The following is a 56979-nucleotide window of genomic DNA, read 5'->3' as shown; positions in this document are numbered from 1 at the left end:
CCTCTGCGGCTCCGAGCAGGCCGAGGCAGTGCAGGCGGAGCGCCTCGGCGTCCAGGTCGGAGTACGGGGCCAGGGCGGCGGCCATCACGCTCGTGTAGCCGTCCAGCATCTCCTGTTGCAGCACCGCGACTTCCGGGTCGCCCTTCAGCGCCGCCGAGACGGCGGTGAACTCCGGCATGTCCGTGGCGCAGGCGAAGTACGCGGTGCTCGTCGCGCGGGCGATCGCCCCCGCGTTCGGCGGAGCGGTCCGCAGCGCCTGCTCCACCGTGGCCCGGTGGCGTTCCTCCAGCCGCCGGTAGAGGGCGAGCAGCAGTCCCGCGCGGGTGGCGAAGTGGTCGTACGCGATCGGCCTGCTCACCCCGGCCGCCTCGGCGAGTGTGACCAGCGTCAGCGCGTCCGCGCCATGCGCGCGCACGATCCCCAGGGCGGCGTCGAGCAGTTGCTCGCGCCGGGCGGCCTTGGGGAGGCGGGTGGGAGACGGGGTCATGGCCCTCCTTGCGTTTCCCCGAGTCTACCTACACGATGTAACCTACAAAATGTAGGTTACAGAATGTAGCCTCAAGGTGAGACGGAGGAACACGATGGGACACACGAAGCCGGCACTGATCCTGGGCGGTTCGGGGCAGGCGGGCTCGGGAGCGGCCGCCCTCCTGCGCCGCCGGCACCCGGCGCTGCCCCTGGTGATCGCGGGCCGCGACATCGGCCGCGCCGAACAGGTGGCCGGGGGCCTCCGCGACGCGACCGCCGTCACCGTCGACATGCGGCGCGGCGACCTCGGCCTCCCGGCGGACGGCACCGGGTTCTCGGCCGTCGTCGCCACGCTGTGGGACGACCGGCTCAACGCCCTGCGGTACGCGCAGCGGCACGGGCTGCCGTACCTCGGCATCTCCAGCGGCTTCGTGGACATCGCCCCGGAGGTCGTCGCGGGCGCGCAACGTCCGGGCACCGCACCGATCCTGTTGGCGAGTCACTTCTGCGCGGGCACGGTCGTACTGGCCGCGCTGCACGTCGCCCGCGAGTTCCGCCGCGTCGACCGCATCGCCATCGGAGCCGTCCTCGACGAGACCGACACCGGCGGCCCCGCAGGAGTGGCGGACCTGGAGCGGTGGGTCACCGCCACCAGCGCGGGACTCGTGCGCCGGGACGGCGTCTTCACCTGGGTCGCCGGCGCGGATACGGAGACGGAGGTCACCACCCTCGACGGCACCGTCCTGCCGGCCGCGCGGATCGCGGTCCTCGACGTGCCGAGCCTGGCGCTCGCGACGGGTGCACCGGACGTCCGGTTCGACTTCGCGGTCGCCGAATCGGCAGGCCGGCGCCGCGGCGAAGGGCCGTCCGCCGAGGTCCGGATCGACATCGACGGCATCGGCCCGTCGGGAGCACCCCTGACGGTCGCCCGCTACCTCGTACACGCCGCGGGGCAGCGCCCCTTGACCGCCCTCGGCATCGCGCTCGGCGTGGAACGGCTGCTGGGCCTCGCCGGCGACGCCGCCGCGCCGGGCATCCACACCCCCGAGTCGCTGATCGACCCGGCGGATGCGGCAAAGGGCCTGGCGGAGATCGGGGCGGTCTTCGTGGACGCCCCCGGCGCGTAGGGCCGCTGAACCCCACCGACGCTTGGCCGTGGCAAAAAGCAGACGTTTCCGCGTCCGACGACAGTGGTCATCCGCGTGGCGACGGTGCCGCTTCGGCCGGTGGCGCCGGTGGCGCTCGATCCTCACCGGCTCCACCCGCCCCCGAGTGATGCGGCGCCTTCACGGCCCCCTCCTCGGCGGCTGCTTGCGCGAGCCGTGCCGAAAAGGACCCGGCGCGGCAGGCTCTCTAGGGGGTGACGATGGGGAAGTCCCGGTCGCCGGGGTCGAGTACGTCGGCGAGGGTGCGCAGGATCGACGGGTCGCCGTCGACCCGGATGCCCGCTTCGGCGAGGTCGTCCGGTGTCAGGCCGCCGAGTGCCAGTGCGGGAAGGGCGGCGGTGGTGGTGGTGAGGGTGAGGTCGGCGTCGCCCTTGTGCGAGACCGCGCTGTAGGTCAGGGCACCGTTGGACAGGCGGAGCCGGTAGTGGTCGCCGGTGTCGGTGAGCTTGACGTCTACGGTGAGCTGCTCGTCCCATGCCTTGGGACCGTCGATCCGGATGGCGATGGCGTCGAAGAGCATCTGCGGGGTGAGGTTGGCGACGACGTCGGCGGAGGCCGTGACGGTGGGGGTGCCGAATCGGCCGTCGCGCAGTTCGGTGGCGCCGGAGAGGTAGAAGTTGCGCCAGGTGCCGCTCTCGCAGCCGTAGCCGAGTTGTTCGTAGGTGTCGGCGAGGAGTTCGCGGGCCCCGGCGTGGTCGGGTTGCGCGAAGACGAGGTGGCCGAGCACCTCGGCGACCCAGCGGTAGTCGCCGCCGTCGAAGGAGGCGCGCGCCTTGGTGACCAACGTGTCGGCGCCGCCCATGAAGTCGACGTAGCGCTTGCCGGCCTCGACCGGGGTGTGTTGCCACAGGTGGGCGGGGTTGCCGTCGAACCAGCCCATGTAGCGCTGGTAGATGGCCTTGAGGTTGTGGCTCACCGTGCCGTAGTAGCCGTGCGTGTTCCAGGCGTTCTCCAGCGCCGGCGGCAACCGGAGATGTTCGGCGATCTCGGGGCCGGTCCAGCCTTTGTTGATCAGGCGCAGGGTCTGGTCGTGCAGGTACGCGTACAGGTCGCGTTGCATGCCCAGGAACGCCACGACGCGCTCTCGGCCCCAGGTGGGCCAGTGGTGCGAGGCGAAGACGACGTCGGTGGTGTCGCCGAACAGGTCGATCGCCTCGGTGAGGTACTTCGCCCACGAGTGCGGGTCGCGGACCACGGCGCCGCGCAGGGTGAGCAGGTTGTGGAGGTTGTGGGTGGCGTCCTCGGCCGCGCACAGGGCGCGGAAGTCGGGGAAGTGGATGAGCATCTCCGCGGGCGCCTCGGTGTCGGGAGCCATCTGGAAGACCATGCGAACACCGTCGACGACCTCTTCCTGCCCGGTGGTCGTGACGGTCACCGTCGGCGGGATCAGGGTGATGGTGCCCGTCGAGACCGTCTGGCCGAGACCGGCGCCGACCTGTCCTCGTGGACCGCGGGCGAGGGCGGCGCCGTACATGTAGGCGGCACGTCGGCCCATGGCGGTGCCCGCGTACACGTTCTCCGAGACGGCGTGTTCGGTGAAGCCCGCGGGAGCGAGCACGGGGACGCGGCCGGCGTCGACCTCCTCCTGGGTGGTGATGCCCTTGACGCCGCCGAAGTGGTCGACGTGGGAGTGGGTGTAGATGATGCCGGTGACAGGGCGGTCGCCGCGGTGTGCGCGGTACAGGGCGAGCGCGGCGGCGGCCGTCTCCTTCGACAGCAGGGTGTCGACGACGATGATCCCGGTGTCGCCCTCGACGAATGTGGTGTTCGACAGGTCCATGCCACGTACCTGGTAGATGCCCTCGACGACCTCGAACAGGCCCTGCTCGGTCGCGAGCCGGGACTGGCGCCACAGGCTCGGATTCACGGTGTCCGGGGAGTCGCCGGTCACGAACGCGTACGTGTCGTTGTCCCATACGACGGTGCCGTCCTCGCCCATGACGGCATTCGGCGTGCGGCGTGCGATCAGACCGCGAGTCGCGTCCTCGAAGTCCTGCGTGTCGGAGAACGGCAGACGGGTGCGCAACTGTGCCTGCTGTCGGGCGATGGACGGCTGGGCCGGCTTGGGCATCGAAGTCATTACGTCACATTTGCACCCATCGGCGACTTTTGAACTCGGGGGCACCCGGATGGACTTTGCGCTCCCGGGGCGGTCCCGAGGGTCGGATCGGGTGACGGCCGCGCGGGTTCAGGCGTCGTCGGTGGCGTCGTGGGGTGGGCTTGTGGGGCGGTTGGGCTCCGCGGGGCGGTCGGGTTCTGTGGGCAGGACGACTCGGAACAGTGCGCCTCCGCCCGGTGCTTCGTGTACGGCCACGGTGCCGTGGTGGGCGGCCACGAGGTGGTGCACGATGGCGAGGCCCAGGCCCACGCCGCCGGAGTCGCGGTCGCGGCTGGGGTCCAGGCGGACGAATCTGCCGAAGATGCGGTCGCGTTCGGCGGGGGGCACGCCGGGGCCGTCGTCGGCCACGTCGAGCACGGCCGTGTGTCCGTCGGCCGACGGGGCGACCACCAGGCGCACCGCGGACGAGGCGTGGGCCGCGGCGTTGTCGGCGAGGTTGCGCAGGACTTGGGCGAGTTGTCCGGCGTCGCCGTACACCCGGGTCGGGGTCGGCTCGGCGGTGATCCGCAGTGCGGGGTATCGGGCGGCCAGGCGGCGGCGTTCGGCGTCGAGGAGATCGTCCAGGTCGACGTCGGTGTGCCGGGTGTGCAGACCGTGTTCGTCGGCGCGGGCCAGCCACAGGAGCCCGTCGACGAGATGGTCGAGGCGGCCGACCTCGGCGGTGAGCAGGCCGACCAGGTCGGCGTCGCGGGTGACGAGCGGTCGTGCCGCGAGGACTTCGAGGCCGCCGCGAAGCGTGGTGATGGGGCTGCGCAGTTCGTGCCCGGCGTCGGCGACGAAGCGGCGCCGGGCCTCGACCTGGGTCTGCAGGCGGTCGAGCATGGCGTTCATGGTCTCGGCGAGGTTGGCGACCTCGTCGCGGGCCTCGGGGACGGGGACGCGTTCGTCGAGCCGGTCGGCGGTGACCACCGACACCTTGCGGCGCATGGCCTCCACGGGCACCAGGGAGCGTCCGACGAAGAGGTATGTGGCCGCCGCCACGACGGCGATCAGGAAGGGGCAGCCGAGCAGCAGGAGCGCGCCCGCGTCCTCGACGCTGTCGTCGATCGCCTCCCGGGACTCGCCGACCACGACGGTGTAGGTGCCGTCGGGGCGGGCCACCCCCAGCGCGGCGACGCGGTAGGTGTCGCTCTGGCCGGGGACCGGGCTGCGGTTCTCGCGTTGCGTCCGGCCCGGTTGCGGGCGCAGCGGAGTCAGCGGCGGCAGCCCGCGCACCGAGGGCGAGGCGGCGACCACGGTGCCGTCCGGGCCGAGGATCTGGACGGGTGTCAGGTCGCCGCGTTCCGGGGGGATCGCCCCGGATGCCTGGCCCGGCGGCTCGGGGCGGGTGAGTTCGGCGGCGACCGCGGCGGCGCGGCGGCGGGCGTCGGCGTCGAGGGAGTCGAGCAGGGAGCGGTGGTAGAGGAACAGGAACGCCGCCGCGGCGAGGGCGATCACGACGGCGACGACCGCTGCGGCGGCCAGCGCGGACCGCATGCGCACCCCGGCGTGCCGTCGGTACCACGCGCCGAGCCGGGGCCACATGTCGGTCACTGTAGTTCGCGGTCGCCCGGCTCGGGTGCGGCGCTTGCGCGGGCCGCGTGTCGCCGGCTTCGGGCGGTCGGGTCGGGTGCGCGGTCGGCGGGGCACCGGGGGCGGGGCTTTCACGGGGCTCTCATCGGGTCGCCACGTACGCCCGCCATCGGGTGCCTCGCAGGCCCTCGACCAGCGGTGCGGCCCGTCCGGCCATCCGGACCAGGGGCCAGGCCAGGAGTACCCCGATCAGCAGGCCCGCCGCCGCGTCGTGCGGGTAGTGCACACCCACCCACACGCGCGAGGCCGCCATCGCGAGCGCGGCGACGGCGGCGATCGCGCCGATGCGCCGATCCACCGCCCACAGCGCGGTCGCGGCAGCCGCGGCCACGACCGCGTGGTTGCTGGGGAACGACCAGTCGTGCGGACCCGGGCACGCCTCCAGGGTGAAGGCCCCGGTCAGGGTCCGGCACGGGCGGCTTTCCGCGAACACCGACTTGAGTCCGGTGTCCAGCAGGTACACCAGGGCCACGATCGCGGGCGCGGCCAGGGCCCGGGCCATCGCCGCGGGCTCGCGGCTGCGGGCGGTCCACCACACGGTCAGCATCAGCACCGCGAACAGCGCCAGGCCGTACGTCGACCAGTCGGCCACCACCCGGTTGAGGAACGGCGGCGCCTCGCGGGCGAGTTCGGTCACCCGCTCGTACAGCGGTCCGTCGACGGAGGCGCCCGAGAACGCGAGGCCGCTCATGCCCGGTCCCCCGTTCCGTCGGCCGGGTCGTCCTCGCGTGAGCGGGGCGGGTTCGGGGACGAGGCCGGGTGCGCGTGCGCACCGACGTGGGCCGGCGCCTCGGGGATCTCGCCCCGACGCCGGCGCGCGTCGCGCCTGGCGAGCACCGGCGGTCTGTGCGGGAGCGCCATCGGGCCCGTCTCGACGAGCAGCACCCCCGCAATACCCGGCGCGTCGAACGACCCCGGCCACGAACGCGCGTCCCGGGCGTTCGAGGCCGGGTCGCCGGCAGTGGACGACATCACGCGCACCTCCCTTCCCGTCCGGTGATTCCGCGTCCGCCGCGCCTGCGGCGTTCCCACGCCGGGCGCGGCCCGGACACCGCAGCGCCGCACGGCTCCGCGTTGTCCACCCCGAGCCTGCCGGGGCGGTCCTGAGAATCCGCTGAGTACCGCGGTCGAGCAGCTCGGGGCGGTGCCTCGCGCATGGGGGAAGGGCTGGTCCCCCCGGTGCAGCCGGCACTGCCTGCGGGGGTGCCTCGCGGGCAGTGGGAAGGCCGCCCGCCCCTTCCCGGAAGGGACGGAAGACCACGAGCGCGACGTGCGTCGGACGGGCCGGGACCGATCGCGCCGCCGTGTCTCAGCGTGCTCTTGGGTTCGCGGTGGTGTGCTGGGCCGCACGGTCGGCGGTTCCGGCGGCCGGTGCGCGGGCGGCGGAGGTGTCGGGTGCGGGTACTGCTGGTGGAGGACGAGGTCCGGTTGGCGGAGACCGTGCGACTGGGGCTGGTCGACGCGGGCTTCAACGTCGAGGTGGTCCACACCGGCCCGGACGGCCTGTGGGCCGCGACCGAGAACGCCTACGACGTGATCGTGCTCGACATCATGCTGCCGGGCCTGAGCGGCTACCGGGTGTGCGAGCGGCTGCGCGAGGCGGGCGTGTGGACTCCGATCCTGATGCTGACCGCCAAGGACGGCGACTACGACCAGGCGGACGCGTTCGACCTGGGGGCGGACGACTACCTCACCAAGCCGTTCGGCTTCGTGGTCCTGATCGCACGGCTGCGCGCACTGGTGCGCCGGGGGGCGCCGGTACGGCCGGCGGTGCTGGCGGTGGGCGGCCTCACCCTGGATCCCGCACGCCGCCGCGTCGCGATCGACGGCGAGGAAACGCCGTTGACCCCACGGGAGTTCGCGCTGCTGGAGTTCCTGATGCGGCGGGCGGGCGACGCGGTCTCGAAGACGGAGATCCTGGCGAACGTGTGGGACGCACACTACGAGGGCCCGGCGAACGTGGTCGAGGTGTACGTCGGCTACCTCAGGCGCAAGCTCGCCCGCGAGGGTCGCGACGCGGGTACGGGGCCCGCAGCGCCGTCCGGGACGCCCGGCCGGCGGCCGGTGATCGAGACCGTGCGCGGGGTCGGGTACCGGCTGGTCGCTTCCGACTGATTCGCCATCCGAGGGCGACTCGCCACGGACGGCCCAAATCGCCGGGCCGCGTGTCGGCAGCCCCGGAATACGGCACACGACCCGCCCACCGCCGACGCGAGGGCCCGGCGACCCGGCCCGATGCTCAGGGCTCTCGACCGACCCCCGTGGTGTGGGCCAGGACCGTCGCGGCGTCGCCGCACGCCGTCAGTCGGCCGTCGGTGAGGACGTGCACGGTTCGGGTGTACGCGGCGGCCAGTTCGTGGTCGTGGGTGACCAGGGCGAGAGCCGTGCCGCGTTCGACGCACACGGTGTGCAGCAGGTCCATGACCGCGGCGGCGGTGTCGGGGTCGAGGGCGCTGGTGATCTCGTCGCACAGCAGGTAGTCGGGGTCGACGGCCAGGGCCCGGGCGATCGCGACGCGCTGCCGCTGGCCCCCGGACAGCTCGGCCGGGTAGCGGTCGGTGAAGGCGGGCGGCAGGCCGACCAGTTCGAGCAGCTCGACCACGCGTGCGGTGCGGGCGGCGCGGGTGAGTCGGGTGTGCAGGGCCAGGGGGCGGGCGAGGGCGGCCCCGACGGTGCGGCTGGGGTTGAGGGTGGCGAGCGGGTTCTGCGGGACGAACTGGATGCGGCGCTGCCGGTCCCGTCCGCGGCGACGGACCGCGGGGCGCAGGGGCGCGCCGTCCAGGGTGAGTGTGCCGGCGTCCGGCACGGCGAGTCCGGCGAGCACGCGCAGCAGCGTGGTCTTGCCCGAGCCGGACGGCCCGACGATCGAGATCGCTGCGCCTGCCGGGAGCGTCAGGTCCACACCGTCCAGGGCCGGGCGGCGATCGCGGCCGGTGCCGAAGGTGACGGTGACCCGATGGGCGGCGAGCGCGTGCCGCTCGGGCCTTGCCGCGACGACGGGCCCGGCGGGCGAGCCCACGTGGGTGGGGTCGACGCGGGTGGCGGCGCTCTCGCCGGGTGGCTTGCGCCCCGCCGGGACTCGCGGCCGCTGCGGGGCGGCGGGCGGCGGCGCGGGCGGGCCCAAAGTGGCGAGAGTGATGGTGTCGTCGGCGCACGCCCCGACCAGTTCCGGGTCGTGGCAGGCCATCAGTACCGCGAGGCCGCGGGTGTCGGCGAGGCGACGCAGGAGCCGGGCGATCTCGTCGCGCAACGTGGGGTCGAGTCCGGCGGTGGGTTCGTCCAGCAGGAGGAGTCGGGGGTTGCGGGCCAGGGCGCGGGCGAGGGCGACTCGGCGCTGTTGGCCGCCGGACAGGGCGCCGGGGCGACGGTCGGGCAGACCGCCGTCCAGGGGCAGTCGGCATTCGGCGAGGACGGCCTCGACGCCCTGTCGGGTTCGGTCCCGGGCGGTCTCGGCAACAATGCGGCGAACGCTCGTGTACGGGTTGAGCGCGGAGCCGGGGTCCTGACCGACATAGGCGAGTTCGGTGCGGCGCAGCCGGCCGAGTGCGGCGCGGTCCAGCCTCAGCACGTCGTGGCCCAGGACGTGTGCGGTGCCCTCGGTGGTGGCGCCGGCCGGCAGATGACCGAGCAGGGCCTTGAGGAGTGTGGTCTTTCCGGAGCCGGACGCGCCGGTGAGCGCGGTGATGCGCCCCGCGCGCACGGTGGCGTGGGCCGGGTGCAGCAGGTGGGGGCCTTCGACCAGGCGGACGCCGAGTCCGGCGATGTCGACGACCACCGCGTCGGCGGTATCGCCGGTCGCGAGGCTCCCGCCGCCGGTGGCGGTGTCCGCGTGCGTGGGGAGCCGTGTGCCGTCGTCGGGTCCCGGGTGGGTGGGAGTGCGCGGGCTCATGCCGAGGTCACCGCCTGGGTGCGGGGGGCCGGTGCCGAAGTGGCGAGGTTGACGGTGATCGCGAGGAGGGCGACGGCGGCGCTGGGGGCCAGGACGGCCCACGGGTTGAGGAGGATGCCGGGGGCGTTCTCGCGGATCATCAGCGCCCAGTCGGCTTCGGGTGGCTGCGGGCCGATCTGGAGGAACGCGGCCGTGGAGATGATGTAGACGGCCTCCACGAAGCGCAGTCCGAACAGGGCCGCCACGGTGCCGCGGAGGTTGGGCAGGAGTTCGCGGACGGTGATGGAGAGGCTGGATTCGCCGCGCATCAGGGCGGCTTCGACGTACCCGGCGGCGGCGAGCGGCGCGGCTGCCGCGGCGATCACGCGGACCGCGAACGGGATGCCCAGGACGATGGCCGCCCCGATGACGGCCCAGCGTCCGCCGTCCGGCCAGGCGAGCGCGACGAGCATGATGCCCAGGACGGAAGGCAGGAGGATGGCGACGTCGGCGGCGCGTTCGAGGACACGACCCGCGCGTGGGCGCAGTGCCGCGAGGCAGCCGAGCAGGGCCGCGGTCGCGGTGACGGCGGCGCCGATGAGGAAGGCGCAGCCGATCAACGCGGTGCCGCCGTCCAGCAGGCGGGACCACACGTCGCGGCCGAGTTGGTCACCGCCGAGGAGGGCGCCGTCGCCCGCCTCGGCGTAGGTGGCGGTCACCGGGGCGTCGATGGGGTGCGGTGCGAGCCAGGGCCCGGCAAGGGCGACGGCGAGGAAGAGCGCGGCCGGGAGCAGGAGGAGCGCGCGGCGCGGGTGCGGGTGCCGGCCCGGGCGGGCGGGTGCGGGCGTCGCGGTGTCGGTCGAGGCGGAGGCGGTGGTCATCGGCCGGCTCCCACGGTCTTGGCGCGGACGAGGTCGGCGGCGAGGAGGACGAGGGTGATCGCGGCGCCCGCGAGGGCGACACACCCGGCGATCAGGGTGGTGTCGCGCCCGGCGACCGCGCCGGCCAGGACCGTGCCGATGCCGGGGTGGTTGAAGAGGGTCTCGACGACGACGGCGCCGCCCAGGAGCATGCCCGTCGAGGTGGCGATGCCGGTGGCGATCACGGGAAGTGCGCCGGGCAGCGCGTGGCGCAGCAGGACGCGGGTGGTGGACAGGCCGTCCAGGCGGGCGGCTTCGACGTGGGCGGCGTCGGCCTGGTCGGCGAGGGCGCCGCGGACGATGCGGGTGTTCCAGCCGGTCTGCGGGACGGCGAGGGCGAGTACCGGCATGATCATCATGGTCCATTCGGCGGGCTTGCCGGACGCGTCGGCGACGGTGACCGCGGGCAGCAGGCCGGTCCACAGGGACAGGACCAGGACCAGGCCGGTGGCCAGTACGAAGTCGGGGACCGCGAACGCGGTGGTGGCGGTGTGGCCGATCATCCGGTCGGTGCGCCTGCCGGGGCGCGCGGCCGCCAGGCAGCCGAGGGCGAGGGACGCGGCGACGGTGAGGGCGAACGCCGCGCCGGCCAGGGCCAGGGTGTTGGGGAAGGGGTCGCGCAACAGGTCGGCGACCTTCTCGCCACGCGCGGAGGTGCCCAGGTCACCGGTCGGTAGTGCGGTCATCCAGTCCGTGAAGCGCTCCCACAACGGCCGGTCCAGGCCCAGGTGTTCGCGACGGGCGGCGATGGCGGCGGCGCTGTCGCCGCGTTCGGCCGTGGCGGTGGCCGCGTCTCCCGGGAGCATCTCGACGGCGGCGAACACGACTGCCAGCAGGGCGGCCAGCACCAGGATGCGGCGCAGCAGCACGGCACCGGCGCGCAGCGCGGCCCGCCCGGCACGGCGCGCGAAGTCGTCACGGGGGCGCGGCGGTACGGGCGGGCCCGCGGCGGCCGGGTCGGTGGACCCGGCCGCCGGCGCGCCTGGGGTCAGCGCAGCCACGTGCTCTGCAGTTGCACGCGGCCGTATCCGGCCAGGGTGGGCAGGTTCTGGACCTTGGCCGCGGCGACGTCGATGCCGTCGGCCATGCCCCACAGCAGGTATCCGGAGCGCTCGTGCTGGATCTTCTGGACCTCGACGAGGGCGGCGGCGCGGCCGGCCTCGTCGGCGGCGCCGACCGCCCGGCGGTAGGCGTCGTCGAAGGCCGGGTCGGCGAACTGGGCCTCGTTCTGCCCGGCGTCGCCGACCATGAGCTTGGACCCGAGGAAGAGCACCGAGTCGTTGGTGCCCCAGTAGGTGGTGTAGAGGGTGCCCTTGAGCCAGGTGGCGTCCCAGAAGGTGCCGGACTCCTGCTTGACCACGTTGATCCTGATGCCGGCTTCGCGGGCGTGGTTGGCGAACAGCGTGGCGGACTCGGCGAGTCCGGCGATGTCCTCGGTGGTGATCAGGTCGTAGGTCTTGCCGAGGTCGAAGTTCGCCTCGGCGAGGAGCTGCCCGGCCCGGGCCAGGTCGCGCTTGCGCTGGGGCAGGTCGCGGGCGTAGCGCGGGTCGCCGGTGCCCATGACGTCGTTGGCGACGGTGCCGTAGCCGGACAGGACCTGCTTGACCATGGCGTCGCGGTCGACGACCAGGCGCAGGGCCTCGCGCACGCGGGGGTCGGCGAACGGGCCGTCCTTGGTGCGCATGACGATCGGCATGGCCATGTCGTCGGCGCGGCGCACCACCCGCAGGTCCTTGCGGGTTTCGGCGATGCGCGCGGCCACCGGGCCGACGTTGGAGGCCAGGTCGATCTGGCCGGCGAGGATCGCGTTGGACATCGCCTGCGCCGTCTCGAACATGGTGATCTCGACCGCGTCGAGCAGGACTTCGCCGCCGTACCACTTCTCGTTGCGGACCAGGCGGGCGTTGCCGTTGCGGTACCAGTCGAGTTTGAACGGGCCGGTGCCGGGGGCCTTGTCCAGCGCGTTGTCGGGGGTGTCCTTCTTGAGGATGAAGCTGCTGAGGCGGGTCAGCAGCGGCAGTTCGGCGTTGGGGTAGTCGGACACCAGGACCACGGTGCCGTCGCCGTCGGCGGTGATGTTCTCGGCCTGGATGCCGGGCAGGCGCGAGGCGCCGGACTTGGTGCCGCGCAGGCGCCGCAGCGACCAGACGACGTCGGCGGCGGTGACCGGGCTGCCGTCGTGGAAGGCGGCGCCGGGGGCGATCTTGAAGCGCCAGGTCTTCAGGTCGGGGGTGGACTCCCACGACGCGGCCAGGCGGGGCGCGGTGTTGGGCCGGCCGGCGGGGACGGTCAGCGTGTCGAACACGAGGGACAGGACCAGGTAGTCGCTCTCGTTGCTCTGCGTGCCGTGCGGGTCGCGGGTGATCGCCCCGGCCCGGCCCAGCGCGCCGACGCGAAGCGTGCCGCCCTTCTTCGGGGTGCCGCCGGTGGTCTGCGGCGCCGGGGCGCCGCCGCTCTGGGACGAGCATCCGACGAGGGTTGCCGCCCCGAGTCCGCCGGCGGTCATCAGTACTTGGCGCCTGTTCACGTACACGGTGCGTCCTCGTTCTTCGATCCGGCACAGTTGGATTAGGTGTGCCTATCCTAATTTCGACTGACAGCGCAAGACCGCAGACGGTAGCGCACCGTGTTCGCGGTCGCCCGCCCGACCGCGCTCCGACGGCGTGGAACTCGACTGCTACGGTGCCCTGCCCGATCCCGAGGAGCCGCTGCGCACGATGTCCACGACCTTCCTCCGCGACGGCCGCGCCCTGGCCGTGCTCGCGGTCCCGCTGATCCTCACCCAACTCGCCCAGGTCGCGCTGACCACCACCGACACCGTGATGATGGGCCTGCTCGGCACCGAGGAACTCGCGGCAGGCGGACTGGCGATCGTCGTGTTCAACCAGGTGCGCACCATGGGCGTGGGCTTGGTCACCTCCGTCGGCAACCAGGTCGCCGCGGCCGCCGCGCGGGCCGAGCGCGCCGCCGACGCCGCGGGCCCGACCACGCCGGGCACCGCGGACGCCGGGGCGGGCGAACCCGGGACGGCGGACGCCGCGCGCGAGGAGGTGCGCGGCGTCGTGCGCGCCGCCATGGCCGTCGCCACCGGCGCGGGCCTGATCGGCGCGGTGCTGATGCTCGGCGTCGGTCAGGCGCTTCCGTTGCTCGGCCAGGACCACGACGTCGCCCGCCGCGCGCAGCACATGCTCGCCGCCCTCGCCCCCGGTCTGTTGCCGTGCCTGTGGTTCCAGGCGGTGCGCCAGTTCACGGTCGGCATGCGCCGTCCCCAGGCGCTCCTGCGCATCACGCTCGCCTCCGTCGCCGTCAACGCGGGATTGAACTGGGCCCTCGTGCACGGCACCTGGATCCTGCCCGAGGCCGGGCTGGTCGGGATCGGCGCCGCGACGTCGGGGGTCTACTTCCTGACCTTCCTGGCCCTGTACGCCGCTGCCCGCCGCGATCGCGAACTCGCGCCGCTGCTGGCCCTGAACCCCGCCAAGGCGGACCGCGTCGCCGTGCGGCGCCTGGTCGGACTGGGCGTGCCGATCGCCGCTACCTACGGCTCCGAGGCCGGGTTCTTCTTCTTCACCGCCTTGATGGCCGGATCGTTCGGGCCCGCCGCCCTCGCCGCCCACACCGCGGTCAACCAACTGGTGTACATCGTCTTCCAGGTCGCCGTCGGCCTCTCCCACGCCGCGTCGATCAACGTCAGCCGCGAGATCACCCTCGGCGAACTCGTTCGTGCCCGCCGCCTGATGCGCACCGCGCTCGGCTGCGCGGCGTGCGTGATGGCCGCGGTCGGCGTCGTGTACCTGGCGCTCCCGCACCTGGTCCTCGCCCCGTTCCTGGACTCCTCCGCCGGCGACGCCCGCACGATCGCCACCCGGCTGCTGGTCGTCGCCGCCGTCCTGCAGTTCTTCGACTGCGCGCAGAACATCGGCGTCGGACTCCTGCGCGGCCTCGACGACACCCGAACCGGCTTCCGCGTCACGCTCGTCGGCTACTGGGCGATCGGCCTGCCCGCGTCGTGCCTGTTCGCGTTCGGGTTCGGCGGGGACACCCTCGGCCTGTGGCTCGGCCTGCTCGCCGGACTCGCCGCCACCGCCGCGTTGCTCCTGCGCGCGTTCACCGCCGCCCTCGACCGCCGGGCGGCCGGGCCGGCCGTCGCCGCAGCCACGTAGCCGACCCGGGGCGGCCGTCGTGTCCGAGCGGGCAGCCGCGGCAGGGGGTTCGGTGATCGGTACTACGGTGATCCCATGAACTCGGCCTCGGCCGCCCTGCTGCCCGTCGACGCGGCCCTCGGCTGGGTCCTGGCGCTGCTGCTCGCCGCCGCCGTCACCGTGGTCGCGGTGTGCCGCCTGTCACCCGATCAGGACGCCGGCCGGGCCAGGGAGGTGCTCTTCGCGGGCATCCGGGCCGCCCTCCAACTCGCGGCCGTCTCCGCCGCCATCGGCTGGTTGGCGCATGCGCCCGCGGGCCTTCCGGCCTTCCTGTTCGTGATGTTCGCGGTCGCCGTGCGCACCGCGGGTCGCAGAATCACCCCCGACCGCACGTGGTGGTGGACGGCCGTCCCCATCGCCGCGGGTGTGCTGCCCCTCGTCGGGCTGCTCCTGGCGACCGGCCTCGTCCCGCCCCGCGGCATCACCCTCATCCCGATCACCGGAATCCTCATCGGCGGCGCGCTCACCGCGACCGTCCTGGCCGGCCGACAGAGCCTGGCGGTGCTGCGACTGCGTCACGGCGAGGTCGAGGCCGCCCTCGCACTGGGCATGCTCGAACGGGACGCCAGAATCGAGATCGCCCGCCCGGCCGCCTCGGAGGCACTCGTCCCCGGTCTGGACCAGACCCGCACCGTGGGCCTGGTCACCCTGCCGGGCGCATTCGTCGGCATGCTGCTCGGCGGGGCCGACCCGATCACGGCCGGCGCGGTACAACTCTTCGTCCTCGTCGCCCTGATGGCCGTACAAGCCGTCGCCACCGCGATCACGCTGGAACTGATCGCCCGGGCCCGCATCACCGCCCCCGCCGCCCCGGATTCCAAGCCCCCGTCCCGCCGCCCATGGCACCGACGGCACAGTCCCCCACCACCGCACGCCGCCGGCAACCACTGACTTCGGCCCCGCCCCCTGCACGGCCGGCCCATGGGATCCGGGACGCCCGAACTCGTCTCCCGTCGGATCAGCCCCGCAGGCTCGGCCCCGGCGCCCGCCTCAGGACCGGGCTGCGGGGCTTTCGGCGGGGGTGGTGGCGCCGGTGACGATGGCCTGGAGTGCCGCGACGTGGCCGTCGAAGGCGTCCCGGCCGGCGGTGGTCAGGCGGGCGCGCACCTTGCGGCGGCCGCCGCTCGGGCGGCGCTCCGTGGCCACGTACCCGGCTTCCTCCAGAGTGGCGAGTTGCTTGGACAGCGCCGATTCCGACAACCCCAACTGCTCCTTGAGAAAGGCGAACTCCGCCCAGTCGGCCGCCGCCAGGGTCGCCACCAGCGTCAGCCGGGTGCTGGGGTGGATCAGCTCGTCGAACCGTGCCTTCGTCATGCCCGCGCCCAACGGCGCAGGACGCGCAGGATGTCCGGTCCGCCGAAGCCGATGACGGCCGCGACCAGTACCGCCGCCCAGATACTGGCGTGCTCGGCGCCGTCGGCGTGCAGCGCGAGAGCGGCCAGGACGGTGACGCCGACGAGCCCGACCAACATGCCGACCACGACCACGGGGGTGCGACGCCCGGCGACGGCCGCGCTGACCCGCAGTCCGTCCGTGCGCCGGCGGCCGGCCAGCAGACGGGACGCGAGCGTCCCGTGCCCGGCGCCGAAAACCGCGGCCGCGGTCCCGCCCAGCCACGGCGACACGCTGCCGAGCACACCCAACCCGAGCCAGCCGGCCGCCATCACCCACCAGTAGCCGCGCGGCAGACCGACCTGGTCGGCCACCTGGCGCCGGGCACGGTCGACGGCATCCAGCGCGGCACGGGCCTGCTCCGGAGCGGTGTTCGTCATGACGGAACCTCACTTTCCCATCGGGAAAGTAAGAGTCCTACTTTCCCGATGGGAAAGTCAAGGGCCCGCGCGACGGCGCTTCGACCGAGTCGATCGCGGCGGCGCGGCCTCGGCCCCGTCGGCCCCCGGGCTAAGCCATGGTCGTCCGGCGGATTGCCTTGCCCGCGAGGACGTTCGTGCGGTGGCCGTCCTCGATGACGAATCGGCCGTCGATCAGGACGTGTGGGATGCCGACGGGCAGGGTGCGCGGGTTTTCGAACGTCGAGCCGGCCGCGACCGTGTCCGGGTCGAAGAGGACCAGGTCGGCGCGGTATCCCTCGCGGACCAAACCCCGGTCGGACAGGCGCAGTCGGGCCGCCGGGCGCGAAGTCAGGTGCGCCACGCACTCTTCCAGGCTCAGGATCCCCAACTCCCGGACGTAGCGGCCGAGGTACTGCGGGAAGGTGCCGTACGCGCGCGGGTGTGGCTTGTCTCCTTGCAGGATTCCGTCGCTGCCGCCGGTGTGGATCCGGTGGCGCATGATCTGCCGGACGTTCTCCTCGTGGCCGACGTGTTGGAGGATCGTCGAGCCGAGTCGGTCGTCGACGAGCAGGCGTCGGGCGGTGACCCACGGCTCCTCGCCGCGCTCGATCGCGCTGCGGGCGACCGTCTTGCCCACGTAGTCCGCAAGGCCCGGTTCGGAGATGCCGGACATCTCGATCGTGTCCCACTCGATGGGGACACCGTGGCAACCGTCCGAGCCGATCTCCTCCAGGTGGTGGCGGATCTTCGCGGCGGTGGCGTCGTCCCGGAGGCGGGCCAGGGTCGACTCGGGACCGCCTTCGCTCGCCCAACTCGGCAGCACGGCAACGAGCGTCGTACAGCCGGGGGTGTAGGGATACGTGTCGAGCGAGATGTCGCAGCCGTCGTCCAGGGCGGAGTCGAGCAGGGCCAGGAGATCGGGGGCCCTGCCCTTGTTCACGCCGAAGTTCATGGTGGCGTGGGCGAGGTGGAGCGCGCAGCCGGCCGCCTTGGTGAGGTGCACCATCTCCTCGTACGCCTGCAACGCCCCGGCTCCGTACGAGCGGTGGTGCGGGCAGTAGTAGCCGTCGTATCGGGCGACGACGCGGCACAGTTCGGTGAGTTCGGCGTCGTCCGCGTACATGCCGGGCGTGTAGGTGAGTCCGGACGACATGCCGACCGCGCCCTGTTCCATGCCCTCGGCGACGAGCCGTTTCATCCGGGCGAGTTCGGTGTCGGTCGCGGGGCGGTCGTCCCAACCCATGGCGTACATGCGGAGTGTGCCCTGCGGGATGAGGTATGCCGCGTTGACCGCGATGCCCTGTCCGTCGAAGTTCCGGTCGAGGCGGTCGAGGTAGCCGCCGACGGTGCGCCAGTCGAAGTCGATGTCGGAGCCGTCGCCGTTCCAGCCGGTGATCGACCTGCGCACCTCGGCGAGCGTGCGGTCGTCGACGGGGGCGTACGACAGCCCGTCCTGGCCCAGGACTTCGAGCGTCACGCCCTGGGCGGCCTTGGCGCGGTGATCGGGGTCGCGCAGCAAGGCGAGGTCGCTGTGCGCGTGCATGTCGATGAAGCCGGGCGAGAGCGCGAGGCCGCCCGCGTCCAGGGTGCGCCGACCGGAGAGCCGGGGGCCGCCCGCCCGCCGAATCTCGCTGATCCGGCCGCCGTCCAGACCCACATCGGCCCGGTAGGACGCACCACCGGCGCCGTCGACGACGCGTGCATCGCGAATGACGAGGTCCATGCGACGGCTCCTAGAACAGGGTGCGGATGTAGTCGGTCACGGTGCCGTCGGCTGCCACCAACGGGATCAACTGCCATTTGTCGAAGGACGTGCAGGGGTGCGACAGGCCCATGCCGAGCCAGTCGCCGACCTCCAGCTCGGCGCCCGCGTCGGTGGTGACCCAGCCGTGCTGGTCGGAGAGGCCGGAGACGGTGATGCCGGTGGCGGGGCGCACCGAGCCGTCGCGCGCGGAACGCACGACGTGTGCCTCGGGCAGGTCGAGGTCGTATGCGGCGTCGCGCTTGCCGGCGTTGACGAACGCCTGCGTGGGGGACGGACGGGAGACGACCTGGGCCCACAGGCGGAAGGCCGGCTGGAGGGCGCCTTCGTCGGGGACCCGGTTGAACGGCGTGAGGTGCCGGTAGTGGCCGTCGTCGTGCGAGACATACGCTCCGGAGCGCAGCAGTTTCAGGACCGGGCGGGACAGCTCGGGAAGCTCGGCGAAGACGTCGGCCACCGCGTCGAACCAGGCGCTTCCACCCGCGCTGACCACGATCTCGTCGAGCTGCTCGAAGCAGCCCTGCCTGTCGAAGTCGGCGGCCAGGGACGTCAGTCGGCGCAGCCAGGTGCGCACCCGGTCGCCGTCGGCCTGCGGCACCTCGCCCTCGTAGCCAGCGACGCCCACCAGGCGCAGCACCGGGGAGGCGGCGACCGCGTCGGCGATCTCGGCGCACTCGCTCTCGGTGCGGGCTCCGGTGCGGGCGCCCTCGCCGGCCGCGAGTTCGACGACCACGTCGAGCGGGCGACGGGCCTCGGCGGCACGCAGGGCGGCGTCCATCAATTCGACGCCGCGCACGGAGTCGACGTAGCAGAGGAAGCGGAAGTCCGGGTCCGCGTCGAGTTCCCCGGCCAACCAGCGCAGCGCCGGCGCGTCCACCACCTCGTTGGCGAGGAAGATGCGCGAGACGCCGAACGCGCGGGCCACGCGCGCCTGGTGCGGGACGGCCACGGTGATGCCCCACGCGCCGTGTTCGAGTTGGCGGGCGAACAACCGCGGGGCCATCGACGTCTTGCCGTGCGGGGCGAAGGCCAGGCCGTGCCGCTGCGCGTACGTCTCCATCAGGGCCAGGTTGTGCTCGACGGATTCGGCGGACAGGGCCAGGACCGGTGTGGTGAAGCCGCCGGTGAAGAGGTTGCGGCGCTCGGCGGCCAGCTCGCCGACGGTCAGGCCCTCGGCGTCCGGTGGCAGGGCCTTGAAGCGGTGGTCGACACGCTCGTCCGCGAGCCCGGCGAGCCGGCCGACCGCGTTGTCGGCAGCCATGGGAGCCTCCTGACATCATCGTTGCATCCTGTGCAACGCCCATTGCGTATATCGCTCGGCGTTGTCTAACATCCGAGCCAACGCCGGGTCAATGGTCGGCGTCACGCGGCCGTCGGCGAGACGGCGGCGACCGCTCGACGATCCTGGCGTCCTCGATGTCCTCGATGGTCTTAGCGGACTCGATGTCCTTGCTGCTCTTACTGTCCTTACTGTTCTTTACATCCTTTATGTCCCGATGCTCTTGACGAGCATGACGAACCGATGAACCGGGAGTTCGAGCAATCGTGAGCGTGACTACACCGGGAACCGTCGACGTCGTCTGCCTTGGCGAGTCCATGGTCACGTTCCTGCCCTCACGCCCCGGCCGCCTCGCCGATGTTCCGTCCTTCGAGCGCGGCATAGGCGGCGCCGAGTCCAATGTGGCGTGCGCGCTGGCCGCGGCCGGGCACCGCACGCGCTGGCTCAGCCGGGTCGGCTCCGACGGATTCGGCGACCACCTCGTCGCGGCGATCGCGGCGTACGGGGTCGACACGTCGGCCGTCCAGCGCGACCCGCTCCGGCCGACCGGCATCTACTTCCGTACGGCGGGCGAGCGGGCCACCGGGGACGGCGACCGGGCCACGCCGGACACCGCGGCGACGGCCGCGGTCGTACCCGCCGCCGTCGCGGTCGTCACCGCGGCCGAACCCATCGCGGACCCGATCGCCGAACCCGTCGCCGAAGTCCTCTACTACCGCGCCGGCTCCGCGGCCTCCGCCATGTCCCCCCGCCTCATCCCCGACCGCGACCTGTGGTCGGGACGCGTCCTGCACGTCTCGGGCATCACCGCCGCCCTCTCCGACGACTGCCTCGCGCTCCTGGCCGAGGCGACCCGCCGCCGGCCCGGTCGGCCGCTCGTCTCCTTCGACGTCAACTACCGCGTGAACCTCTGGGACGAGCGCGGGAGCGTGGCCGCCGGACCCGCCGTCCTGCTCGATCTGGCCCGCGGCGCCGACCTGGTATTCGTCGGGGAGGACGAGGCCGAGGCCGCGTGGAACATTCGCGGCGCGCACGCGATTCGGGCCGCGCTCCCCGAGCCGGGCGTGGTCGTCGTCAAGCAGGGCGGCGCGGGCGCCACCGTGTTCACCGACGACGGACCGTCGGTCTTCGTACCGGCCCTCACCGTCGACATCGCCGCCCCGGTCGGTGCGGGCGACGCCTTCGCGGCCGGGTTCCTCTCCGCGACCCTGCGGGGCCTTCCGGTACGCCGGCGCATCCGCCACGGCCACCTCATGGCCGCCGCCGCACTCACCGTCGCGGGCGACCTCGCCGTCCCGCCGCCGCGCGCCGTGGCCGACCGCTTGGCCGACCTCGACGACGGGGCCTGGGGCAGACTGCGTCTCGGCCCCGGCTGGACCCAGGCCCACGCCACCGCCACCGGGGCGGACCAGGAGGTATGCACCCCATGAGCCAGACCGTCGACCGAGCCCTGAGCATCCTGCCGCTGCTGGCCCAGGGGCCCGCCGACCTCGGACAGGTCGCCGAGCGCCTCGGCGTCCACAAGTCCACCGCGCTGCGCCTGCTCCGCACCCTGCACGAGCACGGCCTCGTCTATCGCCAGCAGGACCAGCGCTACCGCCTCGGCGCGCGCCTGTTCGCACTGGCCCAGGAGGCCGTCGAGAACCTCGACGTCCGCGAGATCGCGCATCCGCACCTGGTCGCGCTCAACGAGCAGTGCGGGCACACCGTGCACCTCGCGGTGTACGAGGAGCACGAGGTCCTCTACATCGACAAGGTCGAGAGCCGCTACCCGGTACGGATGTACTCGCGGGTCGGCAAACCGGTCGCGATCACCGTCGCCGCCGTCGCCAAGCTGCTCCTCGGCGACCTGCCCGAGCCCGAACGGCGCGCCGTCGCCGAGAAGCTCGAATACCCCATGTACACGTCCCGTTCGATACCGAACGCCGCCGCGTTCCTCCGGGAACTGGCGACCGTCCGCGAACAGGGCTGGGCCACCGACCTCGGTGGCCACGAGGAGTCCATCAACTGCATCGCGGCCCCTGTTCGCGGTGCGGACGGACTGGTCGTCGCCGCCATGTCGGTCTCCGCGCCGAATGTCGTCGTCACCGCCGAGGAACTCCTGGCCCTGCTCCCGCTGGTACGCCGCACCGCCGACGCCATCACGCGGGAGTACTCGGGTACCGCCCATCCCCCACGATGACCGCCCGGTCACCGCACGACCATCGTGTGATCGCGGCCGGACCGCGGTGCGACCGCAGTACGGCCGCCACACGACCACCACGATCGCAGCGCGATCACCACCCCCACCGAGAAGGCACGCCGATGACCGACAAGCTCGAAAAGATCGCGATCACCCCCGCCACCCACACCGCGCCGCCCGCCAAGTTCTCCCACGGTGTGCGCAAGGGCAACATCCTCCAGGTCGCCGGCCAGGTCGGCTTCCTCCCGGCCGTCGAAGGCCAGGCACCCACCCCCGCCGGCCCGACCCTGCGCGAGCAGACCCTCCAGACCTTCGCCAACGTCAAGGCGATCCTGGAGGAGGGCGGCGCGAGCTGGGACGACGTGATGATGATGCGCGTCTACCTGACCGACACCGGCCACTTCGCCGAAATGAACGCGATCTACAACGCGTACTTCGAGGAGCAGGGCCTGACCGCCCCCGCCTCCGCCCGTACCACCGTGTACGTCGGCCTTCCCGCGGGTCTGCTCATCGAGATCGACGCGCTGGCCGTTCTCGGCTGAGACCCCTTGCCCCGTATCCTCCCGTTCGTCCCCCAAGGCACGGCGCTCTGCTCCCCCATGGCGCCGTGCCGCGGTCCCCCCTTGCCCCAACGCGTCCGGAAACCATGAGGTTCACTCCGTGCTGCTCACGCTGCCGGCTTCGACGCCGCCCCCGAAGACCCCACCGCACACCGGCGGTCTGCTCCTCCTGTTCGACGGCACGGCCGCCCTGCTGACCGTCGCGACGCTCGGCATCGCCCTCCTGCTCTACCTGATCATCAAGATCAGGCTCCAGCCCTTCGTCGCGCTGCTCGCGGTCTCCATAGCCGTCGGCCTCGGCGCGGGCCTGTCCGTCACCGAGCTCTTCGGTACCGTCCAGAAGTCCGCCGCCGTCTCGGTCATCGAGTCGGGCATGGGCGGCATTCTCGGCCATGTGGCGATCATCATCGGGCTGGGCACGATGCTCGGCGCGATCCTGGAGGTGTCCGGCGGCGCCGAGGTGCTCAGCACGCGTCTGCTGAACCTCTTCGGCGAGAAGCGCGCGCCGCTCGCGATGGGTCTGACCGGCCTCATCTTCGGTATCCCGGTCTTCTTCGACGTCGGCATCTTCGTGCTGGCGCCGATCGTCTACGCCGCCGCCAAGCGCTCCGGCAAGTCGATCCTGTTGTACGCGATGCCCCTGCTGGCCGGTCTGTCGATGACCCACGCGTTCCTGCCGCCGCACCCCGGCCCCGTGGCCGCCGCGGGTCTGTTCGACGTCTCGCTCGGCTGGGTCATCCTGATGGGCGTCGTCGTGGGCATCCCCGCCGTGCTGGCGGCCTGGGCGTACGCCGCGTGGATCGGCAAGCGCATCTTCGTCGACGTCCCGCACGACATGGTCGAGGCCGCCGCGGAGGCGAAGGCCGCGGTCGCCGCCGAGCAGGCCGCCTCGGGCATCAAGCCGCCCGAGAAGCCCGTCGCCCTCGGTACGGTCCTCGCCATCATCGGCACGCCGCTCATCCTGATCCTGGGTGCGACGTTCTCCTCGATCGCCTTCGACCCGTCGACCGGGCGTTCGGTCATCGAGTTCTTCGGCAACCCCTTCGTCGCCCTGACGATCGCGCTGTTCCTCGCGTACTACCTGCTGGGCATCCGCCGGGGCTGGTCCCGCAAGTCCCTCGAAACGGTGTCGACCGCTTCGCTCAAGCCGGTCGGCAACATCCTGCTGGTCGTGGGCGCGGGCGGGGTCTTCGGCGCGGTCCTCAAGGCGTCCGGTATCGCCAACGCGCTCGCGACGACCTTCGACAACGTCGGCCTCCCGGTCATCGTCCTCGCGTGGCTGATCTCGGTCGTGCTGCGCGTCGCCCAGGGTTCGGCGACCGTCGCCATCGTCGCCACCTCGGGCATCGTGGTGCCGCTGGTCGAGGGTCAGGACATGTCGCAGGCCCACCTCGCCCTGATCGTCATGGCGATCTCGGCAGGCTCGATCTTCGCCTCGCACGTCAACGACGGCGGGTTCTGGATGGTCGCCAAGTACTTCGGCATCTCGGAGCGCGACACCCTCAAGTCGTGGACGGTCCTGGAAACCGTCCTGTCGATCGCGGGCTTCGCGGTCGCGGCGCTGCTGAGCCTGGTGATCTGACCGAGCCCGGTGATCCGGCGAACCCGTCCGGTGAACCGCGCCCGCGTACCTCACTCGCCCAGTCCCGCGGAAGCGGAAGGCGCCCGCACCTCCCCCGTGGCGTTCCAGCCGCGGTCCCACGGGCCCGGATGGGTCGGCCACGAGCGTCGGCGTCGGCCCTTCCGGTAGCCCGCCGTCGCGTCGGCCGCTCGTCGGGCCCGGCATCGCGTTCGCGATCGGCCTAGACTGCGCCGGCTCCCGCTGTCGCCGAAGGAGCGGGGCGCAGCGGCCAATCGGCGCAGGTTACGACCTCGAATCCCCGGCTGGGGAAGACCGCGTCCACGAAGAATTCATGGATGGCCGCGTCACCGTCGGCGCAGCCGTCGCGCAGGACGGTCACCCGGTAGTCACGGTCCGCCGCGTCGTAGCACGTCGCGGCCACCATCGCGCCGGTTGCGACTCCGGCGATCGCGAGGGTGTCGACGCCGCCCGCGCGGAGCACGAGGTCGAGATCGGTGCCGGCGAACGCACTGGCCCGGCGTTTCACCACGACGACGTCCTCGGCCGCGACCGGCAGCGCGATCCCGGTTCCGGCCGAGCCCTCGTGGAAGGTGTCCCCGGCTTCGTGGAACGTCCTGAGGAGGGCGTTGCCCGGCGGCAGGTCGCGCCCGTTGGCCCGGAGGGCGAAGTGCACGAACACCACCAGGACACCGGCCGCGCGGGCACGTGGCAGCAGTTCGGTGAGCGGTGGCACGACCCGCTTGGCGAACGGGTAGCCGCTCGTGATGCCCTGCTGGATGTCGCCGATGATCAGTGCCGTGGTCACGACAGGCTCCCGTCCGGTCCACCGGTCCAGCCCCCGTGCTCGGCAGGACAGCCTTTTCGGCGGCCGTGGTGACAACGATGGCCGACCGTGCGTAGGCGAAACTACCAGTCCCCGACCGCGAGTCGGTCGGCGGAGCGGCTGCGCGGGGCGGTCCGGGAGACCCTCGCCCGGTCGACCGGCGGTGCACGATGTGCACTGTCCCGACGGGTGGGTGTGTGCGTGTGACGACGGGCGCGGGTGGTACCGAGGAGCAGCGCCGAACGCCTCGGTGATTGTTTTGCGCAGGTGCCGGCGATCTTCACTAGACGGTCGCGGAAAATACATGCGCATTGCCGATATCCGCAATTCGCAAATGGTCGGTGATCACCGCCTCGCGGCTTTACCACATCGAAGGACGGGTTCTGTTGACGGCGAGCGCCCCGCGTGCGTACGGTCCCAGAGGCTGAGCCATATGCCGAGCAGCAAAAATGTCGTTGATCGACTTCCTTGATCGATATCTCGGCGATCTCGGCAGGTCGATGGGAACGGGGGCATCCATGGAGGTTCGAATTCTCGGGCCGGTCCAGATATACGCCGACGGCGGCGCCGTCCGGATCGGTTCGTGCAAGCAGCGCATCCTGCTCGCCTTACTGGCCTGTCATCGCGGCAGCCCGGTTTCGGTCGATCGACTGGTGGAGGCGCTGTGGGACGAAGGGCCGCCGCGCAGCGCCGCCAAGAACATCCAGGTCTACATCTGGCACCTGCGGAAGCTGCTGACCCGGCTGGGGGCGCCGGGGCGGCTGTTGCGCGAACCGTCCGGCTACCTGATCGCGTTGCAGGGCGGCGAGTTGGACCTCGACCGGTTCGAGGAGCAGGTGCGCACCGCCCGATCGGTGCGCGCCTGCGGCGACACCAGGCAGGCGGCGGATCTTTTCCGGGCCGCACTAATACATTGGCGCGGTCCCGCCCTGGCGGATCTGCTCTCGATGCCCGCCATATATGCCGAATCAGTTCACCTGGAAGAGATTCGGCTGGCCATCATTCAGGAGTGGCTGGAGTTGGAGACCGCCGCAGGAAACTACTCGACGGTAATAAATGCCTGCACGGAAGCTATTCGGAATCATCCGTTCCATGAATATCTGAGGGTGTATCAGATTCAGGCTTTGCACCTTTCCGGACGGCAGGGGGAAGCGTTGGCGGCCTACGATTCGATTCGGGTCCTGTTGGCCAAGGAGATGGGTCTGGAGCCCTCGCAGATGTTGCGCCGACTGCAGGAGCGAATTCTCGCCGGCGAGTTGGTGACCGTCTTCGCCGGCGTAACGGGGAACAGCAGACCCCTCTGGGAAGTCCCGACGAAACGATGTCGGCCTGCTATTCGCTCTGCTCGGCCGTAAGCGGATCGGCCCGCAGCACGCAGGCCGCCGGGAACGCCTGGGACAGCAGCACCAGCAGCGCGCCGGCCACCAGGACGCCCGACAGCACCGGCAGGGGAGTCGACGGCCACGGGTCCCCCGTGGCCCCGTCGCTGAACCCGGCCAACGGCACGGCGGCGACTCCCGCCCCCAGCACGCCGGCCGACACCGACACCGCGACCCATTCCAGGCCCACCATCCGCAACATCTGTCCGCGTGTGGCGCCGAGCAGACGCAGCAGCGCCAGTTCGCGGCCCCGCCCGGCGGCCCTGGTGAACGACGCGGTGACGGTGCCGGCGGCGGCGAACGCGATCAGCGAGCCCAGGAGCAGGTAGCGGCCCCTGGTGTCGAACGCGGCCACCACGTGCGCCCGTTCGGCCGCCCGGTCCCGATCGAGCGCGCGCACCGTCGGGAACTCGTGCGCCAGTTCGTCCAGTGCGGCTCGCGCGCCGGCGCCGGCCGGGCCCGGCGCGGTCGCCACCAGCACCTCCTCGTCCAGCGCGTCGTCCACGTGCCGCGCCACCGACTCCCGGGGCAGCAGCAGGTCGGCGAAGCCCAGCGACCGCTCGTACACCGCGACCACCCGCAACATCGCCGGCGACCCGTCGCCGAAGGTCACCTCCACCCGGTCGCCGACCCGCCAGCCGTACGCGTTCGCCTTGTCCCGGGAAACCGCGACCGCGTCCCCGACCAACTCCGCCGGCAACCCCTCGCGCACGCCGGGATCCAACGTCGCGGCCGACCCGCCCGGGTCGAGCCCGCGCGCCGGGACCCGGTCCAGCAGATCGCCCACCGCACTGCCGTGCCGCACCACCACGTCGGTGCCCACCATGGGCGTGACGGCGACGACCCCGGGCAGCGTCCGCGCCCGCCGCGCCACCTCGAACGGCAGCCCGCGTGCACCCTCCGCCACCAACACCCGATCGGCGACCAGCCGGGCCCGGGTCTGCCGGGCGCCCTCGTCCTCCAGCGTCACCCCGCTCAGCACGACCGTGCCGGTCAACGCGATGATCACGGCCGGCGGCACCACCATCGAGGACAGCACCCGGGTGTCGGCGGACAACGACGCGCGCGCCAGCCGACCCGCCGATCCGCCCAACCGCGCGGCGCACGCGCCGATCGGACGCACCATCACCCGCATCAGCAACGGGCCGACCAGGGCGGCGGCGGCCAGCAACACGGCGACCTGGGCGAACAGTTCCGGCACCGAAGGCTCGTTCCCCGACCGTATCGAGCGCGCCACCAGCACCCCGCCCAGCGCCGCGACCAGCACGCCCGCCACGATCCGCAGGATCGATCCGCGCGGACGCCGCAGCGCGGCCTCGCGCAGCGCCTCGGCGGGCTTGATCCGCGCGGCACGAAACGCGGCGAACAGCGCGGCGAGCTGGGTTCCGAGCAGGCCCAGGAGCAGTGCGGCAAGGACCGGCAGCGGACCCCGGGTCACCTCCAGGCGGTCGGGCAACACGCCCGCGCGGCGGAAGAGTTCGGCCACCCGACCGCAGCTCGCCAGGCCGATGGTCGCGCCGAGCGCCACCCCGACCGCGGTCAGGATCAGCGCCTCGCCCGCGATCATTCGGCGGATCTGCCCGGCCGTCGCGCCGACCGCCCGCAGCAGCGCGATCTCGCGCCGCCGCCGGGCGACCGAAACGAGCAGCGGACCGGTGATCACGAACATCGCGAACACCGCCGCCGCGGACCCGAAGGACGCCGAGACCGCGAGCGCGAAGTCTCGTCCCTCGACCGCGTCGTGATCCTCCGCCGCCCCGATCGCCGAACCGCGCAACACCCGGAGATCGGCGGTGTCCACCCGAATGTCCGGCGCGTGCAGCGCATCCGTCACCCGACCGGCCAACTCGGCCGTCGAAACCCCCGGGGCGGCCAGCACACCGATCGTGAACAGGTCGCCGTCAGGCGCGAGTTCGGCCGCTTCCTCGGCGGCCAGGAACACCGACGCCTCGCGCGGCAGGCCGGCCGCGCCGGGTCGGCCGGCCAGCCCCACCACGAGGTGCGGGCGAGAGCCGGCGGCGGTCAGCACGTCGACCCGGTCGCCGACGCGAACACTCGCTCGGGCGGCCAGCGTTCGCTCGACCACCAGTTCGCCCGAGGCGTGCGGAGGTTGTCCGGCGGTCAGCTCGAACGGGGTCAACGGCGCGGTGGACCAGGCGTGTCCCCGGGCCGGAGTGTCGTCCGGACCGACCATCGGCCGCCCCGCCCGGTCGGTGAGCTGGGCGTAGACCGGCCGGTCGGCGATCACCGCGCGCGCCCCGGGCACCGCGCGCACCCGGTCGAACACCCGGGCGGGGATTCGGCGTTCCTCGCCGAGGACGACCTGGGCCTGCCGTCCGCCGGGTTCGTGCAGCCGGGCCCAGGGATCACCGTCGACCACCACGTCGGTGCCGGCCAGTCGGGCCGGGGCGGGCTCCCAGCGCAGCGCGGACTCGAACAGCACGCCCCACACCGTGGTCAGCACGGCGCACAGGATCACCCCGGTCAACGCGCCGAGGGATCCGGAGATCCGGCCGCGCATGGTCCGGCGGGCAATCCTCAGCATGGGGCGGTCGGTTCCGGGTCCGTCGGGTCCACGCCGGTCGCCGCCGGATCCCTCGACGCGACGGCGGCCGGCGCCGGGTCGGCCGGATCGAGGTGGTGCGCCAGGAAAGCCAGCGTGTCGGCGTCGAGGGCGACCATCCGACTCACCGCTCGGTTGCCGTGACCGGCGCCGTGTTCGCGGCGCAGCAGGATCGGCCGGGTGGACGTGGTGGCGTGTTGCAGCGCCGCGCACATCTTGCGGGCGTGGGCCGGATCCACCCGGGTGTCCCCCTCGAAGACGGCGAACAGCGCGGCCGGGTAGGCGGTGCCCGTTCGCACCCGATGATACGGGGAGTAGTCGAGCAACCACGCCGCCTCGTTCGGATCGGCACTGCTGCCGTATTCCGCGCGCCACAGCCGGCCCAGGCCGAACCGCTCGTAGCGGACCATGTCGAGGACCGGCCCCAGGCACACGACCGCCCGGAACAGGTCCGGGCGTTGGGTCAGCGCGGCGCCGACGAGCAGGCCGCCGTTCGAACCGCCGACCGCGCCGAGCCGGCTCCGGGTGGTCCAGCCGTGCTCGATCAGCCACTCGGCGGCGGCGTGGAAGTCGTCGAAGCTGTTCTGCTTGTGTTCACGCATGCCGGCGCGGTGCCAGGCCGCGCCGCGTTCGCCGCCGCCGCGCACGGCGGCGATGGCGTAGACGCCGCCGGCCTCGACCCAGGCGAGCACGTCGGGTCGGTAGGTCGGGGCGAGGCTGACGCCGAAGCCGCCGTAGCCGGTGAGCAGGGTCGGGCGGGGGGTGGTGCGGCGGGCCGGGGCGCGGGTGGGCGGGGTGATCAGGAACATGCCGACGTCGGTCCCGTCCGGGCTGCGGTAGTGAACTCGGCGCACCGGGGCGCGGGGCCGGGTGGGCGCGGTGGGGTCGACGGGCGATCCGGTGCGGACGTCGTGGCGCAGCGTGGTGGGCGGGGTGAGCAGGTCGGTGTAGCCGACCCAGGTCTCGTGGCCGCCGGGGCGGACGGACAGGCCGGTGATGGTGCCCGCGCCGGGCAGGGCCACCTCGCGGACGTGTGCACCGGAGTCGGCGCGGTGCAGCGCGAGTTCGCCGACGGCCTGCCGGGTACGCAGCACCAGCAGGTGGCCCCGGTCGAGCACGGCGAAGCCGGTCAGTACCGCCTCCGGGTCCTCCGCGATCAACTCGGCGCGGGTGCGCAGCGGATCGGCCGGATCGGCGATGCACAACCGGCGGCGCGGCGCGTCCAGGTCGGTGAGCAGGTACAGCCGCCCGTCCGGACCCATCTCGGCTCGCGTCCGGGCCACGCCCGGCGGCAACACCGGTCGCAGCGACGGGCGTTCGGGCGGAGCCTGGGCCAGGTCGGCGAGCATCGGTCGGTCCGGGCGGCCGGGTCCGTCGGCGAGCACGACGATCAGCCTGCGACCGGTGGCGTCCAGGCGTACGTCGTACACCCGCTGCGACGCGTCGCCGACGATGGGCCGGTCCCGGCCGGGCGGGTCGCCGAGTCGGTGCAGCCACAGTCCGCGCTCGGCGCCGCGCGTGTGGTAGAAGCCGCGCGCGCCCGGGAGCCAGGCGATCGGTGAGCGCCGGCAGCCCTCGATCCGGTCGTCGAGGAAGGTCCCGCCGGCGGTGTCCAGGACCCGCAACGCGCACTGCTCGGTGCCGTCGACGGACAACTGGCAGGCGACCAAAGTGCCGTCGCGCGAGGGCTGCCAGGCGTCCAGGGTGGTCCGCCCGGACGGGTCGAGCACCGCCGGGTCGAACAGTACCCGCTCCGGCTCGCCGGGCGCCGCCGTACACAACACCTCGTGCTCGGCGCCCGCGAAGTGCCGCATCCGGAAGAGCCGTTGCCCGTACCAGACCGGCACCATCACGGACTCGGCCGCGTACAGCTCGGCCAGCCGACGGGCGAACGGATCGCCCCATCGCCGGCGCTGCGTGACGAACAGCCGATCCTGCGCCGCCGCCCAATCCCGGGTCCCCGGTTCGGCGTTGTCCTCCAGCGCCCGATACGGATCGGGTACCCGACGCCCGAACACGTCGTCGACCGTGTCCCCCCGCGCCGCCGCAGGATAGGCGGGTCGCCCGGCAGCCGCCCGGGTCACGCGGTCCGCCGACCCCGCCGGAGGGGGTGGGTGTGCGGGGGTCGTCGTCACAGGAGCGACGCCGTGAAGCGCAGGATCGTGGGCAGGTCGGCCATCGCGCCCGCGCCCGTCCGCCCGGTGGAGATCGAGTGGCCCTCGGTGGTCGGGACCACGTAGTGGCCTTCCTCGGCCAGGAGTTCGAGGTTGCGTTTGACGGATGGGCGGGTCACCGCCGCTTCCGGCAGCGACGGGGCGACGACCACCGGGCAGGTGCTGCCGTTCACGATGCTCAGGGCCAGGTTGTCGGGGATGCCCAGGGCGCACTTGGCGACGAAGTTGGTGGTGGCGGGGGCGACCAGGATCAGGTCGGCCCAGGCGGCGAGTTCCTGGTGCGGCGTGGTGCCGGTGGTCATCGACCATTCGGGCCCCGCGACGGGTGTACCGGCTCCCGCCGCGAGCGCCTCGCGGGAGACCAGCCGGGCCGCCGAGTGGGTCAGGCACGGTTGGATGGACCACCCGTACCAGGCGCGCAGCAGCCCGGCCCACCCCGGCAGGTCGGCCACCGAGAAGGCGCCGGTGCCGATCAGCAGCAGACGCCCGCGCGGCAGTGGGATGTGGCGCGGTATCCCCGCCGGCGGGTCGACCGGCGACATCACACGATCCCCTTCCGGAACTTGGGCGTCACCCACAGCGCGACGACCACGATCAGCGTCCCGGTGACGCCGAACCCGACCGGCACGGGGGTGTCCCCCAGGTTGCCCGCCATCGCGTGCCGCGCGCCCTCGACCCCGTAGTACAGGGGGTCCGCGCGCGCGATCGCGTGCAGCCAGCCGGGGGCCAGCGAGATCGGCAACAGCAGTCCGCTGACCAGGGCCAACGGCATGGTGAGCACGTTGACCGCACCGGCCAGGGTGCTCTCCTCGCGCAGCACCAGGGCCAACCCGTAGGAGGTGGCCGCGCCGAGCATGCCGACCAGGAGCACCAGGCCCAGGGTGAGTACGGTCCCCGCCGGATCGGCCCGCATCCCCATCGCCGCGCCGACCGCCAGCAGCAGCACGGCCTGGGCGAACAACAGCGTGACATCGCGCAGGATCGCCCCGGTGAGGAGCGCGAATCGACTGACCGGTGTGGCGGCGAGCCGTTCCAGCATTCCGCAGCGCAGATTGGCCAGCAGCCCCAGTCCCATGAACATGCTGCCGAACAGCGCGACCATCATCAGCAGGCCGGGGACGAACAACGACAACTGGTCGTCGTCGGTGCCCAGTCCGGGACCGCGCACCGAGCCGAGCAACGGTCCGAACAGCACCAGCCACATCACCGGTTGGCCCAGGCCGAGCACGATCCAGGCGCGGTTGTTCATCGCCTCGTGCATCCCGAACCAGTACAGCGACGCGGTGTCGCGCAGCAGGGCCCTCACGACGCCTCCCGGGACTCGCCGATCGCCGCGCCGGCACCGGCACCGGCATCAACGGAACCGGTCGAATCGACGGGACCGTTCGAACCGGCCGAGCCGCCGCCGGCATCCCCCGCGTCGTCCGACGCCCGTCCCGTGTGCCGCAGGAACACGTCGTCCAGACTCGGCTTGCCCAGCGCCACGCCCTCGATGCTCACCCCGGCCCGCTCCGCCGCCCGCAACACCTGCGGCAGCGCGTGCTCGCCGTCCTTGACGTATACCCGCAGCGTGCGCCCGTCCGCCTGCACCGACTGGACCAACGGCAGTTCGTTCAGCAGCGAGGTCAACTCGGGTGAATCGCCCTGGAGTTGCAAGCGCAGCACATCGGCCGACAGCGACCGCTTGAGCTCCCCCGGGGTGCCCTCCACCACGAGCCGGCCGCCGTCGATGATCGCGAGCCGGTCGCAGAGGTGGTCCACCTCTTCCAGGTAGTGCGTGGTGAGGAAGACGGTCGAACCCAGTTCGCGCAGCCGCCGGATCTCCTCCCACAGGCCGGCCCGGGCGCGGGGATCCAGTCCCAGGGTGGGCTCGTCCAGGAAGAGCAACTGCGGTGCGTGGGTGAGCCCGACCGCCAGGGACAGGCGCCTGGCCTGGCCGCCGGACAGGGTGGCGACCGGTCGATCGGCGAGGTCGACCAGGTCGAAGCGGTCGAGCATCTCGTCGGCACGCACCCGGGCGGCGGGCTTGGGCAGGCCGAACAGGCGGGCCTGGAGGATCAGGTTGGCGCGTACCCGGGTCATCGGGTTGACCCCGCCGTGCTGGCCGACGTAACCGATCCGGCGCCGGATCAGGTCCGGTTCGCCGATCAGGTCGTGGCCGGCCACGACGGCGCTGCCGCCGTCCGGGGTGAGCAGTGTGGTGAGCATCCGCACCGTGGTGGTCTTGCCCGCGCCGTTGGGGCCCAGGAAGCCGAAGATCTCGCCGGTGTGCACGGTGAGGTCGATGCCGCGCACCGCCTCGACCACGGCCGGTCGACCGTTGCCGCCGCGACCGCGGCGGCCCGCACGCGGGTCGCCGAACGTCTTGCGCAGCCCCGTGGTGCGGATCACGGCGGAGCCGGCCGGGGCGAGGGCCGGCGGTCGCACGCCGGCGTGTCGGGTCACCGGTCGCCTCCTCGGGCGTGGTCGGGGCCGGGCACGCGGCGCGGGTCGCGGGGGCCGGTCACGACGAGGCGGGGTCGCGGCGCGGACGGGTGAGCAGTTCCAGGAGATGGTCCTTGGGCCCCTCTTCCAGATGCGCCCGAAGCGCCTCGATGGCCGCCGCCCGCTCCGCCTGCGGCAGTCGGTCCCGGGCCGGTGCCAGCCGATCCGGGACGTCGCGCCGGTAGTAGTCGTCGCGCAGGATCGACACCAGCACCGCGTCCTGGTAGCCGCCGTCGAGGAAGAAGAAGTCGCGCATCAGGGCCTCGACGGTGAACCCTCGGCGCAGCGCCATGCCCAGGATGCGGTGGTTGTAGAGCCCGATGGTGCCCTGGACCCGATGCGCGTTCAGCACGTGAAAGAGGTGTTCGATGGCCAGGTCGACGACCTCGGCGCCGTAGCCGGCGCCCCAGGTATCGGGATTGCCGACTCCCAGGCCCAGTTCGTAGCTGCCGGGGTAGGTCACCTGCCGATAGTCGAAACAGCCGACGCGTTCGCCGTCGTCGGTGGTGGCCATCAGGTAGGTGTGGCCGCTTTCGCGTGCGTGCTCGCGCAGTTCCTCGCCGGAGACGAAGGCGACCGTCGCGGAGGCGTAGACCCCCGTGAGCGAGGAGGACCACGCGGCGAGCAGGTCGTAGTCCTCGGCCGTCATCCGGGTCAGGGACAGGTTCTTCCCTGGAGTCGTCATGTTGTGCTCCCTGTCGTGGTGCCGGGACCGTGGGTACGCTGGAGGACGAGACGCTGCCCGGCAGCAGATCGCAACTGCTGCCGGACAGCGCTCGTGGCGGCTGCGGCTAACGTCAGCAGTGCCAGCTCGCGAGACTCACCGGAAGCTCGGAACCCTCGGTCGAGGTCTCCAGCTCCTGAAGGTCGAGGATCGTGGCCATGTGTGTTCACCTCCCCCCTACGGCTCGGTCGGTCGGCGACCCGTACCGGGATGCCTCGGCCGACGTGCGGCCGAGATCGGTACGGAGAAAGGGGAGCAACTCGGCGGAGGGATCCAGGGCGGCGGTGAGGCCCAGGAGCACTCCGGCGTTGCCGGTGGCCAGGTCCATGGACAGCCGCAGACTCCCTTCGCCGGGAAAGGCGAGGCGGCCGCGGTAGGACAGTGCGAGGGCGGCGGTGCGGCGCAGGTGGCCGGCGAGCACCGGGTCCGGGTCGAATCCCAGGTCGTGCCGGCGCAGTCGTGCCAGGGTCCCGATCAGTCCCGCGCGGCCGTTGAACAGGTGTGTCTCGACCGCGAGTTCGGGCCGACAGACGCCCGCGATGGCGCGGATGGCGCTGCGCAGCCGGGGTTCTTCGCGATGCGCCAGCACCTCGTCGGCGACGAGCGCGATACCGGCGCTCCCGGTGGCCAGGTAGCTCAGCGTACGGCGGCCCGGGTCGAGCACCTGGAGCGTGCCGTCGGCGACGACCACACAGTCGTCCAGGTCGCGGCCCAGCGCCTCGACGGCCCGGTCCAGGTAGGACTTGTCGCCGGTGCTCTCGAAGCAACGCAGCAGGAACAGCGCGGCGCCGGACCAGCCGTACATCAGGCCCGGTCGAGGCGCGCTGCCCGCTCGCCAACCGCGGGTCACCGCGTCGACGACGCGCTCGGCGATGCGTTCGGCCTGGCGGCGGGACTGCGGGTCCTGGTGCCGGGCGGCGAAGTACAGGGCGTTCAGCCCGATTCCGGACAGGCCGGTGAACAGCGAAATCCCGCGTACGTCGTCGGTGAGCGCGTAGGCCGCGGGCAGCAACTCGCGGGCGCTGTCCGGCCGGCCGAGGCGGTCGAGGGCGTAGGCGGTGCCGTGCAGGCCGGTGTGGAAGCCGGGTTGGCCGGGCAGGCCGGCGTCGACCGCGGCGACCAGCCAGTCCACGTATTCGTCCGGGCACTCGCGTCCGGTCACCGTCAACGCCCACAACACGCCGGCCGCGCCGTGTGCGAAGGAGGCGGGCCCGTCCCGGAATTGGCGCGGGTCTCCCGGGAACAGCCGATCCCGCCGCTCCGGCGTGGCACTGAGTCGGATCGCGTCGGCCAGCGAGGTGCGTATCGCTTCCCAGTCGGCGTCCTCGGCACCGGGATCGACGTCGGCCGGCTCGCCGAGCAGCGCGCGTCGTCGCTCCGCGAGGGCCGGGGCCAGGTCGGGGGCGACCTGCTCGCAACGGCCGTCGACGACGCCCATGTCCCGTCGGATCTGGGCGGCGAAGCTGTCGGGGTCGGGTATCGGGAAGCGCTCCAGCACCGCGGCGATGGTCTGTTCGACCTTGGTCGGACTCAGCGGGAAGGCCCGGTTGTTCGGCAGGAAGGCCCACAGTCGCATCGCGGCGAGCGCGTGCCGGTCCCTGGCCTCGCCCGTCGGGTGCCAGGGGGCGGCGAAGCCCTGGGCGCCCATCGTGGGGCGGTGGCTCTCGTCGGCCCGGGAGGCGGTCTCGAAGTCGAGCAGCGAGACGGCCCCGCCCTCGGCCACCAGGATGTTGCCCGGGTGCAGGTCGCCGATGCCCACCCCGCGGGCGTGGATGCGCTCCACGACGTCGCGGACGCGGTCCAGCAGGCGCAGCGCGGTCCGGGTGTAGTCGGCCACCTCGTCCTCGCCCGGGTCGGGCCGCAACAGCACGTGCCGGCGTCCGGCCCACGCGTACAGTCCCTCCCCCACGCGCTCCTCCAGGGCCAGGAATTCGTGTTCCCAGGCGGTGAAGTAGGCTTCGACACGCGGGACTTCGGGGATGTCGGCGAGGTGGTCGAGGATCTCCCGCTCGCGCCGCAGCCGGGTCCGCGCGTCGTGTCCGGCGCGATCGAGGCCCGCGTGCGGTCGGGCCTCCTTGAGCACCACGCGTCGCCCGTCGGCCACTCGTTCGGCCAGGTAGACCCCGCCGCCGTTGGAGAAGTGCAGGGCTCGCCGGATCCGGTAGGGGAAGTCGGTGCCCGTGGCGGCGTTGCGCGCGTCCAGGTGCGGGCGCAGGAAGTCCGGGATCGACACCCAGCCGGGCACCGCGAACACCGGCCGCCGGCGGTCGGGCACCAGGGTGCCGTCCGGGCGTTCGATCGCGGCCACCAGTTCGTCGTCCTCGTCGAGGACCCACATCTCCCGGAACGCGCCGTAGCGCACGTGCAACGGCCCGTCCCCCCAGCGCAGATCGCTGAGCACATAGGGCCCGGGGTGGCCGGCCAGCAGCTCGGACAACTCTTCGAGGGCCGTCCGGCATCGGGTTTCGTCGCTCGGGTAGAGGACCACGACCTTGCCGGCGGACGACCTGGGCGCGTACTTGGAACCCAGCAGCAATTGCAGGTGGCGATCCCGCAGGTGCTTGAACGGGAGCCCGTGCGCGACGCAGTATTCCCAGACGACGTCCAGGGTTCGCGGTGCGCCGTCGAGTGTGGCCGAGACGTGGATCTTCCAGCCCTGGCGCGGCGGTTGCACGTCCTCGGGCCGCAGCACCGTCCATACGCCTTCCGCGTCGCGTCGCCAGCCGGCGGGCAACTGCCGGGTGGTGGCGGCGAATTCGTCCTGGCTCTCGATCGCGCATCGGCTCGGGGTGTCGTAGAAGATCAGGTCCGACCAGCCGAACAGGTGATGGTTGCCCTCCATCGCGTCCCACCCTCCGCTCGGGTTCCGCTGCCGGGGAACAGCCTCACGGGCACTGCTTTATGGGCGGTATAGCGAAGGTATAGATGCTGCTCGCCGGGCCTCGCGGTGCCTCGCGGAGTCGGATCCGCAGCGGCCGAGCCGCCCCACCCGGCCGCGATCCGGTGGGACGTCGGCCGATGCACACCGGAGCGCTCTTCAAACACCCGGCGCGAGAAATCACCGCATCGAGGTAATACGAACGGTTCAAGGGTCCGTTCGGGTGTGCCGATCGCTAGCGTGCTCCTGTCCCCGGGCGCAGGGCCCGAATGTCCTTCTATTTTTCCTTTGTCACCGGTGATGTTGACATGTGCCGATTGTTGCCCGAATGAAGGAGAATCCGTCGATGACCGTGGACACCAGCCCGCAGTCGGAGCCGAGCGGGCAGCCCGGCAGCCTGGGGACCGCGGCGGCCCGCAACCTGGCCACCACGACCAAGTCCGTGCCCCAGATGCGGGAGATCACCTCTCGTTGGCTGTTGAGGGTGCTCCCCTGGGTGGAGGTCGCGGGCGGGACGTACCGGGTCAACCGACGGCTGACCCACACCGTCGGCGACGGGCGCGTCGGGTTCGTGCAGGACGGCTCGCGGGTGCGGGTGATCCCCGCCGGACTCGGCGAACTCGCCCTGCTGCGAGGCTTCGACGACGCGCAGGTGCTCACCGCGCTGGCCGGCCGGTGCGTGCAACGCGACTTTCGTGCGGGTGAGGTGCTGGTCGAGCGCGGTGCGCCGGCCACGGGGGTACAGCTGATCGCCCACGGCCGGATCGGCCGGACGTCGGCCGGCGAGTACGGTGACGAAGTCGCGGTCGGGGTACTCGCCGACGGCGAGCACTTCGGCGCGAACGCACTGCTGGACGGCGACGCCACCTGGGAGTCCACCGCCACCGCCGAGACCGCCGGCACCCTCCTGACGTTGTCCCGGGCCGACTTCGACACCGTGCTGGCCGGCGCGCCGCACCTGCGCGCCCACCTCGATCGCTTCGCCGCGCTGTCGCGCCGGCCGCGGAACCGGCACGGCGAGGCCGAGATCGCGATGTCGGCCGGCCACACCGGCGAGCCCGCGCTGCCCGGCTCCTTCGTCGACTACGCACTCGACCCGCGCGAGTACGAACTCTCGATCGCGCAGACCGTGTTGCGGATCCATTCGCGGGTCGCCGACCTCTACAACGAGCCGATGGATCAGACCGAGCAGCAGCTCCGGCTCACCATCCAGGCGTTGCGCGAGCGCCAGGAGTACGAACTGGTCAACAACCGCGACTTCGGCCTGTTGCACAACGTCGACTTCACGCAGCGCGTGCAGTCCCATTCCGGGGCCCCGACCCCGGACGACCTCGACGAGTTGCTCAGTCGTCGTCGCGGCTCCAGGTTCTTCCTCGCCCATCCCAAGGCGATCGCGGCGATGGGGCGCGAGTTCAACGCCCGCGGGCTCTACCCGGACCATGTCGACCTCGGTGGACAACTGGTCCCGGCCTGGCGCGGGGTCCCCATCCTGCCCTGCGGCAAGATCCCGATCACCAAGGAGAGCACCAGCTCCATCCTGGTGATGCGCACCGGCGAGGACGATCAGGGCGTGGTCGGCCTGCGCCGGACGGGGTTGGCCGACGAGTACGAGCCGGGCCTGTCGGTGCGCTTCACCGGGATCGACGAGAAGGCGATCATCTCCTACCTGGTCACCACCTACTTCTCCGCCGCCGTCCTGGTGCCCGACGCGCTCGGCGTGCTGGAGAACGTCCGGATCGCCCGCAGGGCCTAGGTCGTGTCCTCGATCGCCCGTCGGGCGATCGAGGACACGCTCCGCCGGCTCGCGCGGAGCACGACACCACGCACCGTCCCGGGTCGGCCGGTCCACCGAGCACGCCCGGATTCGGGGACAGCCCATCCACTCACCAAGGAGCCAAGGAGTTGCGGATGCCCCAGCCCGGGCCTTCTTCCTCGCCGTCGAGCCTGCCCGCACCCACGTCCCCGGTCCCGGCCGGATCCCCGCGTCCCGCGCCGGCGCGCATCCTGCGCGGCCCCAGTGGCCTGGGCACGGCAGGGCTGTTCCCGTACCGGCGGGAAGAGCCGCCCGCACCCGCCGAACCGCCGGCCGAACCACCGACCGAGGGCATCGCGATCCCGGGCCTCTACCACCACCCGGTGCCGGAGCCCGACCCGGTACGGGCGGAGGAGGTCGGCCGCCGGATCAAGTCCTGGGCCGTGGACGAGGTGGAGCTCTTCCCGCCCGACTGGGAGGACCAGTTCGACGGCTTCTCCGTGGGCCGCTACATGGTCGCCTGCCATCCGGACGCGCCCACCGTCGACCACCTGATGATCGCGGCGCGACTGATGGCGGCGGAGAACGCCGTCGACGACTGCTACTGCGAGGACCACGGCGGCTCGCCCGTCGGCCTGGGCGGGCGCCTGTTGTTGGCGCATACCGCCCTGGATCCCGTGTGGACGACGACGGAGTACGAGCCCCAGTGGGCCCGGTCGTTGCACTCGGACGCCCCGCGGCGCGCCTACCGCTCGGCGATGGAGTACTTCGTCGGGCAGGCCACCCCGTCCCAGGCCGATCGTTTCCGGCACGACATGGCGCGGCTGCACCTGGGGTACCTCGCGGAGGCGTCCTGGTCCGAGACGGACCACGTACCGGAGGTGTGGGAATACCTGGCGATGCGGCAGTTCAACAACTTCCGCCCCTGCCCGACCATCACCGACACCGTCGGCGGCTACGAACTGGCCGCGGACCTGCATGCCCACCCCGGCATGCAACGGGTCATCGCGCTCGCCGGGAACGCGACCACGATCGTCAATGACCTGTACTCGTACACCAAGGAACTGGCCTCCCCCGGACGCCACTTGAACCTGCCCGTGGTGATCGCCGACCGCGAGGGCTGCTCGGAGCGCGACGCCTATCTGAAGGCGATCGAGGTCCACAACGAGCTCATGCACGCCTTCGAGGCCGCCGCCGCCGAGTTGGCCGCCGAGTTGCCGATCGCCGCCCTGCCGCGCTTCCTGCGGGGCGTGGCCGCGTGGGTCGACGGCAACCACTACTGGCACCGGACCAACACCTACCGCTACAGCCTTCCCGACTTCTGGTAAGAACGGACTCATCTGTGACCAACACCCAGCACATCGTCGCCCCTGTCTCCGCGTTCGTGCCCGCCCCGGCCACGCCCTACCAGGGCGACATCGCCCGCTACTGGGACCACGAGGCACGGCCGGTGAACCTGCGGCTCGGCGACGTGGACGGTCTCTACCACCACCACTACGGGATCGGCCCCGTCGACCACGCCGCCCTCGGGAACACCGGTGACAGCGGCTACGAGCAGCGGCTGATCGCCGAGCTGCACCGCCTGGAATCGGCCCAGACCGACACCCTCCTGGACCACCTGGGCACCATCGGCCGCGAGGACACGCTCGTGGACGCCGGTTGCGGCCGCGGCGGCTCGATGGTGATGGCCCACCAGCGCTTCGGCTGCGACGTCGAGGGCGTCACGCTGTCGGCCAAGCAGGCCGAGTTCGCGAACCGGCGGGCCGGTGAACTCGGCATCGCGGACTCCGTGCACGCCCGCGTCTGCAACATGCTCGACATGCCCTTCGAGACGGGGCGGGTGGCGGCCTCGTGGAACAACGAGTCGAGCATGTACGTCGACCTGGACGACCTCTTCGCCGAGCACTCCCGCATCCTCGCCGTCGGCGGCCGCTACGTGACCATCACCGGCTGCTGGAACCCCCGCTACGGCCAGCCCTCGAAGTGGGTCTCCCGGATCAACGCGCACTTCGAGTGCAACATCCACTCGCGCCGCGAGTACATGCGCACCATGGCCGACAACCGCCTCGTCCCCCAGGCCGTCATCGACCTGACCCCGGCAACGCTGCCCTACTGGGAGGCGCGAGCCACCTCCTCCCTGGTCACCGGCATCGAGGAGGCGTTCATCAACTCCTACCGGGACGGCTCCTTCCAATACCTCCTGATCGCCGCCGACCGCATCTGAACCCGACAAGGACCCGATAGGGCCCGGGCGCCCTCAGGGCGGATCGATCAGCCACAGCCAGAGGGAGGGGTCGGCGTGTAGCGCCGACAGACCGAGTCGTTCCTGGGGGATGCGCCGACGGGTGGCGAAGAGGTCGGCGATGGCGGGGCGCAGGTCCGGCGGGAACCACGGAAGCAGCGTGCCGTGGGAACTGCCGGGCCGGTTGCTGCGGTCGGGGCCGCGCCAGGAGGGTGGGCCCTCGACGAGGAAGCGGTAGAAGGGCACGGCGGGTCGTGGCAGGCCGAGTCCGAACTCCTCGGCCTGTTGCGTCGCGGCTGCCGCGATCCGCACCCCGGCCACGTCCAGGTCGCCGAAGTAGAAGACCTGCGCCGGGACGGGGTCCAGCAGCGGCGTGCTGTGCACGCTCCGGGCGAAAGCGTTGCCGCCGCCCCAGGCGATGTGCAGGTCCGGTCGGCGGTCCCGCGGCAGGAGCCGAAGGTGGTCGGCCTGGCGCACATGGGCGTGATGGGGTACGACGCTGGTCAAGATGTTGTGCGGTTTGTACACCCCCGACGGCGGCCGATTGCTCGTCGACGGCACGCCGTTGACCGACCTGGACATCGACCGGTGGCGCGAACGTGTCTCCGGGACCTTCCAGGACTACGCCAGGCTGGAGACCAGCGGACAGCACAGCGTCGGAGCCGGCGACCCCGCCCGGATGGACGAGGCGGCGCCGGTTGCCCGCGCGTTGGAGGCCGCGGACGCGGCGCGCCTTCCGGACCGCCGGCCCGACGGTCTCGCGTCGCACCTGGGTCGGACCTACCGGGACGGCGTCGAACTGTCCGGCGGCCAGTGGCAACGCGTGGCCACCGCACGCGCGATGATGAAACGCACCCCGCTGCTGTTGTTGCCGGACGAGCCGACGGCGGCCCTGGACCCGGTCGCCGAGCACGCCCTCTACGAGCGATACACCGGCGCGGCCCGTGAGGTCCGACACGGCGGGGGTGCCGATCGCCGAGACCTCGATCGGGCCGATCCGGCGCGGCGCGTGGCCCGGGCTCGACGGGCGGGGCGCGGTCACGAGTTCGCGGCAGCGGCGAGCTGCTTCTCGAGGGCGGCCAGTGTCCGGTAGCAGGGCATCACCTGGGCGATCGAGGAGTTCGGCTCGCGCCCCTCGCGGATGGCGGCGACGAATTCGCGGTCCTGGAGTTCGATGCCGTCCATCGAGACGTCGACCCCGCTCACGTCGATCGGTTCGTCCTTGCCGGTGACCAGGTCGTCGTAGCGCGCCAGGTAGGTGCCGGTGTCGCCGATGTAGCGGAAGAACGTGCCCAGCGGTCCGTCGTTGTTGAACGACAGCGACAGGGTGCAGATCGCGCCGTTCTCCGCGCGCAGTTGGATCGACATGTCCATGGCGATGCCGAGTTCGGGGTGGATGGGGCCCTGGATCGCGTTGGCCTGCACGATCGGCGACCCGGTCTGGTACGCGAACAGGTCGACGGTGTGCGCGGCGTGGTGCCACAGCAGGTGGTCGGTCCAGGACCTCGGCTCACCGAGGGCGTTGAGGTTCTTGCGGCGGAAGAAGTACGTCTGCACGTCCATCTGCTGGATGCGGTAGTCCCCCGCCGTGACCTGTCGGCGCACCCACTGGTGGCTGGGGTTGAAGCGGCGGGTGTGGCCCACCATCGCGACCAGTCCGGTGCGCTGTTGCGCGGCCAGGCACGCCTCGGCGTCGGCGAGCGAGTCGGCGAGCGGGATCTCCACCTGGACGTGCTTGCCCGCCTCCAGGCAGGCGATCGTCTGGGCGGCGTGCATGGGTGTGGGTGTGGCGAGGACGACGGCGTCGACGTCGTCCATCGCCAGTGCCTCCTCCAGGGAGGCCACGCCGCGGCCCACGCCCTGTTCGGCGGCGAACTTCCGGGCGCTTTCCAGGGTGCCGCTCACGATCGCGGTCACCTCGACGCCCTCGATCCGCGCCAGCGCGGCGGCGTGCTTGGCGCCGAAGGCGCCGCCCCCGGCGAGGGCGATCCGGACGGTCTGTTCGGCGCTCATGTCACTCCTTCGCGGCGGGCGCCTGGGCCCGCGGGTGGTTTTCCAGGATCAGGTGGCCGACGGCGGTGTTGGAGGCCGGCACATGGTAGAAGCGGTGCTTGACCTCGACCTCGCCCGAGCCGTCGATGTCGCTCATCGCCCCGCGGGCGATCAGCCACATGACCAGCTCGATGCCCTCCGAGCCCGCCTCTTCGACGTACTCCAGGTGCGGCACCCGCGACTGACCGGCCGGGTCCCGGATCAGCCTGTCGAGGAAGGCGTTGTCCCACTCGCGGTTGATCAGGCCGGCGCGCGGGCCCTGGAGCTGGTGGCTCATCCCGCCGGTACCCCACACCTGGACCTTCAACGGCTTGTCGTAGGACTCGATCGCCTTGCGCAGCGACCGGCCCAGTTCGTAGCACCTGGCGCCCGAGGGCACCGGGTACTGCACCACGTTGACGTGGAACGGGATCACCTTGCACGGCCACGCGTCGACGTCCCCGAACATCAGGGACAGCGGGACGGTCAGGCCGTGGTCGACGGCCATCTCGTTGACGAGGGTGAGGTCGAAGTCGTCGCGGATCAGCGAGTGCGCGATGTGTGCGGCGAGTTCGGGGTGTCCCTCGATGCCCGGAACCGGCCGCGGCCCGTAGCCCTCGTCGGCGGTGGGGTAGGCCGCGCCGGTACCGAGCGCGAAGGTCGGTACCAGCGACACGTCGAACGCGGTGGCGTGGTCGTTGTAGACCAGGAAGACCACGTCGGGGATGTTCTCCCGCTCCCACTGCTTGGCGTACTCGTAGCCCTCGAAGAGCGGCTGCCAATAGGGCTCGTCGGTCTTGCCGTGGTCGATCGCCGCGCCGATCGCCGGCACGTGCGAGGTGAAGACGCCGGCGGTGATCGTGGCGTGTTCGGTCGGCGGTGTCGGGTCGGCGTACGCCGCGTCCAGGACGGCGTGGTCGATCCGGTTGCCCTCGATGGAGCGACCGCCGCCGACCATCATCTCGCGATAGTCGTGCTCGGTCATGCCGGTCATCGAGCCCGCCATCTGCTGGAACGACAGGCCCAGGGCCGCGCCCCATTTGGCGAGGAAGTAGATGTTGCCGCCCTCGGCCATCGCGGCGTTGAGGTCGCGGTCGAGCAGGGCCTGCTTCTGCGCCTCGCGCAGCGGCCACTCGTCCAGGTAGGCGCGCTCGTCGGCGAGGTAGCGGGCACGATTGGCCGCCGTCATCAGCGACATGCAGAACTGGTTGAGGTGGTAGCCCTTGGCGGACTGCTCGGCGTCGAAGACGGTCGTTCCCGGAACCAGTTTGTAGGTCTTGTCCAGCGCCATGGTGGGATTCCGATCGTACGGTGGGTCAGGTGGCGTCCGGCCAGTACAGCCGCATCGGGTTGTCGACCAGGAGCTTGCGGCGCAGTTCCGGCGTCGGCGCGATGTGCGGGATGAAATCGACGAGCAGGCCGTCGTCGGGCATGTGCGCGGTGAGGTTGGGGTGTGGCCAGTCGGTGCCCCACAACACCCGGTCGGGGAACTCCTCGACCACCCGTCGGGCGAACGGGACGACGTCGCGATACGCGTGTTGTTCGCCGTCCAGGGCCGCGGGGCCGCTCGCCGAGAGCCGTTCCGGGCAGGTCACCTTGCACCAGATGTCGGGTCTGGCCCGGACGAAGTCGACGAACGCCTCGAACTCCGGGCCGTGCGGGTCCCGGGTGACGTCGGGTCGGCCCATGTGGTCGATCACCAGCGGCACCGGGATGTCCAGGAAGAAGTCGCGCAGGTCGGCGAGGTCGGCGGCCTCGAAGTAGATCACGACGTGCCAGCCGTACGGCTTGATCCGCTCGACCACGTCCCACAGGTCCTGCCGCGGTGCCGCGTCGACGAGGCGCTTGACGAAGTTGAACCGCACGCCGCGCACGCCGGCCTCGTGCAGTTCGCGCAGTTCCCCGTCCGAGATCCCCGGCCGCACCGTCGCGACGCCCCGGGCCAGGCCCCCCGAGGCGCGCAGCGCGTCGACCATGGCGGCGTTGTCCGCGCCGTGACAGGTCGCCTGGACCACGACGTTGCGGGCGAAGCCCAAGTGGTCGCGGAGCGCGAAGAGTTGCTTCTTGGACGCGTCGCAGGGGGTGTATTTGCGTTCGGGGGCGAACGGGAACTCCGCTCCCGGGCCGAAGACGTGGCAGTGCGCGTCGACGGCGCCCCCGGGCAGCCGGAAGCGCGGCCGGCTCGGCTGGGCGTACCAGTCCAACCAGCCGGGGGTCTTCGCGAAGTTCTCGGTCATCCCCGGTCCTCGTAGCGCAGTCCGAGCGCGGCCAGCGGGCCGCGCATGTCGTACATGTCCAGGCCGAGTTCGCCCGCGCGGAATCGCGCGCGCTTGCCCTCCTCGTTCTCCTCGCGCCGCGCGGACGCCTCGGCGACCTCGGCGGCCCGTTCGCGCGGCACCACGACGACGCCGTCGCGGTCCGCCACGACCACGTCGCCGGGGCGGACCAGGGCGTTGGCGCAGACCACCGGCACGTTGACCGAGCCGAGCGTGGCCTTGACGGTGCCCTTGGCGTTGACCGCCCGCGCGAAGACCGGGAAGTCCATCTCCTCCAGCTCGGCCACGTCGCGCACGCCGCCGTCGATGACCAGGCCCCGGGCGCCCCGGGCGCGGAACGAGGTGGCGAGCAGTTCACCGAAGAAGCCGTCCTCGCTCTCGGTGGTGCAGGCCGCGACCACGACGTCGCCTTCGCGGATCTGCTCGGCGGCGACGTGCAACATCCAGTTGTCGCCGGGCTGCAGCAGCACGGTCACCGCCGTACCGCACAACCGGGCCTTCGAGTAGACCCCGCGCAGGTAGGGGCGCATCAGCCCGACCCGGCCCATCGCCTCGTGGATCGTGGCCACGCCGAACGCCGACAGCGCGGCGACCGCTTCGGGGTCGGCCCGGGTGATCGAGGTGTGCACGACGCCGATCTCGGTGTGCTCCATGGGGTGTGCTCCTGGGGTCTCAGTGACCGGCCGCGGCCAGGCGGGCGGCGAGTCGGGGGTAGACGCGGAGGGCGTTGCCGGCGTAAACGTCGGCCCGCTCCGGGTCGGAGAGGTTCGCGGTGGCGTCGACGTATCGCCTGGTGTCGTCGAAGTGGTGACCGGTGCGCGGGTCGACGTCGCGGACCGCGCCGATCATCTCGCTGGCGAAGAGCACGGACCGGCTGGGGATCACCCGGGTGAGCAGGTCGATGCCGGGCTGGTGGTAGACGCAGGTGTCGAAGAAGACGTTGTCCAACAACGTCTCGGGGTCCGGCTTGCCCAGCGCCATCGCCAGGCCGCGGAACCGGCCCCAGTGGTAGGGCACCGCGCCGCCGCCGTGCGGGATCACGAACCGCAACGTCGGGAAGTCGGCGAACAGGTCGCCCTGGATCAATTGCATGAACGCCGTGGTGTCGGCGTTGAGGTAGTGCGCGCCGGTGGTGTGGAAGGCCGGGTTGCACGAGGTGCTGACGTGGATCATCGCGGGGATGTCGTATTCGACCATCGCCTCGTAGATCGGGTACCAGCTACGGTCGGTCAGTGGTGGGGCGCTCCAGTGGCCGCCCGACGGGTCGGGGTTGAGGTTGATCGTCACCGCGCCCAGCTCCTCCACCGCGCGGCGCAGCTCGGGCAGGCAGGTCGCCGGGTCGACGCCCGGCGACTGCGGCAACATCGCGCCCGTCGCGAACCGGTCGGGGTAGAGCGTGCTCACCCGGTGGACCAGGTCGTTGCAGATCCGCGCCCAGATCGAGGAGACCTCGAAGTCGCCGATGTGGTGCGCCATGAAGCTGGCCCGCGGCGAGAAGACGGTCAGGTCGCTGCCGCGCTCGTCCATCAGGCGGAGCTGGTTGCCCTCGATCGCCCGACGCAGGTCGTCGTCGGTGATGACCAGGTCGTCGGGGTCGGGCGCGTCGCGGGGGTCCGCGACCGCCGCCGCCTGCCGATCCCGCCACTGTGCGAGTTGCGCCGGCGCGGTGGTGAAGTGACCGTGGCAGTCGATGATCATGCGTTCTCTCCTGGGGGTGTCCGGGGTCAGGCCGAGGTGCGGGTGGGCCAGCCGGTGTACTGCTCGGCGAGGTAGCCGCGGCCGGCGCGGGTGCCCACCACGTTCTCGAGTTCGCCGAGCCGACGTCGGAAGTCGAACGGCGTGCCGCCCGGCGCGGTGTGCAGGAGTCGGGTCATCCAGTAGGAGAAGTTCTGGGCCCGCCACACCCGTTGCAGGGCGCGCGGCTGGTAGTCCTCCAGTGCTCCGGCGCCCTCGCCGCCGAATGCCCGTACCAGCACGTCGGCGAGCACCTTGACGTCGTGCAGCGCGAGGTTGAGGCCGCGAGCGCCGGTCGGCGGCACCGTGTGTGCGGCGTCGCCGGCCAGGACCATCGAGCCCCAGCGCATCGGCTCCTGCACGAACGAGCGGAACCGCAGCACCGTCTTCTCGAAGATCGGCCCCTCGGCGAGCCGGAAGCCGTCCTCGCCGGCCACCCGGGCCTGGAGCGTCGCCCAGATGCGGTCGTCCGACCAGGCGTCGACCGGCTCGTGCGGGTCGCACTGGAAGTACATCCGCTGCACGGTCTCGGTGCGTTGGCTGATCAGCGCGAAGCCGTGCTCGGAGCAGGCGTACACCAGCTCGGGCGCGCTCGCCGGCGCCTCGGTCATGATGCCGAACCAGGCGAACGGGTACTCCTTGGTGTAGCGCACCCGCCGGTCCTCGGGCACCAGGCCGCGGCACATGCCGCGCGACCCGTCCGCGCCGACCACGTAGCGCGCCCGGATCTCGTGGCGGGTCCCGTCGGGCGCGGTGTAGCGCACCCGGGGCTGCTCGCTCGTGACGTCGAGGACCTCGGTGTCCCGGACGCCGAAGTGCACGGTGCCCCCGTCGCGGTCCCGGGCGGCGGCCAGGTCGATGAACACGTCGGTCTGCGGGTAGAGCCACACCGACTCGCCGACCAGTTCCTGGAAGTCGATGCGGTACGGCCGGCCGCCGAAGCGCAGCTCGATGCCCTCGTGCTCGTCGCCGTCGCGCAGGATCCGGTCGGACACGCCGGTCTCGACCAGGTCCCGGGCGACGTCCGCCTCCAGGATGCCGGCGCGCTGCGTGGTCTCGATCTCGTGCCGGGTGCGGGTGTCGATCGCGACCGCCTCGATGCCCGCGCGACCGAGCAGATGCGCCAGCATGAGCCCGGCCGGACCGGCCCCGACGATTGTTATCGGAACCGAAGTGACGGTGTCGACAGCGGCGGCATCGGCCATGGCATCTCCCGGAACGCGGCGAACATCTCGAACTCCTCGAACCCTGGCATCCGGGACGGCCTCGGGTCGGGCGGTGTTTCCGCCAGGCGGAAGCCCGCCCGGGCGGATCCGGGCCCGCCTGGCAGGCTCGGCGCAGACGTCCGGCGCTCGGTCGCGCGACCGGTCCGCGCCGACGGGGGTGCGCGGACCGGCTGCCCGATCGCCGGACGTACCGACTGCCGAACATGGGGAGGCGACGTGGACCGACGCATCCGTGGGCTGTCCTCGATGGCAACGCGGTTGATCCTGGCCGAGGTTGCCGACCACATTCGGCTCGCGCACGGCATCGGGGTGGGCTTCGAGTCGGCCGGCGGGGTCGAGATCGCGCGGCGGATACGCGAGGGCGCCGAGGCCGATGTGCTCGTGCTGGCCGACGGGGCACTGGCCGAGTTGGCCCGCGAGGGACACCTGGTCGAGGGCACCGTGCGCCCACTGTGGGTGTCCCGGGTCGTGGCCGCCGTGCCGTCCGGGTCACCGGTGCCGGCCCTCGACTCGGCAGCCGACCTGCGCGCCGCCCTGCTGGCCGCCGACCGGATCGCCTACTCCACCGGGCCCAGCGGCACCGCCCTGCTCGAACTGATCGCCCGGCTCGACCTCGCCGACCCGCTCCGCACCCGCCTCGTCCAGGCCCCGCCGGGCGTGCCGGTCGGCAGCCTGCTCGCGTCCGGCGCGGCCGACCTGGCCCTGCAACAGCACAGCGAACTGATGGACCTGCCCGGCGTCACCGTGATCGGCCCGCTGCCCGGCACCGCCGCGATCACCTCGACGTTCGGCGCGGCCGTGCCCGCCTCCTCGACCCGGCCCGATCGTGCCCGCGAGGTGCTCGACCTGCTCGGCTCCGAAACCGCCTCGCGCACCGCCCGCGCCAGGGGCATGCAGGCCGCCTGAGCTGTCCCGCCGGCGAGACACGCGAACGCGCTTTCCGCGTCGGCCGCGCTCTTGCCGCGCTCTTGCCGCGCAACCGCCCCGTACCCGGCCATGGTGATCTACGCTGCCGCCGACGGACCGCACGAGTACGGCATACAGGCGAGTAGTGACGACTCCCGGGAGCGCGGAAATGGCGATACGCAAAAGATCCAGGGCCGGTGTGGCCGTGCTGGCGGCCATCGCGATGGCGGCCGGCGTCTTCACCGGTTCCGCCCAGGCGGCGCGGGGCACCGGTGCCGGGGCGGGCGGCCACCAGGCGACGCAGCGCGCGCTGGACGCGGCCGTGCGGGCCGGTGTTCCGGGCATCACCGCACAGGTACACGATGCCGACGGAGTCTGGAAGTCGGCGCCGGGCGTGGGCGATCTGAGCACGGGTGCGCCGCGCGGCAAGGACGACCGGTTCCGCGTCGGCAACCTCACCAACACCTTCGTGGCCACCGTGCTGCTCCAGATGGAGGCGGAGCACCGGCTCGACCTCGACGACACCGTGGAGCGCCGACTGCCCGGCCTGGTCCGCGGCAACGGCAACGACGGCCGCACGATCACCGTGCGCCAGTTGCTCAACCACACCAGCGGCCTGTTCGACTACCTCGCCGACCCGGCGTACGGCGAGGCGTACCTGGCGGGCGACGGCTACCTCCGGCACCGCTACGACACGCTGACGCCCGAGTGGCGGGTGCGGGTGGGTCTGTCCCACGAGCCGCTGTTCACGCCCGGGGCCCGGCACTCGTTTTCCAATACCAACGATGTGCTGGCGGCGCTGATCGTCGAGCGGGTCGGCGGCAGGTCGTACGAGGACGAGGTACGCGACCGCATCATCGAACCACTGGGCCTGGAAGCGACCTCCACCCCCGGGCGGGGCAGCCGCCTGCCCCGACCGAGCAGCCGAGGCTACGCCAAGCTCTTCCCGGCGCAGCCGGATCGCGTCGACGACGTCACCGCGGTCAACGGGTCCCAGAGCTGGGGCAACGGCGACATCATCTCCAGCGCGGCCGACCTGAACCGGTTCTACGGTGCCCTGATGCGCGGAAAGCTGCTGCCGCCGCGGCAGTTGGCGGCGATGAAGGCGACCGTCGACAACCCCGACTTTCCGGGCGCCTCCTACGGACTCGGCATCGAGCGGTACACGCTGGGCTGCGGCACCACCGTGTGGTACCACGACGGCGGCATGCTGGGGTGGATCTCCATGGTCGCCACCACCGACGACGGCCGGCACCGGATCGCGTTCAACTACAACGCCAGTTGGGGGGCGGAGACCATCCTGCCCATCCTGAGCGCCGAATACTGCTGAGCCGGACCGCGAACGCCATGGCGTCATCATGGCGCCATGGCCCTCGCCGATGGCGACAGGCTGCCCGAATCCACTCGCGCGTTGTGACCCGAAGGCATCCGAATAGCGTCGGTCGATCGACCGAAACACCACACGTACCAGGACAAAGACAGCGCCGACAAATGGCGCGCCGGTCAGGCGCCGCGCGGCGCAATCGATGTGCCATGATAGTTCCATGGAACTACGTGAGTACGTCGAGGCGCTGCGCGACGAGCTGGTCGCAGCCTCCGCGGCCGGAGACACCGAGACCCGCGCGGTTGCCGAGCGACTCGTCGCCCCGCTGGAGTCGGCCGTCCGGCTCACGTTGCTCAAGGTCCTGTCGGCCGCGGTCGACGAGATCAGCCGGGACTTGGCGCCCGGCTCGGTGGACCTGCGCCTGCGTGGGATGGATCCAAGCTTCGTGGTGACCGCGCCCCCGAGCGACGGCGGCCCCGCCGGGGACGACCCGGCCGAAACCGGTGACGCGGCGAGCGACTGGTTGACCGGCGCCCTCGGTGGCCCGCGCAGCGGCGCCACGGCCCGGATCAACTTCCGGCCCCCGGAGGAGATGAAGGAACAGATCGAGAAGGCGGCGTCCAGCCAGGGCATCTCGGTCAACACCTGGATGGTCCGGGCGTCCGCCGCGGCGCTGACCAACAGCAGGCGGTCCCAGCGCGGCAAGCAGCAGTTCAACGGCTGGGTGCAGTAGCGGCGCGGCGGCCCGCGCGATCGCGCCGGTCGCGCCCGGCCCGGATCCGCCGGAGGCCCACGGGATGCGCGTGCATGCGGTCCGCATCCCGTCGACGGCCCGGGAACACCCGCTCCCGGGCCTGCCGTTCGTCAGGCGTGGTGGATGGTGATGTCGCCGTAGGAGGACTGCATCCGCACCTCGATCGACTCCTCGGCCGACTTGGCCACCTCTTGCAGCGAGTTGTGTACGCGCCCGTAACCGGTGGTCAGTTCCAGCTTCGCCGGGCGATCCGCACCGATGCCGATCTCCAGGTCACCGCACGCGGTCTTGAGCACGACCGCACCGCGGACCACTTCGCCGACCCGGATGCTGCCGTTGGCGGTCTTGGCGTCGGTCCGGTCGCCCAGGGCGTGGTCGAGGGTGATGTCGCCGTTGGAGGCGCGGACCCGGATGTCGCCGGTAACCTTGCCGATCTCGGTGTTGCCGTTGGCATTCTTGACTCCGGCCGCGCCGTCGATCTCGCCGATCCGGATGCGTCCGATCGAGGTGCGGACATCCGCGTCGCCGTCGACACGACCCACGGTGATGTGGCCGGCCGTACGCAGCCGCAACGCGCCGACCTGCTCCAGACGCACGTTGGAGGTGGTCGTCTTGAACGTGCACTCGCCGAGCCGGCCGGAGCAGTGCAGGTCGCCCAGGGCCGCCTCGCCGTGCACGTGCGAACCGATCGGCAGCACGATCGACACGTCCACCGAACGGGACTTGCGGGAGGGGTTCATGGCCGACAGCCCGGGCTTCGGGGCCTTGACCACCAGCACGCCGTCGGCAAACCCGACACTCGTCTGCTCGGCGGCCTTCACGTCCGAGGCGTCGCTCTCGTCGGTCGGCCGTACCTCGACGACGGTGTCGATCCGGTCCTCGGCGGTGATCTGCACGTCGCCGACGTAGATGTCGAGCTTGACGGAGATCGGGTCGGGAGTAGCGAAAACGTCCATGACGCCATCATGGCGCAATGCATGCGCCATATGCAAGTCGTCTCGACTCCGATGGCGCCATTGGCGCCATCGACATCCGGCCGGCCCGACCCGCCTTGCCCACCGGCCCGACCCGTCGCGCCGAGCGCCCACCTCAGGAAGCGGCCTCCGCACGGTACTTGATCCGACGCAGCACCTCGCTCAGGTCCGCGAGCAGCACCTTCTCCTTGGCCTTGAGGTAGAAGTGCCCACCTGGCAACACCCGGAGCCGGAAGCCGGCGTTCGTGGTGTCCGCCCAACCGCGCATCTGCTCCGGGGTCACCTCGGGGTCGCCGTCGCCGGTGTAGCCGTAGACCGGGCAGTCGAGCGGGTCCCGCCGGCCGGCGGGATACTCGTCCACCAATCGGTAGTCCGCGCGGAACGCGGGCAGCAGGATCTCCCGCAGGCCCGGGTCCGCGAAAACCGGGGCGCGGCTCTCGTCGAAGCGCACGACGTCGGCGATCATCTCCTCGTCCGTGCCGAGGAACCGCCGTTGGCCCTCCAGGGCATGCGGCGGACGCCGGCCGGACACGCACAACGCGACCGGCGCACACCCTCGTCGTTGCAGGCGCAGCGCCACCTCGTGCGCCACCGAGGCACCCATGCTGTGGCCGAACAGCACCAGCCGGTGGCGCGTCGACTCGGCGAGCGCGTCGGCGATGTCGTCCGCGAGCGCCTCCAGTCCGGACGGGAAGGCGTCGCCGAGCCGGTCCTCCCGGCCCGGGTATCGCACGCCGAACACCCCGACGTCCGAGGGCAGTCCCACCGGCCAGGTGCGGTACGCGGTCGACCAGCCGCCGGCATGGGGGAAGCAGACGAGCCTCGTCGCGCACCCGTCGTCGTCGCGGAAGCGACGCACCCACCGTTCCTCCACCGGACTCCTCATTCGAACATGCCTTCTCCGTGCGGGTAGTGGTGGTGATCGCGGTCGGCGTTCAGAGCACTTCGCCGTCCTTCGTGCGCTTGCGCAGGGCCGGCCTGCTCGATCGGGAGAGGTCTCCCCACATGTCCGACAGACCGGTGATGGTGCGCGCCGCGAACAGCTTGCGGATGGACACCTCGTGGTTCAACTCCGCCCGGATCAGCCCGACCAGCCGGATCGCCCGCAGCGAGTTGCCGCCCAGGTCGAAGAAGTCCTGGTCGATGCCGACCCGGTCCAGCTCCAGCACGTCGGCGAAGGCCGCGGCCAACACCCGCTCGGTGTGGTTGCGCGGTGCCCGATACTGCCCGTCGTCGAACTCGGGCTTGGGCAGCGCGGCCCGGTCCACCCGTCCGCCCGCCGTCACCGGCAGGCGATCCAGCGGTACGAACACCGACGGCACCAGGAACTCCGGCAGCCGCGCCGCGGCGAACCGCCGCAGTTCCTCGCCCGAGAGGTCGCCGCGCGGGCCGCCCGCCGGGACCACGTAGGCCACCAGGCGTCGTTGCCCGGACTCGTCCTCCCGGCCGACCACCACCGCCTGGGCCAGCCCGGGGTGCTCGGCCAACACCTCCTCGGCCTCGGCCGGTTCGACCCGCAGCCCGTGTACCTCCGCCCGGGCGTCGGCACGGCCCACGTATTCGAGCCGTGCGCCGTCGCCCCGGCGCACCCGGTCCCCGGTCCGGTACATCAGCCCGCCGGCGGGCCCGAACGGGCACGGTACGAACCGCTCGGCGGTCCGCCCCGCCTGTCCGGGGTAGCCGCGGGCCACGCCGGGCCCGGCCACGTACAACTCGCCGACCACGCCCGCGGGCACCGGCGCCAGGCCCGGCCCCAGCACGTACAGGGCGGTGTGGTCCATCGGCAGGCCGACCGTGCCCGCGGGCCGCGCCGGTCCGTCCGCCACCGGGCGGTCGCCGGCGGCGAACCCGGTCGTTTCCGTCGGACCGTGACCGATGACGATGCTCAGCTCGGGGCACGCCTCGCGCATCCGCCGCACCGCGGCGGCGGGCACCCGGTCACCACCGGTCCACACCTCGCGCAACCCGGCCAGGCACTCGGGGCGTTCCGCCGCGATCGCCGCGAACCGGGCGGCGGGCAGCCACATCGTGGAGCCCGCTCGCGGCTCGGTCGCAACATCGAGGTCGAGTTCCCCCGGCGGGGCCACGACCACCCGGCCGCCGCTCAGCAACGGCACCCACAGTTCGAGGGCGAGTGCTTCGGAGGTGGGCGGCGAGTGCCACACAACGGTGCCTCGGCCGCCGTCGCGCCAGTGCCGGTCGGCGACGATCCGCTGGATGTTCCGGTGCGTCACGGCGACCCCGCCGGCCGCGCCGTTCGATCCGGAGCCATGGAGCACAGCCAACAGGTTGTCCGGATGCGGCAGGGGTGAAACCTCCCGTGCGTCGTCGCCGTCGGCGGTGTGCGACCCGAGGTCGTCGAACACGATCGTCGGCACGGGCAGATCGCCGGGGAGCCCGGCCGCGCTCGCCGCGTCGGTGAGCAGTACACGCGCCGAGGAATCGCTCAGCACCGACCTGATGCGTTCCGCCGGGGCGGTCGGGTCGATCGGCAGGTAGGCCCCGCCCGCCTTCACCACGGCCAGCAGGGCGACGACCAGGTCCGCCGATCGGGGCATCGCCACCGCCACGACCGTCTCGGGTGCGACCTGCCGGCGGCGCAGGGCCCGAGCCGGCCGGTCCGACCGCTCGTCCAGTTCGCGGTACGACAGCGCCGTGTCCCCGGACACCACCGCGACGTCGTCGCCGGCCTGCTCCACCCGGCGGGCGAACAGCTCCGCAAGCGTCGCCCCGGGCCCGGGCGGCTGATCCGGCGCCGTCAGCACCCGATCCCGCTCGACACCGGTGAGCACGTCCAGCGCACCGACCGGCAGTTGCGGGTCCGCAGCGATCACCGCGCGGATATGGGCGATCAACTCCGCGCCGATAAAGTGTAGTTCGGCTCCGGAGTAGAGGCCCGCGGGGGCGTCGAGCCGGACGTGGAGGTCGCTCTCGGGACTCCCGTCGGTGTAGACGCCGATCGCCAGCTCGTCGAAGGCGCCGGTCGTCGCGCCGAGGTAGCGCGCCGGGTGGTCGCCGAAGTGCAGTCGGTCCACGAACTCGACGACGTTGATCACGGTCCCGAAACTGCCACGACCGCTCAGCACGGTTTCGCTCGCGCGCTGGATCTCCGAGTAGTGGCAGGCGGTTCGGCCGAAGATCTCGTACGTCTCGTCCACCACCGCGTCGGCGATCTCGCCGAAGGTCGCACCGAGCGGGACCTTCACCCGCACCGGCACCACGTTCACCGCCAGGCCGGGGGTCCGGCCGGCCGCCCCGACCCGGTTGCCCACGGCCAGCGAGAGCAGGAACTCCGGGTGGTCGCACCGGTGTCGGAGGTACACCGCGGCGGCGGCGGTCACCAGCGAGGACATCCAGACGCCCATGGACTTCGCGGTCTCGGTCCAGGCGTCCGCCTCGGCGCGCGGCACGGTCAGCGTTCGACTCGCCATGCCGATAGCGTCGGCCAACTGCCCCCAGCGGTCGGCGCTGCCCAGCGGTTCGGCGAGCGCGGACCGGGTCGCGTCGGGCAGGGCGATCCGCGGCACCTGCGCGGGCGGCGGCGCGTCCGCGAGGTACTCGCGCCAGAACGCGGTGTCCTCGGCGAACTTCGGCGAGTCGCGGTAGCGGTCCGTCTCGGCGCTGAACGACTCGACGTCCCACGGGTGCGGCGGTTCGGCGATCTCCGTCCCCCGGACCAGTGCCGTGTACACCTCGGCGAGGCGCCGCGACAGCAGGCCGCCCGCGCCGAACCCGTCCGAGATGAGGTGGTGGTAGGCGATCACCACGAGCGAGCGAGCCGGCCCGAGTTCGATCACGCCCAAGCGGAACAGCAGGTCCCGCTCCAGGTCGAACGGCTGCCTCACCAGCTCGGCCAGCGCCTCACGCGCGGCCTGTTCGGGATCCGCCTCGGCGCTCAGGTCCAGGAGGAACGGTCGCCAGTCCCCCAATTCCCGGGGAATCAGCCGCAGTCCGCCGCCGTCGTCGACGAAGTTGACGCGCAGCACCTCCGCTTCGCCGAGGACGTGCCGGAATGCGGATTCCATCACCGCCGAATCCAGTGCACCGTCCACGTCCCACATGGTCAGCGCGTGGTTCAGCGTTTCCGGAGACATTTTCTGCGCCAGCCACAATCCTTTATGCGCCGACGACGCACCGAACGAACGCACAGGGAACATCCCCTCAGCAAACAGGCTCGGGAACCTGAGGAATTCGCAGATCACCTCCACACTCACGGAGGTGGATCGGCCGGTCAAGACAACGGGTGCCGGAACAGGGCACACCGCGCGCGAACGTGCGATGTCCCGCCGGCGGGACGGTCCTGCGGACCGGGGAGCGCCCGCGGCGCCGCGCTCATCGCGGCGCGCGGTCGGCCATCGAGGAGATGATGTGCCCGGCGATCAGTCTCGGTGTCGGGTGTCGCAACACCAGGTTCGCCCGCAGCTTGAGTCCGGTCGTCGCGGCCAGACGTTTGCTCAGCTCCACCGACAGCAGCGAGTCGAAGCCGATGTCCTTGAACTCCTGGTCGGGTTCGATCGTCTCGGCGGAGGGGTGGCCCAGCACGACGGCGACCCGCTCCAGCACGTGTTCCAGCACGCGCGTCCTCGCGTCGTCCTCGGACAGGGTCGGCAGCAGGTCGGCCAGGGGTACCGGGTCGTCGTCGGTCGCGGGCGGTTGCGGCGCGGGCTCCTCGGCCGCGACCACCGCGGGCGCGGAGTTCAGCCAGTAGCGCTGCCGCCGGAAGGCGTAGGTCGGCAGCTCCACCCGCCGGCGGGTCCCGAACAGGGCGTCCCAGTCCACCGCCCCGCCGCGCACGTGCAGTTGGGCCAGCGAGCCGAGCACGGCCGCGACCTCGCCGCGATCGCGCCGGGAGGAGGCCAGCACCACCGCGTCGTCCAGGTCCTCGACCATCTCCTGCACCGGGACGGTCAGCACCGGGTGCGGACTCATCTCGATGAACCCCCGGAACCCGTCGTCGATCAACCGGCGGACGGAGGATTCGAAGCGGACTTTCTCCCGCAGATTGTCGTACCAGTATTCGCCGTTCAGCTTTGCGGTGTCGATGACTTCGCCGTACAGGGTGGAGTAGAAGGGCAGTGCGGAGGATTTCGGCCGCACGTCGGACAGCGGTGTGATCACCCGTTCGCGGACCCGGGTCACCTGGTGGGAATGCGAGGCGTAGTCGACCGATATTCGGCGGGCCTGGGCGCCTTCCGCCTTCATCTTCTCGACGAATTCGTCGAGTGCGTCCGGTTCTCCGGAAACCACCACCGAACGAGGTC

Annotated in this window: 49 protein-coding genes (2 of these 49 cut by a window edge); 16 read left to right on the top strand and 33 right to left on the bottom strand. The window is 72.1% G+C overall.

All coding sequences use genetic code 11. The annotated features are described in order from the left end of the window. Positions 1–487: the 5' portion of a TetR/AcrR family transcriptional regulator gene (locus ABZ374_RS03695; RefSeq protein ID WP_360305730.1), read on the bottom strand. The gene continues 176 nt to the left of window position 1, outside the view; the window shows 487 of its 663 coding nt (coding positions 1–487); its start codon is at positions 485–487; the stop codon falls past the left edge of the window. A gap of 94 nt (positions 488–581) precedes the next feature. Between ABZ374_RS03695 and ABZ374_RS03690 the strand changes: the two genes are divergently transcribed. Further along, a complete protein-coding gene (locus tag ABZ374_RS03690) occupies positions 582–1595 on the top strand; it encodes a saccharopine dehydrogenase (RefSeq protein WP_360305728.1) in 1014 nt (337 codons plus the stop codon). Between the two features lie 226 nt (positions 1596–1821). Here the strand turns inward: ABZ374_RS03690 and ABZ374_RS03685 are convergent, their stop codons facing one another. The 4 genes from ABZ374_RS03685 to ABZ374_RS03670 form a co-directional block, all read right to left on the bottom strand. Next, positions 1822–3714, bottom strand: a complete 1893-nt coding sequence (locus ABZ374_RS03685) for an alkyl sulfatase dimerization domain-containing protein (protein ID WP_360305726.1) — start codon at positions 3712–3714, stop codon at positions 1822–1824. Between the two features lie 108 nt (positions 3715–3822). Beyond that, entirely contained in the window at positions 3823–5277 is a 1455-nt protein-coding gene (locus ABZ374_RS03680; RefSeq protein WP_360305724.1) for a HAMP domain-containing sensor histidine kinase, read from the bottom strand. A gap of 130 nt (positions 5278–5407) precedes the next feature. Further along, entirely contained in the window at positions 5408–6016 is a 609-nt protein-coding gene (locus ABZ374_RS03675; protein WP_360305722.1) for a phosphatase PAP2 family protein, read from the bottom strand. Then, complete coding sequence (locus ABZ374_RS03670; protein ID WP_360305720.1) at positions 6013–6297, bottom strand: hypothetical protein; 285 nt, start codon at positions 6295–6297, stop codon at positions 6013–6015. The genes ABZ374_RS03675 and ABZ374_RS03670 overlap by 4 nt, the downstream gene beginning before the upstream one ends. A gap of 423 nt (positions 6298–6720) precedes the next feature. On the opposite strand from ABZ374_RS03670, the gene ABZ374_RS03665 reads away from it, so the two are divergent. After that, positions 6721–7440 (top strand): response regulator transcription factor, encoded by a 720-nt coding sequence (locus ABZ374_RS03665; protein ID WP_360305718.1) that lies wholly within the window; start codon positions 6721–6723, stop codon positions 7438–7440. Between the two features lie 124 nt (positions 7441–7564). Here the strand turns inward: ABZ374_RS03665 and ABZ374_RS03660 are convergent, their stop codons facing one another. From ABZ374_RS03660 to ABZ374_RS03645, 4 genes are read right to left on the bottom strand one after another with little or no spacing between them, the layout of a single operon-like run. Then, on the bottom strand, positions 7565–9214 hold the full coding sequence (locus tag ABZ374_RS03660) for an ATP-binding cassette domain-containing protein (RefSeq protein WP_360305716.1): 1650 nt from the start codon (positions 9212–9214) through the stop codon (positions 7565–7567). Next, positions 9211–10074: an ABC transporter permease subunit gene (locus ABZ374_RS03655; RefSeq protein ID WP_360305714.1), complete on the bottom strand. Its 864-nt coding sequence runs from the start codon at positions 10072–10074 to the stop codon at positions 9211–9213. Before ABZ374_RS03655 ends, ABZ374_RS03660 begins: the two co-directional genes overlap by 4 nt. Then, positions 10071–11114 (bottom strand): ABC transporter permease, encoded by a 1044-nt coding sequence (locus tag ABZ374_RS03650; RefSeq protein WP_360305712.1) that lies wholly within the window; start codon positions 11112–11114, stop codon positions 10071–10073. The genes ABZ374_RS03655 and ABZ374_RS03650 overlap by 4 nt, the downstream gene beginning before the upstream one ends. Continuing rightward, the gene (locus tag ABZ374_RS03645) at positions 11102–12646 is read right to left on the bottom strand and encodes an ABC transporter substrate-binding protein (protein WP_360305710.1); all 1545 of its coding nucleotides are present in this window, start codon (positions 12644–12646) and stop codon (positions 11102–11104) included. The genes ABZ374_RS03650 and ABZ374_RS03645 overlap by 13 nt, the downstream gene beginning before the upstream one ends. Positions 12647–12830: 184 nt before the next feature. Between ABZ374_RS03645 and ABZ374_RS03640 the strand changes: the two genes are divergently transcribed. Beyond that, positions 12831–14276 carry an MATE family efflux transporter gene (locus ABZ374_RS03640; RefSeq protein ID WP_360305943.1) on the top strand — a complete coding sequence of 482 codons (1446 nt, stop codon included), beginning with the start codon at positions 12831–12833 and terminating at the stop codon, positions 14274–14276. Between the two features lie 75 nt (positions 14277–14351). Then, entirely contained in the window at positions 14352–15206 is an 855-nt protein-coding gene (locus tag ABZ374_RS03635; protein ID WP_360305708.1) for an ABC transporter permease, read from the top strand. 99 nt (positions 15207–15305) lie between these two features. Here the strand turns inward: ABZ374_RS03635 and ABZ374_RS03630 are convergent, their stop codons facing one another. From ABZ374_RS03630 to ABZ374_RS03615, 4 genes are all read right to left on the bottom strand, one after another. Then, on the bottom strand, positions 15306–15629 hold the full coding sequence (locus ABZ374_RS03630) for a transcriptional regulator (RefSeq protein WP_360305706.1): 324 nt from the start codon (positions 15627–15629) through the stop codon (positions 15306–15308). Further along, positions 15626–16087, bottom strand: a complete 462-nt coding sequence (locus tag ABZ374_RS03625) for a hypothetical protein (RefSeq protein WP_360305704.1) — start codon at positions 16085–16087, stop codon at positions 15626–15628. The genes ABZ374_RS03630 and ABZ374_RS03625 overlap by 4 nt, the downstream gene beginning before the upstream one ends. Positions 16088–16217: 130 nt before the next feature. Continuing rightward, entirely contained in the window at positions 16218–17831 is a 1614-nt protein-coding gene (locus ABZ374_RS03620; RefSeq protein WP_360305702.1) for a D-aminoacylase, read from the bottom strand. Between the two features lie 10 nt (positions 17832–17841). Further along, on the bottom strand, positions 17842–19131 hold the full coding sequence (locus ABZ374_RS03615; RefSeq protein WP_360305700.1) for an amino acid deaminase: 1290 nt from the start codon (positions 19129–19131) through the stop codon (positions 17842–17844). A 284-nt stretch (positions 19132–19415) separates the two neighbouring features. Between ABZ374_RS03615 and ABZ374_RS03610 the strand changes: the two genes are divergently transcribed. The 4 genes from ABZ374_RS03610 to ABZ374_RS03595 all read left to right on the top strand — a co-directional run bounded on the left by ABZ374_RS03610 (position 19416) and on the right by ABZ374_RS03595 (position 23473). Continuing rightward, positions 19416–20579 (top strand): sugar kinase, encoded by a 1164-nt coding sequence (locus tag ABZ374_RS03610; RefSeq protein WP_360305698.1) that lies wholly within the window; start codon positions 19416–19418, stop codon positions 20577–20579. Continuing rightward, positions 20576–21331 (top strand): IclR family transcriptional regulator, encoded by a 756-nt coding sequence (locus ABZ374_RS03605; RefSeq protein ID WP_360305696.1) that lies wholly within the window; start codon positions 20576–20578, stop codon positions 21329–21331. The genes ABZ374_RS03610 and ABZ374_RS03605 overlap by 4 nt, the downstream gene beginning before the upstream one ends. 122 nt (positions 21332–21453) lie before the next feature. Further along, on the top strand, positions 21454–21873 hold the full coding sequence (locus tag ABZ374_RS03600) for a RidA family protein (RefSeq protein ID WP_360305694.1): 420 nt from the start codon (positions 21454–21456) through the stop codon (positions 21871–21873). A 121-nt stretch (positions 21874–21994) separates the two neighbouring features. Next, positions 21995–23473: a gluconate:H+ symporter gene (locus ABZ374_RS03595; RefSeq protein WP_360305941.1), complete on the top strand. Its 1479-nt coding sequence runs from the start codon at positions 21995–21997 to the stop codon at positions 23471–23473. A gap of 220 nt (positions 23474–23693) precedes the next feature. On the opposite strand, the gene ABZ374_RS03590 is transcribed toward ABZ374_RS03595, so the two are convergent. Beyond that, positions 23694–24278, bottom strand: coding sequence for an isochorismatase family cysteine hydrolase (locus tag ABZ374_RS03590; RefSeq protein ID WP_360305692.1), 585 nt, complete (start codon positions 24276–24278; stop codon positions 23694–23696). A gap of 467 nt (positions 24279–24745) precedes the next feature. Here ABZ374_RS03590 and ABZ374_RS03585 point away from each other — a divergent pair, with 467 nt between their 5' ends. Continuing rightward, on the top strand, positions 24746–25651 hold the full coding sequence (locus ABZ374_RS03585) for a BTAD domain-containing putative transcriptional regulator (protein WP_360305690.1): 906 nt from the start codon (positions 24746–24748) through the stop codon (positions 25649–25651). Here the strand turns inward: ABZ374_RS03585 and ABZ374_RS03580 are convergent. The 8 genes from ABZ374_RS03580 to lanKC all read right to left on the bottom strand — a co-directional run bounded on the left by ABZ374_RS03580 (position 25629) and on the right by lanKC (position 36462). Continuing rightward, positions 25629–28220 (bottom strand): ABC transporter permease, encoded by a 2592-nt coding sequence (locus ABZ374_RS03580; RefSeq protein WP_360305688.1) that lies wholly within the window; start codon positions 28218–28220, stop codon positions 25629–25631. The genes ABZ374_RS03585 and ABZ374_RS03580 overlap by 23 nt on opposite strands. Continuing rightward, positions 28214–30322: a prolyl oligopeptidase family serine peptidase gene (locus ABZ374_RS03575; protein ID WP_360305686.1), complete on the bottom strand. Its 2109-nt coding sequence runs from the start codon at positions 30320–30322 to the stop codon at positions 28214–28216. The genes ABZ374_RS03580 and ABZ374_RS03575 overlap by 7 nt, the downstream gene beginning before the upstream one ends. A gap of 47 nt (positions 30323–30369) precedes the next feature. Beyond that, on the bottom strand, positions 30370–30954 hold the full coding sequence (locus tag ABZ374_RS03570; protein ID WP_360305684.1) for a flavoprotein: 585 nt from the start codon (positions 30952–30954) through the stop codon (positions 30370–30372). Continuing rightward, positions 30954–31718, bottom strand: a complete 765-nt coding sequence (locus tag ABZ374_RS03565) for an ABC transporter permease (RefSeq protein ID WP_360305682.1) — start codon at positions 31716–31718, stop codon at positions 30954–30956. The genes ABZ374_RS03570 and ABZ374_RS03565 overlap by 1 nt, the downstream gene beginning before the upstream one ends. Further along, positions 31715–32857 carry an ATP-binding cassette domain-containing protein gene (locus ABZ374_RS03560; protein ID WP_360305680.1) on the bottom strand — a complete coding sequence of 381 codons (1143 nt, stop codon included), beginning with the start codon at positions 32855–32857 and terminating at the stop codon, positions 31715–31717. The genes ABZ374_RS03565 and ABZ374_RS03560 overlap by 4 nt, the downstream gene beginning before the upstream one ends. A gap of 58 nt (positions 32858–32915) precedes the next feature. Next, the gene (locus ABZ374_RS03555; RefSeq protein WP_360305678.1) at positions 32916–33581 is read right to left on the bottom strand and encodes a GNAT family protein; all 666 of its coding nucleotides are present in this window, start codon (positions 33579–33581) and stop codon (positions 32916–32918) included. A gap of 112 nt (positions 33582–33693) precedes the next feature. Beyond that, entirely contained in the window at positions 33694–33780 is an 87-nt protein-coding gene (locus ABZ374_RS03550) for a class III lanthipeptide (RefSeq protein ID WP_360305939.1), read from the bottom strand. Between the two features lie 6 nt (positions 33781–33786). Then, complete coding sequence (gene lanKC / locus ABZ374_RS03545) at positions 33787–36462, bottom strand: class III lanthionine synthetase LanKC (RefSeq protein WP_360305676.1); 2676 nt, start codon at positions 36460–36462, stop codon at positions 33787–33789. Between the two features lie 382 nt (positions 36463–36844). On the opposite strand from lanKC, the gene ABZ374_RS03540 reads away from it, so the two are divergent. The 3 genes from ABZ374_RS03540 (at position 36845) to ABZ374_RS03530 (ending at position 40475) form a co-directional block, all read left to right on the top strand. Next, the gene (locus ABZ374_RS03540) at positions 36845–38251 is read left to right on the top strand and encodes a family 2B encapsulin nanocompartment shell protein (protein WP_360305675.1); all 1407 of its coding nucleotides are present in this window, start codon (positions 36845–36847) and stop codon (positions 38249–38251) included. A gap of 155 nt (positions 38252–38406) precedes the next feature. After that, positions 38407–39579: a family 2 encapsulin nanocompartment cargo protein terpene cyclase gene (locus ABZ374_RS03535; RefSeq protein WP_360305673.1), complete on the top strand. Its 1173-nt coding sequence runs from the start codon at positions 38407–38409 to the stop codon at positions 39577–39579. Positions 39580–39593: 14 nt separating this feature from the next. Then, positions 39594–40475: a geranyl diphosphate 2-C-methyltransferase gene (locus tag ABZ374_RS03530; RefSeq protein WP_360305671.1), complete on the top strand. Its 882-nt coding sequence runs from the start codon at positions 39594–39596 to the stop codon at positions 40473–40475. Positions 40476–40508: 33 nt separating this feature from the next. On the opposite strand, the gene ABZ374_RS03525 is transcribed toward ABZ374_RS03530, so the two are convergent. Next, on the bottom strand, positions 40509–41000 hold the full coding sequence (locus tag ABZ374_RS03525; RefSeq protein ID WP_360305669.1) for a hypothetical protein: 492 nt from the start codon (positions 40998–41000) through the stop codon (positions 40509–40511). Between the two features lies 1 nt (position 41001). Here ABZ374_RS03525 and ABZ374_RS03520 point away from each other — a divergent pair, with 1 nt between their 5' ends. Beyond that, a complete protein-coding gene (locus ABZ374_RS03520; protein ID WP_360305667.1) occupies positions 41002–41586 on the top strand; it encodes an ATP-binding cassette domain-containing protein in 585 nt (194 codons plus the stop codon). On the opposite strand, the gene ABZ374_RS03515 is transcribed toward ABZ374_RS03520, so the two are convergent. From ABZ374_RS03515 to ABZ374_RS03490, 6 genes are read right to left on the bottom strand one after another with little or no spacing between them, the layout of a single operon-like run. Further along, positions 41532–42506 (bottom strand): Gfo/Idh/MocA family oxidoreductase, encoded by a 975-nt coding sequence (locus tag ABZ374_RS03515; protein ID WP_360305665.1) that lies wholly within the window; start codon positions 42504–42506, stop codon positions 41532–41534. The genes ABZ374_RS03520 and ABZ374_RS03515 overlap by 55 nt on opposite strands. Position 42507: 1 nt before the next feature. After that, positions 42508–43815 (bottom strand): protocatechuate 4,5-dioxygenase subunit alpha, encoded by a 1308-nt coding sequence (gene ligA / locus ABZ374_RS03510; protein WP_360305663.1) that lies wholly within the window; start codon positions 43813–43815, stop codon positions 42508–42510. Between the two features lie 25 nt (positions 43816–43840). Then, positions 43841–44761, bottom strand: coding sequence for an amidohydrolase family protein (locus ABZ374_RS03505; protein WP_360305661.1), 921 nt, complete (start codon positions 44759–44761; stop codon positions 43841–43843). Further along, positions 44758–45453, bottom strand: coding sequence for a 4-carboxy-4-hydroxy-2-oxoadipate aldolase/oxaloacetate decarboxylase (gene ligK / locus ABZ374_RS03500; protein WP_360305659.1), 696 nt, complete (start codon positions 45451–45453; stop codon positions 44758–44760). Before ligK ends, ABZ374_RS03505 begins: the two co-directional genes overlap by 4 nt. 19 nt (positions 45454–45472) lie before the next feature. Beyond that, on the bottom strand, positions 45473–46498 hold the full coding sequence (locus tag ABZ374_RS03495; RefSeq protein WP_360305657.1) for an amidohydrolase family protein: 1026 nt from the start codon (positions 46496–46498) through the stop codon (positions 45473–45475). Between the two features lie 26 nt (positions 46499–46524). Next, on the bottom strand, positions 46525–47739 hold the full coding sequence (locus ABZ374_RS03490; protein ID WP_360305655.1) for a 4-hydroxybenzoate 3-monooxygenase: 1215 nt from the start codon (positions 47737–47739) through the stop codon (positions 46525–46527). Between the two features lie 237 nt (positions 47740–47976). On the opposite strand from ABZ374_RS03490, the gene ABZ374_RS03485 reads away from it, so the two are divergent. The 3 genes from ABZ374_RS03485 (at position 47977) to ABZ374_RS03475 (ending at position 50723) form a co-directional block, all read left to right on the top strand. After that, complete coding sequence (locus ABZ374_RS03485) at positions 47977–48666, top strand: substrate-binding domain-containing protein (RefSeq protein ID WP_360305653.1); 690 nt, start codon at positions 47977–47979, stop codon at positions 48664–48666. Between the two features lie 169 nt (positions 48667–48835). Beyond that, positions 48836–49996 carry a serine hydrolase domain-containing protein gene (locus ABZ374_RS03480; protein ID WP_360305651.1) on the top strand — a complete coding sequence of 387 codons (1161 nt, stop codon included), beginning with the start codon at positions 48836–48838 and terminating at the stop codon, positions 49994–49996. Between the two features lie 214 nt (positions 49997–50210). Beyond that, positions 50211–50723, top strand: a complete 513-nt coding sequence (locus ABZ374_RS03475; RefSeq protein WP_360305649.1) for an Arc family DNA-binding protein — start codon at positions 50211–50213, stop codon at positions 50721–50723. A gap of 131 nt (positions 50724–50854) precedes the next feature. On the opposite strand, the gene ABZ374_RS03470 is transcribed toward ABZ374_RS03475, so the two are convergent. The 4 genes from ABZ374_RS03470 to ABZ374_RS03455 all read right to left on the bottom strand — a co-directional run. Next, positions 50855–51700 carry a DUF4097 family beta strand repeat-containing protein gene (locus tag ABZ374_RS03470; protein ID WP_360305647.1) on the bottom strand — a complete coding sequence of 282 codons (846 nt, stop codon included), beginning with the start codon at positions 51698–51700 and terminating at the stop codon, positions 50855–50857. A 133-nt stretch (positions 51701–51833) separates the two neighbouring features. Next, complete coding sequence (locus tag ABZ374_RS03465) at positions 51834–52577, bottom strand: alpha/beta fold hydrolase (protein ID WP_360305645.1); 744 nt, start codon at positions 52575–52577, stop codon at positions 51834–51836. Between the two features lie 76 nt (positions 52578–52653). Then, complete coding sequence (locus tag ABZ374_RS03460) at positions 52654–55875, bottom strand: amino acid adenylation domain-containing protein (RefSeq protein ID WP_360305937.1); 3222 nt, start codon at positions 55873–55875, stop codon at positions 52654–52656. A 175-nt stretch (positions 55876–56050) separates the two neighbouring features. After that, a protein-coding gene (locus ABZ374_RS03455) for a type I polyketide synthase (RefSeq protein WP_360305643.1) crosses the window boundary here: on the bottom strand, positions 56051–56979 show its 3' end. 2188 nt of this gene lie beyond the right edge of the window; the window shows 929 of its 3117 coding nt (coding positions 2189–3117); its start codon lies off the right edge, out of view; it ends in the stop codon at positions 56051–56053.

It is taken from the genome of Embleya sp. NPDC005971, assembly GCF_040629175.1.
Taxonomy (GTDB): Bacteria; Actinomycetota; Actinomycetes; order Streptomycetales; family Streptomycetaceae; genus Embleya.
The sequence above is the reverse complement of the archived record's forward strand: the minus strand, read 5'-3'. Positions and strand labels throughout refer to the sequence as shown.

Bases quoted from the DNA above. Each gene is read 5' to 3' on its own strand.
- ABZ374_RS03690 (WP_360305728.1), top strand. From the start codon at position 582: ATGGGACACACGAAGCCGGCACTGATCCTGGGCGGTTCGGGGCAGGCG.
- ABZ374_RS03685 (WP_360305726.1), bottom strand. From the start codon at position 3,714: ATGACTTCGATGCCCAAGCCGGCCCAGCCGTCCATCGCCCGACAGCAG.
- ABZ374_RS03680 (WP_360305724.1), bottom strand. From the start codon at position 5,277: ATGTGGCCCCGGCTCGGCGCGTGGTACCGACGGCACGCCGGGGTGCGC.
- ABZ374_RS03675 (WP_360305722.1), bottom strand. From the start codon at position 6,016: ATGAGCGGCCTCGCGTTCTCGGGCGCCTCCGTCGACGGACCGCTGTAC.
- ABZ374_RS03670 (WP_360305720.1), bottom strand. From the start codon at position 6,297: ATGTCGTCCACTGCCGGCGACCCGGCCTCGAACGCCCGGGACGCGCGT.
- ABZ374_RS03660 (WP_360305716.1), bottom strand. From the start codon at position 9,214: ATGAGCCCGCGCACTCCCACCCACCCGGGACCCGACGACGGCACACGG.
- ABZ374_RS03655 (WP_360305714.1), bottom strand. From the start codon at position 10,074: ATGACCACCGCCTCCGCCTCGACCGACACCGCGACGCCCGCACCCGCC.
- ABZ374_RS03640 (WP_360305943.1), top strand. From the start codon at position 12,831: ATGTCCACGACCTTCCTCCGCGACGGCCGCGCCCTGGCCGTGCTCGCG.
- ABZ374_RS03635 (WP_360305708.1), top strand. From the start codon at position 14,352: ATGAACTCGGCCTCGGCCGCCCTGCTGCCCGTCGACGCGGCCCTCGGC.
- ABZ374_RS03630 (WP_360305706.1), bottom strand. From the start codon at position 15,629: ATGACGAAGGCACGGTTCGACGAGCTGATCCACCCCAGCACCCGGCTG.
- ABZ374_RS03625 (WP_360305704.1), bottom strand. From the start codon at position 16,087: ATGACGAACACCGCTCCGGAGCAGGCCCGTGCCGCGCTGGATGCCGTC.
- ABZ374_RS03620 (WP_360305702.1), bottom strand. From the start codon at position 17,831: ATGGACCTCGTCATTCGCGATGCACGCGTCGTCGACGGCGCCGGTGGT.
- ABZ374_RS03615 (WP_360305700.1), bottom strand. From the start codon at position 19,131: ATGGCTGCCGACAACGCGGTCGGCCGGCTCGCCGGGCTCGCGGACGAG.
- ABZ374_RS03605 (WP_360305696.1), top strand. From the start codon at position 20,576: ATGAGCCAGACCGTCGACCGAGCCCTGAGCATCCTGCCGCTGCTGGCC.
- ABZ374_RS03600 (WP_360305694.1), top strand. From the start codon at position 21,454: ATGACCGACAAGCTCGAAAAGATCGCGATCACCCCCGCCACCCACACC.
- ABZ374_RS03585 (WP_360305690.1), top strand. From the start codon at position 24,746: ATGTCGTTGATCGACTTCCTTGATCGATATCTCGGCGATCTCGGCAGG.
- ABZ374_RS03580 (WP_360305688.1), bottom strand. From the start codon at position 28,220: ATGCTGAGGATTGCCCGCCGGACCATGCGCGGCCGGATCTCCGGATCC.
- ABZ374_RS03570 (WP_360305684.1), bottom strand. From the start codon at position 30,954: ATGTCGCCGGTCGACCCGCCGGCGGGGATACCGCGCCACATCCCACTG.
- ABZ374_RS03555 (WP_360305678.1), bottom strand. From the start codon at position 33,581: ATGACGACTCCAGGGAAGAACCTGTCCCTGACCCGGATGACGGCCGAG.
- ABZ374_RS03550 (WP_360305939.1), bottom strand. From the start codon at position 33,780: ATGGCCACGATCCTCGACCTTCAGGAGCTGGAGACCTCGACCGAGGGT.
- lanKC (WP_360305676.1), bottom strand. From the start codon at position 36,462: ATGGAGGGCAACCATCACCTGTTCGGCTGGTCGGACCTGATCTTCTAC.
- ABZ374_RS03540 (WP_360305675.1), top strand. From the start codon at position 36,845: ATGACCGTGGACACCAGCCCGCAGTCGGAGCCGAGCGGGCAGCCCGGC.
- ABZ374_RS03535 (WP_360305673.1), top strand. From the start codon at position 38,407: ATGCCCCAGCCCGGGCCTTCTTCCTCGCCGTCGAGCCTGCCCGCACCC.
- ABZ374_RS03520 (WP_360305667.1), top strand. From the start codon at position 41,002: ATGTTGTGCGGTTTGTACACCCCCGACGGCGGCCGATTGCTCGTCGAC.
- ABZ374_RS03515 (WP_360305665.1), bottom strand. From the start codon at position 42,506: ATGAGCGCCGAACAGACCGTCCGGATCGCCCTCGCCGGGGGCGGCGCC.
- ligA (WP_360305663.1), bottom strand. From the start codon at position 43,815: ATGGCGCTGGACAAGACCTACAAACTGGTTCCGGGAACGACCGTCTTC.
- ABZ374_RS03505 (WP_360305661.1), bottom strand. From the start codon at position 44,761: ATGACCGAGAACTTCGCGAAGACCCCCGGCTGGTTGGACTGGTACGCC.
- ligK (WP_360305659.1), bottom strand. From the start codon at position 45,453: ATGGAGCACACCGAGATCGGCGTCGTGCACACCTCGATCACCCGGGCC.
- ABZ374_RS03495 (WP_360305657.1), bottom strand. From the start codon at position 46,498: ATGATCATCGACTGCCACGGTCACTTCACCACCGCGCCGGCGCAACTC.
- ABZ374_RS03490 (WP_360305655.1), bottom strand. From the start codon at position 47,739: ATGGCCGATGCCGCCGCTGTCGACACCGTCACTTCGGTTCCGATAACA.
- ABZ374_RS03480 (WP_360305651.1), top strand. From the start codon at position 48,836: ATGGCGATACGCAAAAGATCCAGGGCCGGTGTGGCCGTGCTGGCGGCC.
- ABZ374_RS03475 (WP_360305649.1), top strand. From the start codon at position 50,211: ATGGAACTACGTGAGTACGTCGAGGCGCTGCGCGACGAGCTGGTCGCA.
- ABZ374_RS03470 (WP_360305647.1), bottom strand. From the start codon at position 51,700: ATGGACGTTTTCGCTACTCCCGACCCGATCTCCGTCAAGCTCGACATC.
- ABZ374_RS03460 (WP_360305937.1), bottom strand. From the start codon at position 55,875: ATGTTCCCTGTGCGTTCGTTCGGTGCGTCGTCGGCGCATAAAGGATTG.